Source organism: Celerinatantimonas yamalensis (assembly GCF_046054155.1).
GTDB lineage: Bacteria > Pseudomonadota > Gammaproteobacteria > Enterobacterales > Celerinatantimonadaceae > Celerinatantimonas > Celerinatantimonas yamalensis.
Window position 1 is genome coordinate 288,358 of the sequence record NZ_JBEQCT010000002.1, and the last position, 57,671, is coordinate 346,028.

Sequence of the window (57,671 nt, forward strand, 5' to 3'; positions counted from 1 at the left end):
CGTTTTAACCGTTTAGCCAAACAGTCCATTGATTTGCAAGCTGACCTCAAAGTCGGGCAATTTTTAGATAAAAACCGCTTTAGTTTGTTGTTTTGTCAAAACTATTTACTCCCTATGGGAGCGGCAATTTGGTCGGTATCACTCAAGGATATTCGGCAGTTTTCAATGCGTTTTTTTACTCGCTTCTTTGCCCATCATGGCCTACTCGATGTCACTAACCGGCCACAGTGGTATGTTGTTCCAGGTGGTTCACGCCAATATATAAAACCGCTACTAGCCAGCTGTCAGAATAACATTCGTCTCAATAGTGAAGTCAGTGTTATCGAGCGCAGTGACAGTGATGTGAAAATTCGTTGTACAGATGGCTGGCACTGGCAAGGTGACCAAGTGATTTTTGCATGTCATAGTGACCAAGCATTAGCCATTTTAGGCGATACGGCTAGTCATGCTGAGCGAGAAATATTAGGCGCGATGCACTACCAGTCGAACCAGGTTTGGCTGCATCAAGATAAAACCATTTTACCGACCCATCCTCGCCTGTATGCAAGTTGGAACTATCGACTCGCACCGCAGTCTGAGCGCGAGACTCTGCCAGCAACCGTAAGTTACTATATGAATCGCCTGCAGGGGTTAACCTGCCCACAACCTTTTATTGTCACGCTCAACCCAACTCAGCACATCAATTCAAGCAACACTTTCGGTCAATATGAGTATGCACATCCTCAATTTGACCAACACACGCCACATAACCAAGGCCGACGCGCTGAGATTAATGGCCACCAGTGTAGTTGGTTTTGCGGTGCATATTGGTACAACGGCTTTCATGAAGATGGCGTACGGAGTGCCAATGATGTCGCCAGCGCACTGGGGGGAGAGACACTATGAGTTTGAACTCGGCTATTGTCCAAGGCACAACGTATCATCAACGCATCGTGCCTAAACACCACCAATTTAGTTATCCCATTAGCTATTTATGGCTAGATCTAGATGAAACAGTCCAAGTCCAAGCGATGTTAAATCAGCATCGTTGGCCTCGAGTACGCTTACATAACCGTGATTATCTAGGCAATGATGCCCGACCAATTAAGGATAAAGCACTGGCTAAACTAGGCGAATTTATCAGTGATTATCAGCCCCAGCAGGTGGTCTTAATGGCGCAGCTACGCTGGTTCGGCATCTATTTTAGCCCCATCAATTTTGTCTTTTTTGGTGATGCCCAACAATTTCGCTACGCGCTCGTTGAAGTCAGTAATACACCATGGCTTGAGAAACACTACTATTGTTTGGATCTCACTCGTTTAGAGCCTGTTGCCAAGCGCTTTCATGTTTCCCCGTTTAACCCCATGGACATGAATTATCACTGGCAAGTGGAACTCGCCGACACAATTCGTATTCAGATCGACTGTCATCGTAAAACTCGCGAGTTTAGTGCCGGAATGACGCTACAACGTATTCCACTGAACGTCATATCATTGCGACAATTTGTGCGCCATCACCCTTTTCAAAGTGCTTTAGTCATCATGCGGATCTATTATCAGGCATTACGACTATGGCTCAAACAGGTGCCATTTTATGGCCATCCCAACAGCAAAAAATCCGACTAATCGGTAAGTGATCACTTATGTTAAAAACTCGAAGTCTGCCGTGGAATTGGTTTAATCCAAGACGCGAGTTAGCTCGCAATGTATTGATTCATTTTTTATCGCATATTAAAGGGGCGCGCATCGAGCTGAAACAGCCCGAGCAGTCAAATCAGATCTGCGGTGAAGACAACGCCTCGGTGCACCTGATTATCGATATTCGTGATAACTGTGTCTTTGAGCGGGTTTTACGCGGTGGCTCGCTGGCGGCAGCTGAAACTTACATTGAAGGACTCTGGCGAACCGACGACTTACATACCTTGCTAATCGTCATGGCGCAGAACCAAGCGCGTCTTGACCGACTCGATTCCAACATTTCTAAATGGGTTGAATGGGCGGCTAAATCACGGCATTGGCTGCGTAGAAATCATAAATCGCAAGCCAAACGCAATATTTTGGCACACTACGATTTAGGAAATCATTTTTATAAATCGTTTCTCGATAGCCAAATGCAGTACTCATCGGCGTTGTATCATGGACTAGATACCACTCATCCGGAACAAAACCTTGATCAAGCCCAACAGCAAAAACTGCAACGGATCTGCGAGCAATTACAGCTCAATGCAGACTCTCATCTATTAGAGATTGGCTCGGGTTGGGGAGGCTTAGCGGTGTATGCTGCACGTCACTATGGCTGTCAAGTCACCACCACTACGATCTCTGATGAGCAATACCAGTACTGCTGTCAACTGGTGCATCAACAAGGATTAAGCGATCGAATCCGAGTACTGAGCCGGGATTATCGCGATCTACACGGACGCTATGATCGCTTAGTCTCAATAGAGATGATCGAAGCAGTTGGCGAAGCCTACTTGCCACAGTTTATTCAAAAATGCGCCATGTTACTCAAACCCGGTGGGCGAATGTTGCTCCAGTCGATCACTATCGCCGATGAACGTTTCGATAGTTATCAAAAAAACACCGACTTTATCCAGCAAATGGTTTTTCCAGGTGGCTTTTTACCTTCAATGGCGTTATTGAAAAAACTGATCAATAAATATCAATTTGTGACTGAAAATTGCTTTGATATGCGCTTAAGTTATGCGTATACACTACACGCTTGGCATAATCGTCTCAGTACCTATCGGAGTGAACACCCTCAAGCACTGGTCTTTAATGCACAGTTTTTCCGGCTCTGGCATTTTTATATGGCATATTGTGAAGCAGGTTTTTTAAGTGCTAATACGGGCGTTTGGCAAATCACCTTAACTCATTGACATTACTTTACAAAATCATTGACCCCGTGCCCTTGCACATCCACATCAATGGGCGTAATTTAATTTTTAAGCGAGCAACATGAGCCACTTAAGAACGTTGTTTATGTTGCAGTTATCGCTTTGGTGATGGTGTTCGCCAATATAACCGCCATAATGGCTGATGACGCCTGATATTAACCCTTACTCTAAGGAAGTATCAGTATGTCTAGTCACTTTGTACATGCCATCAGAATCTTATCAACTTCTATTTTTTTGAATCCCCCCTTATTTTGCCCAGCCCCATCGGTGCATACTTATCTGTCTTGTAATCTATCAACGAGGTGGTTATGACCTATTATCGTCATGCCCTTGTACTCGCCCATGATCAAGTAGACGGCAATATCTTACTTCATCACGGCAGTAAAATGGCGCACGCACTCGGCACGAAGATCACTGTCGGACACATTAGCTCTGACTATCGAGAACTGCAGTATCTCAATGATAACACGGTGTTATCAAAGCAATCGCACCACGTTATTGAAGCCAAACAAATGCTCGCAGAACTGGCTAAATCGATCGATTTTCCAGAAGGCGGCGGTATCGAGGAGCTCGTCAGCATCACGCGTTTTAAAGATATCGAAACGCTGATTGAAGAGCGGCAAATTGATCTACTGATTGTGGGTCATAAAAATCGCTTGTTTGGCGTCATGTCATCTTATTCGTTTGAGTTTATCAATCGCATTCTGATTGATGTACTTGTGCAACATATCCCTAATGAAAACTAACATGATTTATGTGTAACAGGGTTTTACATCAGACCGTAAACGGTGATTATCTTGATAATCAAACACCGCTCGCGGGCAGAAAAACCTATCAGAGAGTCCAAAGGATCTGATCAATACACTGATCGACCTGTAGCTCTTATTTATTCATTATTGATTTTGGAGATTTTATGCAAACTCAAATTAAAACCATCTGCGCTCGAGAAATCCTTGACTCACGCGGTAATCCAACCGTTGAAGTCGATATTTGGGATGAAGCGGGTCGCACCGCCCGGGCATCAGTCCCATCAGGCGCCAGCACAGGGTCTCGCGAAGCGGTTGAATATCGAGATGGTGACCCGAATCGTTATGGTGGTAAAGGGGTACTTAAAGCCGTCGAACATGTCAATACCATTATCCAACCTGCGCTGATTGGTATTGATGCCCGCAAGCAGCGTTTAATTGATAACATCATGATTGAGCTGGATGGTACTGAAAATAAATCGAAATTAGGGGCGAATGCAATTTTAGGCGTGTCGTTGGCGTGTGCGCGACTGGCAGCCTACCAGTCAGACCTTCCACTGTATCGTTACCTCGGTGGTGTGGGCGCAAATCTCATGCCAGTACCGTGCATGAACATCATCAATGGTGGTGTTCATGCACGCTGGCAAGGCGCTGATTTTCAAGAATATATGATAGCGCCTTGGGGTGCAAAAACGATTCGAGAAGCCGTGCAATGGGGCAGTGAAGTCTACCAATCACTGCGTCTTGTGCTTAAAGAAGAAGGTCTATCCACTGGTGTCGGTGATGAAGGTGGTTTTGCACCTCATGTCAAATCAAATCGTCAACCGCTTGAGCTGATTGTCAAAGCTATTGAAAATGCAGGATTTAAACCCGGCGAAGATGTCGCCATCTGTATTGATCCGGCGTCTAGTGAGTTTTATAAAGATGGGATCTATACGCTGCACAGTGAAGACAGTCAGTTGAATGCTGAACAATTAAGCGATTATTACAGCCGCCTGATTGATGATTTTCCACTCGTATTGATAGAAGATGGATTAGCTGAAGATGATTGGAGCGGCTGGAAAGTGCTGCACCAAAAACTAGCGGGCCGAGTCGAACTAGTCGGCGACGATCTGTTTGTCACAAACATCAAATACATTCAGCGCGGTATTGATGAAAATCTTGCTAACTCGGCATTAATTAAACTCAACCAAATCGGCACGCTATCAGAAACTATCGATGCGGTAAATCTTTGCCATCAAAACCATTGGGGAACATTTATTTCACACCGTAGCGGCGAAACCATCGACAGCTTTATCGCCGATATGACAGTCGCACTGCGTGCTGGCCACCTCAAAACTGGGGCACCTTGTCGCGGTGAACGGATTGAAAAATACAATCAACTGATGCGTATTGAACAAGAATTAGGCCAAAGCGCCGTCTTCGCCGGTAAACAAGCTTTCATTGGCAATGCGTAAGTAATGCGCCACCTGTTCATTCGCCGGATGAGTTTGTAATTCGGCGGGTGAACATTGCTGCACCACTTGGCCTTGGTCAATAAAGGCGACACTCTCGGCAATTGCTCGGGCATCGCTCAGTTGATGAGTCACCAGCAAGACAGCTAATTGATGTTGCCGTGCTAATTGCTGCACTAGTTTTAAACCGTCGTAGCGCAATACTGGGTCGAGAGCACTAAATGGTTCATCTAACAATAATATCGGCCGCTGGCGTAGCAATGCGCGCGCTAGCGCCGCTCGTTGGATCTGCCCACCAGAGAGATCAGCGGCCCGCCTGTCTAACAAGTCAGCAATACCCAGTTGCTGTGCCACTTGATGCAAATGTCCTTGCTGTGCCTTATTTAGCTTTAAAGAGCCATCCAGACCCAGTGCCAAATTCTGCCGAATACTTAGATGATCAAACAGGTTATGCGATTGAAATAAGCTACTCACTGGACGCTCAGCGATAGATTGCTCTAACATTGACTGACCATTCCATGACACGTGACCCGTTGCTTTAACAAACCCGGCAATCATAGCTAAAAGCGTTGATTTACCACAGCCACTTTGCCCAAGCAATGCCACAACTTCACCGCGCTGAGCGCGTAAATTATAACAAAATTGTTGTGAACCACGGCTAAATGTTAGCGCCTTCACCTCTAACATACTGTTCTCATTTTTTCTCCGAGACGCCTCATCACTACAAAGATAGCAATGCATAACAGCAATAACCACAAACCACTCATACTCGCCGAGGCAAATTGATAGTGTCCAAGCTGCTGATAGATAAGTAATGGGAGTGTAAGCAGATCAACATCACCTAACAATGCCACCACGCCCATATCTCCCAAAGAAAGTACCAAGGCAAACGCACTGGCAAGTGCAATTGGACGGGCTAAAACCGGCAGATAAACCACCCGCCACGCTTGATAAGGTGTCAATGCCAGCTCATTTAATAAGTGGCGGTAATTATCGTCTAACTGCCACAGCGCCGGTTGCAAAAAGCGACTGGCAAAGGGTAACGCCATCATCGCATTCACCAATGCCACCAACGGCCACAAGTAGCCCTGATAACCGCGCTGCCACATCCAAAAAAAAAGTCCGGTAGATACCACCATCGGTGGTACAAATAACAAAGCGGATGCCCAAAATGAGCTTAATCCCGCCAACCATTTTAGCCGCGCATTGTGCCAGCTTTGCCGCAATAACCAACTCAATGCCGACAGCATGACCACACAACATAACCAGCTAAGTCCAGCAATGACCAAACTGGTGGTGGTTGCTTGAGCTAATGCGCTCCATGCAATGTAGCGCCAATGAAAGGGCCATAACGCCGTGAATATGCCCATAATCACCGATAGAAAAAAACCGCCGCCTACCAGCAACGATCCCCGCATCAATTGGCGCATAGGATAACCGATAGAAGGGCGATAATTGTTTACCGAACTTGGTGGCGTTGATGCGCTACGACGGCTGAAGATGCCACTTAAACCTAGCGCAATCACCAGCTGTAATAGTGCACATGCGAGCGCAAATGCAGGCTCAAAATCATATTTTAGCGCTTGATAAATGGCAACTTCTAAGGTGGTATAAGCGGGGCCCCCACCCAAGGCTAAGACAATGGTAAAACTGCCAAAACATAATAAAAAGACCACAACAAATGAATTGAGCAGTGCTGCACGCAGCAATGGCCACTCGAGGTAACGCCAGCGTTGCCAACTACTCATGCCTAATTGCTGGGCTTGTTGCCATTGCGTTACAGCGATCCCTTGCCATAACAGATAACTATGGCGAATAAATAGCGGAATATTTAAAAACAGATGTGCGGCAAAAATGCCGCTTAACCCATAAATGCTTAAATGCTGGCCTAAAAGCCGCGACCAAATGCCATTATGACCAAAGGCACCGACCACGCCCAGTACCACTAGAATCACGGGTGCAACAAAGCAAACGCTTGCTAAATCGAGCCACCAATGCGTACCTGTCGCTTTAAGATAGAATAAACAGCGCCCTAACCACGTCCCGATGAGCAATGACAAACTTGCAGATATCAGTGCTTGATAGCTACTAAACCAGAGAATATGCCATAAATAAGGATCGCTAAATTGCGCAAGCTGAATACCATCCCCAGCTTGCCAAAGTCCCCAAACAGCGAGGACTAAGGTCAGTGAAATCAGGCCGCCACCCACGAGGATGGCAAGCCCACTAAAAATTATTGACTGACTGCGTCGCGCCACTGTCGAACCCAAGCTTGGCGATGAGCAGCAACTTCAGCGGGCGCTATCATCAGTGGATGAGGATGAACAATCTGGGCAAAAGGTTTGGGTAATGGCACATCATTGCGCACTGGCAGCATCCAGTTATTAAGTGCAATGACGCGCTGCGCCTTAGGCGTGATGAGAAACGCTAAGAACTGCCGAGCCAGCTTCACATGTCTCGCATACGCGCCAATCGCCGCCACCTCAATCTGCTGATAGTTGCCCTCTTTAAAGGCAGCTGCTTTAAAGTGATTATTATGTTCTTCTATCTCATGATAAGCAGAATCGGTGGTGTAACTAAGCACCATGTCGGCTTCGCCTTTGAGAAACATGCCATAAGCATCATCCCAGCTTTTGGTGACAGTAACGGTTTTTTCTTTCAGTTTTTTCCAAGCACTCGGCGCTTGGTCACCATAAACCGCTTTTACCCAAAGTAACAACCCAAGTCCGGGGGTACTGGTGCGGGGGTCTTCATAAATAATTGTACCTGGAAATTGTTCCACTAACTGGTGCATCGATGTGGGTGGATTCTTGAGCTTATTTTCATTATAGACAAACGCAAACTGCCCGCGATCGTAGGGTATAAAATCACGGTTATGCCAAGGTCCTGGAACATGCAGCATTTGGGTATTGAGCAAATGAGGTTGCACGAGTTTGAGCCTTTTTGCTTCAGGCATTAAGTTGGTATCCAACCCAACAACCACATCTGCTCGGCTATGTTGACCTTCCAAACGTAAGCGATTGAGTAATGCCACTCCATCATCTGAACCCACCCACTTCAAGGTACAATGGCAGTCCTTCTCAAACATTTTAGTTAATTTAGGACCAGGCCCCCACTTAGAGGTAAATGAGGAATAGGTATATACTGTCAATTCGCTCTGAGCGGCCTGCACCTCGCTGCAAAACACAAGCACCGATAAGATGCCCCATAGCCAAAGCATTCTTTTCATTTTAAACTTCCGTGATTATCAATCAGTTATATTACAGAGATGTCTCATACATCACCGTCATTTTTAAATCAGTTAAGCCCCTGCGGGCAACGCTGGTTACACCAACAACTAGGCCCTATCCAGCATTCTCGACAGCTTGATGGGGGGCATCACTGCATTTGGTGGTGCCAAAGTAAACGGGGCGAATTCATCGTTCGAAAACCACACTGCCCCGAACGCTATGGCACTGATTATCAACGTGAACAGCAAATATTACAAGCATTACACGGGGCAAGCTGGGCAATCAATGGTCAGTTTTTATCCATACAAGAGCCCTGGCTCATCTATCCCTTTATCAAAGGCCCCACTTTACATGCAGCGAGTTTGATCCAGTCACCCATGTTATTTACCCAACTGATAGCCATGTTAACGACGCTAAAAAGCTTGCCTATTCCCGCACAAAAAAGTTATCAGAGACCCATGCGGGATTATTTACACCATTATTTAGCTTTAGCAACCTGTGCCCCGATGCCAGCATTACAACAAGCGAGCCTTTGGTTGAAGAGCTTTCCAAAACCGACCAACTTAGTGCTCAATCATCATGACTTAAGTGCTGTCAATTTGATAGTGACTCCTCAGAATAAGCTCGTCTCTTTAGACTGGGAGTATGCAGCATTGAGCGACCAAGGTTGGGATGAAGCAACCCTCGCCGAATCATTTCAGTTGACCTCTGCGCAATTACAGCAACTGCATTTACTGGCAGATATCAGTGCCGAACGTTTCCAATATTATCGGTTAGCGTCCCAATTACTCGACCTATGCTGGTATAGTCAAACACCATTAGAGCAGGCGCAAATTGAGGGCTGGCAACGCTGGCTGACACGGATTAAGCAAAGCTAACAGCCTGAAAAGTGATAATAACATCACTACTAATTTATGCATCAGTTTGAAAGGCGCTAAAATATTACGCGCAGTGGCCGCTATAAGTAAGAATTAGGGGGGAGCACAGTATGCAAAATGATTATGGCTACAATCTGGGGGCAGCAAGTTTTGAGTCGGTGTACCATGCGCGTCAGCGGATCCGCGCCGAAGCACCTGTTAAAAACCTCACTGATTATACTGCGGAACGCCAACAAGCTTCACCAGGGACGAAAATATTTACATCGGACGATGTGCCACCCAATCAAAGCGCCGATCAATTACGCCAAGAGCACAACGCCAAGGTTGCCAATAGTAAACAGATCCGCGAAGCGATGGACAGAACGGTTCATAACAGTGCCACGCATATTCGTAAATACTATGAGATGATGCAAGAGATGGGTGATCGCGGCCAGATATTAATGGCGCGCGCCTAACTTGCTTAGGAACTTATCCAACGGCTAAAACGCCGCTCAATTAATGTATCAACATTATCACCATCTTGAGGATAGAGCGCCCATCCAATGGTTAATCCAATCCCATCTGTGGCAACCAACATTTGACGGGCAACCGTTGTCAATTTCTCAGCAATACGAATGGCGCCTTGTTCGTTGACGCCATTCAATAACACCAAGACCTCTTGTTGGCGGAAGAGCCCGATCAGATCGCTACGACGAAGCTGATGACGTAATTGGCCGGCTAACTGCTCACGACTAACTTGCGTCTTATCTTCTAAGTGCAACGCCATGAGCACTAACGGTTCACCATTGTGGGCATTACTCTGCAAAGCTTGAATCAAAAAGCTGCGAAATGTCGGGCAATTCAACAACCCTAATTCATTTTTCAAAAACAACTGATCACTGGTATCGGCGTTTTGCGTCAAGCAGATTAGTTCTCCACAAAGCAGCTCTTGATTGATTTGCGGCTGATATGCATACGATAAATCCATGCGAAACCAGCGATCATCATCATGACAAAAATGACAGCACTTCGACTGATGATCACCGCTAACCTGTGCAACTATTTGTTGCACTGCGCCGCGACAACTTGCATCTAGCGACTGCAACCAATGGGGCAATAAAGTGCAGCGACAGTTCTCTTCATCACGATAGTTAAACCAAACACGTTGGCTTTGCGGATCGCAATACCAACGTAGTTCATGTTGTAATGGCCCCATCAACTGCTGACAAACCCATTTCTGCGAAGAAGCTGACATCGACACGCTCGATTGTAATTTTGCTGCCTTAACCACAATTTAACCTATTAACTGAACAGATTAAATCAACTCTAACTGCTGCATTGCTTGTTCAATACGACGCTTGGTTTCATCAGCCAATTCCACAATCGGCAAACGACACTGGGCACTGCATAAGTTTAACAAGGATGCCGCATATTTCACACCGGCAGGGCTTGGTTCAATGAACATTGCCTGATGCAACGGCATTAATCGATCTTGCAGCGCAACGGCTTGCTCCCACCGTCCGTCTAAACACGCTTGTTGCATTTGTGCGCACAGCTTAGGCGCAATATTAGCGGTGACAGAAATACACCCTTGTCCACCACTAATATTATAAGCAACCGCAGTCGCATCTTCACCGCTCAACCAGAAAAAATCAGCACTGTCGATAAGTTGACGCTCAATCCATGGCCGCGCGAGGTCGCCTGTTGCATCTTTCACCCCACAGATACGCGGCAATTTGGCAAGTTCAGCCATCGTTTGTGGTTCGATATTCACTACGGCGCGAGGTGGAATGTTATACAAAATAACGGGTCTGGTCGCCGCATCATTGATCGCGCTGAAGTGCGCCAATAAGCCACGTTGATTGGGACGATTATAGTAACCAGCTACATGCAATGTTCCATCGGCCCCTACTTCTTCGGCATGTTGGGTATACTCAATCGCTTCAACAACATTATTCGAGCCTGCACCCGCTATCACTGGAATACGGCCTGCGACTTGATCAACGACTGCCTTGATAATAGCAACGTGCTCATCGTGCGTTAACGTCGGACTTTCACCCGTTGTGCCAACAGGAACTATTGCATGTGTTCCCTGCTCAACATGCCAATCGATAATACTTCGTAATGCGGTGTAATCTACTTCCCCTTCATAAAATGGGGTGATCAACGCAACAATTGATCCTCTGAACATGCCAACTCCATCATCTCTGTCATAAAAAAACCCGGTTGCAATAAACATCGCTAACCGGGTTGAAACTGAACGCCTGGTCAACGCGAGCTATACGGGCTTTATTGCCTTATAAACTTGCGCCTGTTTTATGCTTATCGAGGGGTATCCCACGTGAAAAGTCACCAAGAGTTCACTCATTTATTCTATCTGAATGCAGCTAGTTTCTCAGTAGCCATGTAAATGTCAATAGAAGGGTTAAAATTTCTGATAAAATTCGCCAATCTATTCTTTTTTATCTACACTAGCGCCCATTATTAGCCAAGCGTTTATCCTTCATGACCACCACATTGCAGCCACCAAGTGAACTACTCCAACGCCATCACACACTCTTTAATGGGACTCAATTGTTGATTGGCGGACAATTGCTTGATGATTATCCATTGGAACTGGCGCAACTCGCCCAAAGCTCGACGATCTGTACCACCCACGCAGGTCAAGCGGCTCACTATCAATCTCGCGATATCGATAACTGCCAGGTGACATTAAGTGCCGTGCCTGAACTAACCCAGCGTTATAACTGCCTCATATTGTATATCCCCAAAGCCAAGCAAGAAGCTGATTATTGGCTCAATTTATTTTTGCCTAAGTTGCACGCTAATGCTCAGATTTTCATTGTTGGGGAAAACCGTGGCGGCATTAATGCGGCTTGTAAATTACTCAACCAATATCAAATAGATGGCCGTAAAATTGATGCGGCGCGCCGTTGTAGTCTGATCTACGGTGAGCGTGGTGAACAGCCTATCGAATTTGACGCTGCCAACTGGTACCAGCAATTCAATGTTCATCTGCCACAAGGCGATCTTTGTGTGTGTTCAATGCCTGGGGTATTTAATCATGGCAAATTGGATGCAGGAACCCAGCTACTGCTCGAGACACTCCCTGCTTTGCAAGGCCGAGGGCTTGATTTTGGATGTGGCGCTGGCATTATTGGTGCCGCGATCGCATTGCAAACTGGAGCGCAGATAAACGCAATCGATGTCAGTGCCCAAGCGGCGCTGAGCACTAAGCGCACCTTTGCCGCTAACCAGTTGCAAGGCCATGTTGATTGTTTCGATGGTATTCGCAGTATCAATGGCCCATTTGATTTTATCGTTAGTAATCCGCCTTTTCATTTAGGCGTACAAACGCAATACGATACCAGTCGCGAATTTATTCGTCAGGCCAGCTCTAAGCTCACCGCAAATGGGCAGCTATGGTTAGTCGCCAACAGTTTTTTGCCTTATAAAGAGCTGCTTGAAGCACAATTTAGTCACTGCCAAGTCGTGACCGATAATCGCAAATTTCGCGTCTATTGCTGCCACAACTAGCTGTGACAAAAGCTCGCTAATCGCTTGGTTTATGTTGTGAATAGCTATCATGCTCATTATTCAAGGGCTAGGACAGGTCGAGGCCACCTGCCCTAATATTGAGTCATATGATCAATGGGAAACATTTCGACAGGTGGCAAAAATATCCATATTTCGCCGATAGACTTGGGTAGAGACATCCATCATTCCCAAGAATGAATCAAACAAATTATCTTGACTAAATTGTCCCGTTTTAGCTTGTTTTCTTAAACATTGCTCATCAACCCCTTTAGCCTTAATAAAGCCAGATGACATCCACACAAGCAGCGGGATATGGGTTTGATATGCTGGTGCCATTTGATAGGGCATTCCGTGTAAAAACAAGCCATGTTCACCTAATGACTCACCATGATCAGATAGATAGATCACTGCGCTATTATAGTGACTGGCCATTTGTGCTGATAATAATTGAATCGTCTGGCTCAACACAAAATCGGTATAGCGAATGGTATTATCATAGCTATTGACAATCTGAGCAACTGAGCAGTTCTCGATATCAGCACGTTGGCAATCAGGTTGAAAAAATGCCATGCTTTTCGGATAACGCTGATAATAAGTCGGCCCATGGCTGCCGATAAGATGTAAGACTATCACTCTATTGCCTTTCATTTTCGCCACCGTTTGCGCGAAATCATCCAGCATCACCATATCCCGGCAGGTTGAACCATTACAATAATTTGGATCTTGGTTCGGTTGAATCTCAATTTTTTGAATATTCTGAGCAACCGATTTATCACCGCCATCATTCTCTTTCCAGAGCAAACTAATCCCTGCTCGCTGCATAATATCTAATGCATTATCCTGATAGCTCGCTTTAAAACGATTATAGTTGCTGCGATCCATCCGTGAGAAGATACAAGGTAGCGCCTCTGCAGTAGCCGTTCCACAAGAGCGAACATGGGCAAAACTGATCGGTTGATACGGGGCACTAAACGCATTGGTCGGGCGGGCATAACCATTGTATTGGTAGTTCTGACTACGCGCGGTTTCTCCCATTAATATCACCAGCAATGTCGGTTTATCAGCCACATTAGCACGTTGTTTTGCATCAACCCCTAACAGCTGATATTTAGGAGGCGTTTTAAAATACTGATCACGCACATAACGATAAGTATTATGCATGACATTAGCTGGAATAATCATATCGCCTAAATAGCGGTGATTTCGCACCACTGAGGAATAATCTTGATAATAGCCAGCGGCAATCAGGGCGATAGCTGCCAAAGCAAACACGCCAGAGCCCAATTTGAGTAGAATAAATCGAACAACACTTCCACCTGTTAACGGCTGTAACATTAGCAGTAATGATGGAATGCCACCCATAACTAAAACCCAGAGCAGCAAGTACCCACTCAAATACGAGTTCGCTTCACTGGTGTTCGTTTCAAAGATATTAACGATCATCTTTTTGTCAAAAACGACACCGTAATTAAAGCTGGCATAGCTAACAATGCTAGCAACAATTAACAAAACTACAAAAATAGGTTTGGTAATATATGGCCAAATAAGCCACTGAAAAATAAAATTAAGAGCAAGTACGATGAAAATTGGCACTGTAATAACAAAACCAATTTTATACTCGCCTATATTTGACAATATATGATAAAAAGTTCGATAAAAAGGAACATTAACAATACAGGCGAAATAGATGGCTAATAGCCAACTTATTTGATTATAAGAGCGTTCTTTTTTAAAAGATATATTCATAATGCAACATCAACTATAATAACAATCCATATTAATACGGCCAATATGATGCAAAGCAGCACACTGGCTGAGCCTAAATCCTTTGCTCGACCACTTAGTTCATGCCATTCTGGCCCCACTCGGTCAATCGCAGCTTCAATAGCAGAATTTAAAAGCTCCACAACCAGTACCAAAATCAAACTTCCCACCAATAAGAGATGCTCAACCGCGCTTACAGGGAACCAAATGGATAGACAGATTAATGGGATAACTACATAAATTTCTTGACGAAATGCGGCTTCTCCAGACCATGCTAAACGAAACCCTGCTATAGAACATCGAGTCGCTTGAATAATTCGGGAGAAACCTGTTTTTTTAGGCTTCATAATCACTATATTTAAATAATAAACGGGTAATTATAGACAAATTTGACGACGACTTACTAATAGAATATTCAACATTATGGAATCTAAAATTATTTAGACAAACGTATTAGTTATTTAACAACATGTTTCTAATAAAGATACTAACATATGAAATATAAAAATAACATTTGCAGATTAATAAACAGCCGAAGGCCATTCAATGGCAGCAATAATACTCAATATGCACCCTTACTAATTTGTAACGACCATAAACAAGTATTCACACGCATGAATACGCACATTTCATCTAACAACGAGCACTGTTTCAATAAAAACATCTCTATTGATACAGACCGAAAAGCACTCTCGCCGCGTTCATTCACTGATGTCAATAACACGCATCAAACGTCCCCTAACCACTTCATTCAAGTAACAACTCACCAACAACTTACACCGTCTTGGTCGATGATAACCGTTCTTGGCGGTCAAAAATTTTTATTTTATCCTCTAAATGAGTTGAAAATGTGCCATTAAAGCCTGCCAACTAGCGGCACTATTAGCACACAATAAAAGCCCTCGATTACGTGTAGGGTAATAAGGTTCACCATCACTAAACGCACTATAGCCACCGGCTTCTTGCAATAACAATAGTCCAGCCGCGTGATCCCAAACTTTGGGGTCACGCGCAATAAGAAAATCAGCTTGTCCCCCGGCCAACAGGCGATATTCAAAAAATGAACAGCCAAATGCCATCAAACGCGCAAAGCCAGCGAGTTGCGGCGCCAGATGTAGTTGCATGGCTTGGTTAAATGAAAATAAAGAGACAAAACCACTCATCTGCGCCAAGTTCGCGCGATCACTGACAGTTAATGGCCGCTTCTCTCCTTGGGCATTCTGATAAAAAGCCCCTTTCCCGCGAGTGGCTAGCTGCCAGTCATTTTGTAATGGATCATAGAGTAGTGCATGCTCACAGGCACCATGACAGACAACCGCAACAATCACCCCAAACACGCTTAACTGATTGGCAAAATTCCATGTTCCATCGATGGGATCAATAATAAAAGCTAATGATGCATGTTTAAGTGCATCTAAACGATACGGATCTCGGCTAATCGCTTCTTCGCCGATAATAAGTGCTTGCGGATAGTATCGTTGTAATTGCTCAGTTAATTGTTGTTCAATACGCTGGTCAACAATGGTGACCAAATCGGTCGCTGATGTTTTAGTTTGAATATCTTGTGTTCGTAGCATCCGATAGTGTTGCAGAACATGTGGTTGAGCGACCCCTTGGATTAATTCCATTAATTGTTGCAGCTGCTCGTCATGAAGCATTGTAGCGTTATCCTCTTATTTATCTGCCAACCCGCCGTCACCTGCTGAGGCGCTAAAACCTCAGCTTAAACGTCAAGGTCCCACATGGCAACAGACAACATCGACTTCGCCGGTGCGCGTATCTAGATATATTTTGCGATAGCAAAACTCACCGACATCCATCTCTACAACCTTTACGCCATACTGCATTAACAGTGCAAATGCGGCCCCTGCATTCTGCTCACCCACTGAGCGTCGTTCCCAAAGGTCTTGTCTAGCATCAAGTTGAACTAACATAGGGTCATGACGTAGTAAATTTCCCCCGCCAAATACTTTCGCTTGATAATCTTTGAGCGAAGTTCCGCGCTTCTCTGCACTTCGACGAAAAATTTCCATACAGTGATCGCCATAGCGTGGATCGAGTGTTTTTTTTATGCTGCCGACATATTGGGGCATCGCAAAATGACACATTCCGCAAAATTTGTGCGAAGGATGCCACAAGGCAATCGCGATGCACGATCCAAGTAAGGTGCGGACTTCTCGATAACCGCGGCCAAAAATAATATCCCCCGCATACAGGTAAGCCACCTGTTGATGAGGATGATCCCGCCGTGTTGACGTTATTGATGGTGGGCTCATTGCGCTGATTTCAATAATGTGGCGGCAATATGTTGTAGTGGCAATTGCTGACAAACACCACCCCGCAGAAATGCCTCTTTAGGCATTCCATAGACGATACAACTCGCTTCATCTTGGCCGATAGTGTAAGCCCCTGCATCACGTAATTCCTTCATTCCGGATGCGCCATCATCGCCCATCCCCGTTAAAATTGCAGCCACGGCGTTAGAGCCTGCATATTTAGCCGCGCTGCGAAATAAAACATCGACCGATGGACGATGACGTGAAACTAACGGCCCATCTTTAACCTCGACATAATAGCGAGCGCCACTGCGTTTCACCAATAAGTGATGATTGCCCGGAGCAATCAATGCGTAACCACGTAAAAGCGTGTCGCCATCCTCAGCTTCTTTAACTTTGATTCGACATAAATTATCTAGACGCTGAGAAAAAGAGCGGGTAAACCCCTCCGGCATATGTTGCACAACAGCTATCGGCGGACAGTTTCCAGGCATGGCTTCTAACACTTGCCGAATTGCTTCAGTTCCCCCGGTAGAGGCACCAATCACAATAACTTTATCCGTTGTTTCGCTCATGGCACTGCCAGAAGGGCGACTTAGCACGGCATCAGCCGAAAGCTTTTTCGTGGGTACAGTTGGCTTGAGAATTTTAGCCACTTTCGCACTGGCCGCCGCACGCACAGCATCAGTAATCGTCACTCTTGCTTCGCGCAAAAAGTCGCGGGTACCAAGCGCAGGTTTTTGAATAATCTCAACAGCACCTAGTTCCAATGCCTTCATATGTGTGTCGCTGCGCTCTCCAACTAACGAAGAACAAACCACGACGGGAAGTGGATATTGACTCATCAATTTGCGTAAAAAAGTTAATCCATCCATCCGCGGCATTTCAACATCGAGGATCATCACATCCGGTAACCTTTGTCGTAACTTATCAGCCGCGATATAAGGGTCACCTGCGGTAGCTTGAACTCGCATATCGCTTTCACTATTAATAATTTCTGCAAGCGTTTGTCGCACGACAGCTGAATCATCGACAATCATTACCTCAATCATGCAAGAACTCCTTTATTCATTTTTTTGATAGACCGTTGGAATCAAGGAGTTCAAACCAAACTGTTGTCCAGACAAGCCTTCAGAATGCCCGATAAAAAACAACCCTTGAGGAGATAATGCCTGGGCAAACTGGGTAATAATGATCTGTCGTTGGGCTTGACTAAAATAGATCATCACATTACGACAAAATATACCGTCAAATTCACCCATTGTTGCAAAATTTCCGGTCACTAGATTAAATGATTCAAAACAAATATTCCGTTTTAACTCTGGCGATACTTTAACTAAATCCAACTGTTTATTTTTTTTTCTTAATAGATATTTTTTTCGATAAGCTATCGGGACAGGTTGAACCAAACTGTGATGATAGATCCCCTGCTGAGCGGTTGCTAATACCGATGGAGAGATATCCGTCGCCTCAATAGAATAATTAAAATGTGGATAATCTTCTTTGATGTTTTGTAGCACCATCGCTAACGTATAAGGCTCTTCGCCACTGGAACAGCCAGCACTCCAAAACCGATAACGCGCTTTGTGGGGCTCACTCACCAAACGTTGCTGTAGATATTGCATCAAAAATTCAAAATGCCCCGCTTCGCGAAAAAAATCAGTTTTATTGGTCGTCAATGCATCAATCAGCATCACCTGTTCGCCAGTATCACTGAGCGCCCAATCTAAATACGTCTTAAATTGATCTCGCCCAGTAGCCAGTAATCGCTTGCGTAGACGAGACTCAATTAGAGAGCGTTTATGCGCTGGTAATTGAATCCCGGCTACTTTATCGATAAATAGTGCTAAGCGTTTATGATCGCGATCATGCAACGACTCATGATCCATTAACATAAGGTGTTCATCCGATGATTACGCATCTGAATCCGCCGCCTCATCATCTGCTTTCGTAAGCGATTCAGCGGGATCAAATACGTCATGAAGCTGTTCATTGGAGAACACGCGGGTTAACCGCAACAAAATGATAAACTCATCATTATATTGTACCATCCCAGAGATAAACTGACTGTCAACTTTATTGCCGATCCGTGGCGGTGGTTTAATCTCTACAACATTAAACTCGACGACCTCTTTGACCTTATCGGCTAAAATGCCCAGCGAAGTTTCTTCGCCTTCAATCGGAATTTTGACAATAATGATGCAACTGTCGACAGTAGGTTCAATCACATTCATCGCAAACACCTGACGGAGGTCGACCACTGGCACGACTTGCCCACGTAAATTAATCACACCTAACATATAATCAGGCGTGCGCGGAACAGCAGTGACTTTGCGATATTCCAATACCTCTTGAATACAGCTAATTTCGGTGCCAAAACTCTCATCCTCAAGAACAAAAGAGAGCACTTGCAATTTGTCTAACTTCTCGTTGATTTGCTTTTCATCTCTCATAGCACACCTCAATAGCGAACAAAATCATCATCCCCATCGAGATCCAAATCAATTCCACCTTTGTTAGTGCCACTCGCAGGTTTGTTCCCAGTTCTCATCGGGGTATTTGAGCCTGATGAGTGAGGTGGTTTATGCGATTTAGAAGTGGATGCACGAGAGTGCGTTTGGTCAACTTTGAAAAACTCCATGGTCGAGTTCATCTGTTCCGCTTGCGCAGATAGCTCTTCAGACGTTGAAGCCATCTCTTCTGCCGATGCAGCAGACTGCTGAACGACTTGATCCAATTGCTGAATGGCGGTATTAATTTCTGAAGCCCCCTTATTTTGTTCGACAGCCGAAGCACTAATCTCTTGCACTAAATCAGCGGTTTTTTGAATATTCGGCACCAGTTTTTCCAACATATCCCCAGCTTGTTCAGAGATGTTCAGGCTATTACGTGACAGTTCCACGATTTCACCCGCGGCCCTTTGACTACGTTCTGCTAATTTACGCACTTCAGCCGCAACCACCGTAAACCCCTTGCCATGTTCACCAGCGCGCGCTGCTTCAATCGCCGCGTTAAGCGCTAATAAGTTAGTTTGACGGGCAATCTCCTCAATAATATTGATGCGTTCGGTGATATCTTTCATCGCCAGCACTGATTCTCGTACCGCTTTACCGGAAAACCCTGCATCATTGGCGGCTTGACTGGCAATCTGCTCAGTCTGTTTAGCATTATCAGCACTGTGTGAAATATTGGCCGACATCTGCTCCACTGCGGATGAAATCTCTTCAAGTGACGAAGCTTGCTCTGTTGCACCCTGCGCAATTTGCTGACCGGTACCAGATAATTGAATACTGCCTGAGGCAACATTGCTTGAGGCCTCTTTAATACGCCCAACAATATCTCTCAGGCGTTCATTCATTTTACGCAACACCCCATAGATATCATGATCACTAAATTTAGGGTTAAAATGCTGATTCAGGTCACCTTCACCAATAAGGGTCGCGATACGACTAATTTCATTAATCCGCAAAACTACCGTAATGGCAGCTGAAAGAGAGATCAAAAACGAAGCAGCTAACAAACCGATAAATATTTGAATAGTTGACTGAAAACTCGAATTAGTGCTAGTCATGGCATTATTCATAAGCGTATCAGCGCCGTTTAACATCATCGTTAAATATTTGCTGGCGTTATCCAGTGCCTCAGAGCCGTCAGATTCGAGTAATTGAAATGCCCGAGTATTAGTATTCTCCCGAGAAAGTTTAAGCACTTCATTTTGAACGGCCAAATAGTGGCTAAATCCTTGCGCAATAGAATCAATTTCGCCGCGCTGTTCAGGTAATGCCATGCTTAACAGCTGTTTTTGAATAGCGTTAGCCTGCTTGATAGTTCGATCGAGACGAGCTGTGATTTGCGCCATTTGGGCTGTATCGGTGCTCATAATAAAGACTTTTTCTAAGCGCTGGACTTCACCTAAAGAGTAATTGAACATGGTTAATTGTCTATTTTCTCCAGCCAATAATCGCAACTGTTCAGGATCAAACGAACTGTTCACTTTATCAGCGATGTGATCTCCAAAGACCCGGACCTGATCCATCAATTTTTCATAAACAGAAAAGCCCTCTGTCTCACTTAAGTTAATCGCTTTTACATTGGTATTTTGACTAGAAAGCGCCACCACTTGCGTTAAAATCTGACGATAGCTTTTCAAATGGCTGTCAAACTGCTGCAATTGATCGGCATATTCAGCGGGTAGTATCTTGCTAAGGCTCTGCTTTCTCTGCGTAACACGCTGATACGCTTTGTCCATCAGAGCTTGATATTTTTCCTGTGTTTTTTCATCCTTCGCCAAAATATATTCAGCAGCATCCATCCCCAGCTCGAGTAAGTCTTGGCGCATTCGAGCGGTCAAGCGAATTGCTTCAGCGGGTCCTTCCACGATATAATTTATATCGGTATTTGCATGCCGCAACTTGCGGATCCCTTCCAGACTCGTCAATGCTAATAGCATTATTAACAGAGCAAATCCCCATATAACCAACGTTTTTAAGGTAATTTTCTTTAACATAGCTATTCCTACCTGCTCATATTTAGCATCGGTTCCGATGATCTGGCTTCATCCACCAACTTATTGATATCTAGAATCATCGCCACATCCCCATTCCCCAGAATTGTCGCACCTATCAGTCCGGGAACCTTCTGATACAAACGACTTAAGCTCTTAATAACCGTCTGGTATTGACCAATCACTTCATCAACCGTCACCCCTAACCGTTCCTTACCCACATGCGTAATCACCGTCTGTTCAATCACGGGTTGTTGACCATGAATAGTAAATAATTCACGTAAGCGAACGCATGAAATTAGCTCACCACGATTTTTCACCAACCGAGCACCATCATGACTCGATGACTCGCTCGCAAATGTTTCAATGCACTCCTCAACCACCGACAGTGGAATGATGTAGCGCTCATTGCTTACCCGAACCATCAATCCTTCAATAATGGCCAACGTCATGGGTAAATAAATGGTCGTGGTAGTTCCTTGACCGGGCTGGCTGTCAATTTCAACTCGCCCCTGCAAAGACTCAATTGAGGTTCGCACCACATCCATCCCGACCCCACGCCCTGAGACACCTGATACTTTGTCTACTGTGGAAAAGCCTGGTTCAAAGATAAGTAAATAAATTTCTGAGAGATCTAACTCTTGATGAGCACCAACTAATCCACGTTGACGTGCTTTATTGAGAATTTTTTCAGCATCTAGCCCTGCCCCATCATCGGAGATGGTAATTAAAATTTGCCCATCATGATGCGAAGCAGTCAAAAGAATGGTGCCCTTGGCCGCTTTACCTGCGGCAATACGCTGCTCAGGGTGCTCTATTCCATGATCCATACTATTACGTAACAGATGCACTAACGGATCGCCCAAATGATCGAGTACCATTTTGTCCAACTCTGTATCGGCACCTTCGGTTTGAAGTTGCACATCTTTATTAAGTTCTTTGCCTAAATCACGAATTAAGCGACGAAATCGGGCAAATGTTGAACCAATCGGTAACATACGAATATCAAAGGCAGTATCTCGCAGCTCAGAACCGAGCAGTGATAACTCCTCAGCCAATGTGTCAAGCTGCTCATTCTGTTCCACTCGGGCCACTTCATTTAGTCGCGCTTGCACAATGACTAGTTCACCAATTAAGTTCATCAACATATCGAGTTTATTGGATGGAACTTTGACAATCTGTCCTTCTGGAAGCTTTCTTTTAACGTCTTGTTGCGAGCTCACGCTTGGATTCGACGCCGGCTTAGAAGAGTGTGTTTCGGCAAGGGGCAATGGCTTTGAAGAAGGCGCTTCGGCCAACGATAAGTCTGGATTCGATTCGCTTAATTGCGCCGCGCTGAGCCATCCCTGCTCACCAATATGGGCCAGCACATCATCAAAACGACTATGGGTAATTTCATCAATCTTAATTTGCCAATCATCTGCCACGAAGATAAATACATCTTCAATATCATTGCGATTGGCAGGGCTTTGCAACAGCACTAAGACTCGAAGATAACAAAGCTGGGGATCAAATGTCTCAGCGGTCATCGTCGGTAATTGCTCATACACCTTCGATTGCCCCAGAGTGGCTAACTCACGCAGCAATGGCAGTAGATCAAACCCCTCTTGAAAGGCCAACTGATTAGGTGTTATTTCTATCCGCCACAGTATATCTTTGCCAGCAACACGGGATGCTGAGACAACGTTCTCATTCTCCACAACAACGGGATCGGCGGCCACAGACTGAGGCACAAATTCATTGAGTTGCTGACTCAATTGGTCACTCATCGCCGTTAACTCAATGGAAGGTTCCATCTCTTCTAAGAGCTGTTGAATATGATCACGACATTCCAAGATGAGACTAATCATCGCCGCTGAAAGTTCAAATTCACCGTTACGCGCCCGATCGAAAAATGACTCTAAATGATGGGTAAAAAGAGATAAATGGTCAAACCCGACCATACCTGCAGCACCTTTAATGGTATGCATCGCGCGAAAAGCCAAATTAATTTGCTCTGCATCTGGATGCTCTTCAATCTCCAGTAACGCCGACTCAAGTGTATCTAAATGCTCTTGTGCTTCTTGGCGAAAGATATCGACCGCTTCATTCATTATTATGCTCCTGAGCTGGTACGATGAAGGAGTCCAGTGAAGTTAATTGCAACGCATTCAGTAACTCGCCCGTCACGCCCACTAGCGAAAGTTGATATCCACGTTGTTGTAAACATTGGTTCAAATACAACAACAGCTGTAGTCCACAACTATCGATCTCGTGAGTGGCAGTCGCATCAAACTGCCAGTTACTTTGCCATTTTTGCGAATTGATCCATTGCTGGGACAACTCCGGAACGTCATAGACCGTTACGGATTCGGGCAGTATTTGGTGATGAACAAAATCAGTCATAACATTTCTCGTTGCTAGCCACTAAGCTAGCTTAGTAACAGCATTAAGCAGAACCTCGGGTTTAAACGGTTTAACAAGCCACGCTTTGGCTCCCGCCGCTTTGCCCTCTTGTTTCATGTTTTCCCCCGACTCCGTCGTTAGCATCAACACCGGAGTAAACTTATAGGCAGACTTTTGCTTCGCGGCTTTTAAAAAACTGATACCATCCATATTTGGCATATTGACATCACACACAATAAGATGAAATTTTTGTCCGTCTAACTTGGCCAATCCATCACGGCCATCAACAGCCTCCGTCACCTGATGGCCTGCATTACGCAGAGCCATTCCCACAACTTGGCGAACTGATGCGGAGTCATCAATAACCAATATATTTTTTGACATCATTGTCTCCTTTTTAGAAAAAAGTCAGATCGTCATTGTGACTCTGTGATGATGAATAGGTGAGGTGTTTGTCCCCACCATAAATTTGTCGCTCCATATCAGTGGTGGAACGCTTTTTCATATGCGCAAGTAATTCACCAACTCGTTGCTCAAATTGCTCTGGAGAATGCGCATCCGCTGGCAACAGTTCGATGAGTTCACCAAAGTGCTGTTCGACATGATCGATGATCTGACATAATCGATCTTGAAATTGCAGTCGAATGATCACCTTCGAGATACGCTGACTAATATCATGGCGCTGACGAATCAGTGCTAATGTATCATCAGTGAGAGATTGCATATGATCATCTAACTGTCCCAAGGTTTGGCTGATGGTCAATTCATGATCTTGATACTGTTGATGAACTTCACTAAATGTGCTTTGTACTGATTTCGCCAATTTATCCATATCATGACTAAAAATATTGATGGTTTGACTAATCTGATCACCGGTTTTAGCTGAGCGTGAAGCAAGAGTGCGGACTTCGTCTGCGACCACGGCAAAACCGCGGCCATGTTCACCGGCACGGGCCGCTTCAATCGCTGCATTTAACGCCAGTAAGTTAATCTGTTCGGCAATTTTTTGTACATCTTGGGACGCTTTTTCAATGCCTTGCATCTGTTCGTGAAGTGCTTGGATCGATTGCACTGTATTATGATCGCGCTGGTCGGCTTCCTTAAATGTCTGTTTTTGTCCTTCAAACGCTTCACGAGCCATATCGCTCACTTTTCGTGCTAAGACAGAACGATGATCTATGTCGCCATCATCCTTATCGGTAAAAACTGCTGCATCGAGATCTTGAACAATTTGTTCAAACTGCCCAGTCACATCCGTCACCGAACTATCCATATCATGACGACTACTAGCTAAAATGGCTTGCCACATCGGTAATATGGTTTGCAGTTGCACCACTAAGTACTCAAGTTCACGTGACGCTTTATCATCAGTTTGCGCTTGAGGCTCGACTAAGCTGACGACGCGCTGACCGGATACGCTTAATGTCCACCATAATAACAACCCCCCCCCTAACGCCAGCAAGGCGCCATACCACCACGGCAGAGCGAGAAAAGCACAACCGACAACCAGCACAAAACTGGCTATAGCAATCAGCAGAATTTGTTGACTCAGACGTGCAACCTCTGCGTTCATGTCAGCGAATACCTCATCACTCACATTAGCTCTCCCAAAGAGTTTATTAATTAATTTAAAGATTAGCAGTAATTGCAAGATATGCAGACTATCTGCAACTATTTGTCGAGTTATGCGCCATAACAAATGGACATATCAAAGTAAAAAGTGTAGCGATGAGGGAGGGAAAAACCTGACAGGAGCACTTGTTCTGATCAAAAAAATACAAATATTAAGTGCTAACTCAACGACGTTGTTCGACAAGGAATTCCTAGGCTAAAATTCAACGTCCAGTTTTCGGTTGCTGTAAAAAGATCCATCAACGATGATAAAACAAGCTTTCTTCTTGAGAACTACAGAGGCCAATGACTGACCCAGATTTATGCTAACGTGATTATCGCGCTTTAATTGAGCGAGACTCGCAGTTTATTGGTATTTTCTATGCGGGAGTGACCAGTACAGGAATAGTTTGCATCGCAACAGGTGGTGCTCGGAAACCTCAGGCAAAAAATGTTGTCTTCTTTCTACCACGAGTTAAAAGAAGCACTAGTTGCTGGATTTAGTCCCTGCAAAGTATGCCGCCCCACTTGATGTTGTGAGCAAACACCCATCATGGTGCAACGTGCCTTAGCGCTACTGACGCAATCGACAGATATGCGTATTAGCGATGTTTAAGAAGAACACCGACAGTCGACTAGTTCATTAGGCGCTACTTTGACCGTCATTACCACATAACTTTTTCAAACCTATCAACACATGATCAGGATCAATCAAGCGATGAATGAACTTCAACAAGGAAAATCAACGACTCAGGTAGCCTTTGCCAGTGGTTATAAATAATTGAGCGAATTCGGCTAACACCTTCAAACAACTTACCAGAAAAGCGCCATCTGCAGCGGAGGCTATCCTAAGCATTATCTACTTTATGTTCGATACTAAGTTTACCCAAATGAGGATGTATCAAAGATGGCTTTTAAGTTCCTAGCACTTTCTGAGCATGCGTTTAAGTCTTTTTTGACATGAATGATAGCGAGTTGGCTGAATGTGGGCTGTCTTGGATTGACGTTGACGCTCATCTAGGGTATCTGATTCGTAATCACCTTAGCCAATAGCCTCGACCTCTTTTTATTCCGCATTGGGCTCTCAATTATTTAGCAATTGGACTCTATTTTAGATCTATTTGCATTTACACCAACGTTATTTCCCCCCCCTTGCATACGCCTAACTCGCTTCAGTATTCACCAAAAAGATCAGAGGAATGGCTGCTGGGATTAGTTTTCCGCCAAATCACAGCAATCCAACAAATTAAAACGCGGCCATAAAAATCGACGAATTAACGCCTCTTATAGATATTTATGTCTAAAATTAGAACTATAAATATTGAAACAAAAATTCTGATGAAAGGCCGTTCTGTCATCAGTTGTTCTATATGACTATGGAGACAGATGTGAAGACAGAATCAGTGCCCTTTCAATCTAAGTTTATTACACAGCACTGGCGCCGTGATACCTATACCTATTTATTTGCATTATCATTTATTGCGCTACTCGCAAGCTGTTCGCATTACTTGACCCAACGTATTATTAAACAACAAGAAACAGCGGCAAAGGTGATTAACCTTGCAGGCCGCCAGCGGATGCTGACCCAACGCATTACCTTATTAGCTGGTGATCTAATAAGTAACGCATCAGTCGATGACCACTTTATACGCAATTATCAAAGTAACATTGATCATATGCTGATAGTTCATGATGCATTGCGTAATGGCTCAAGCAAACTTAATATTCCTGCTCCCTCTCAAACTATTCGAGCAATTTTTAACCAATCTCCCATTTTTCTTAATCAACAAGTGACCTTATTTCTAACCCACGCTACAGAGCTTGAATCAACAAGCAATAGTGCGGCAGAAAACCGACAAATCTATCAGCAATTAAAACAAGCGGCTTATCACAAGCTACTGCAATCTCTTGATGATTTAGTGCTTGAATATCAGCAAGAAAGTGAATCAGACGTGGCTAAATTACAAACTTACAATGTGATCTCATTAGTCATACTTCTGTTCACGTTACTAGCGGAGGCTATATTTATCTTTCGCCCTTTACTATTAAATCTCTATCGCCGTGAAACGCAGTATCACCAGTTGCTCAGAAAGATGGAAGGAGAAATTGCAGAACGGGTTAAATTTCAAGTATTTAATGACCCATTAACAGGCTTATCCAACCGCTTATCGATGATTGCAAAATTAGAGACATGTATTCAACTCGCTAAACATAATGAAGAGCATCTAGGGGTTGTCTGCATAGGCCTTAGTCGATTTAGTAGTATTAATGACAGTTATGGTCATGAACGTGGTGATAGCGTATTGCAACAGCTAGCAATTCGCTTAAATCAATTTATTGAGCAACGTTATGGCTTTATTAGTCGCATTGCCGGTGATGAATTTGCTTTAGCTCTAAATCAGCAAAAAAACCACCTTGAAATATTACATCTGATCCGAGAATTATCAGAGATCATTAATCAAGCAATGACAATAGGCGAGGACGAAATCCAATTGTCAGCCGTGTATGGTTTAGCTTTTTATCCTGAGGATGGCCATAAAGCTAACAACTTACTCACTCATGCAACGCAAGCAATGCGAATGGCTAAAACAGGAGAAAACAATCAGTTCCAACTGTTTCAACCCTCAATGACCGCGCAAATTACCCGTCGTCTCAAACTTGAACAACGCTTGCGCCGAGCGGTTCTAGATGACACACAATTGGTGCTGTTTTATCAACCTAAAATCGACCTACAAACCGGTGAAATAATTGGTGTTGAAGCACTCATCCGCTGGGAGCATCCTGAGGAGGGAATGCTCTCTCCCGCTGAATTTATCCCGATTGCCGAAGCGAGTAATTTTATCGTCGAGTTGGGTGATTGGGTGTTGGTCTCTGCCTTGAAACAGATAGCGCGGTGGAATCAACTCAACCACTCGATTGAAGTGGCCGTCAATGTCTCGGTTAAACAGCTACTGCATGGAAACATCAGTCAGCGGATTTTTGTGTTAACCCAACAGATGAATATTCATCCCCAGCAAGTACAGCTAGAAATCACCGAAGACAAATTGATGGATAACCTCGACCATATCATCACCCAGCTGCAACTACTGGAACAGTATGGCTTTATTTTAGCAATTGATGATTTTGGTACGGGTCACTCCAGTCTTTCCCGATTAAAAAGTCTCCCGTTTAAAGTCCTTAAAATCGATCAATCATTTGTTGCTAATATCACCACCGACAAAAATAATGCGCAGTTAATTTCCGCGATTATTAGTATGGGGCATTCATTGGATAAAATAATGATTGCCGAAGGCATTGAAACAATTGAACAAATGAAGTTATTACAAAGCCTTAAATGTGAACAAGGCCAAGGCTATCTATTTTCACGTCCCTTACCTGCCCACGAGATCACACACCTATTACAACATCCAGCCGATATGCGAGAACGGTATCTGCAAACACCATCTAAAACGATCTGATTTGCATAAAAAGTAACGTCTGGCTCCCCGGTTAAATCATTGAACATCTGCGGGTGTTTTATTCATCCATCTGCTTCTCATGCACAACGAACGAATACATCATATATACATAAATTTACAAAAAATGACAAAATATTACATATAAAAGCTATTTAGTTTGTCTTTTTTGAATTAAATCACCAAATTTTATTTAATTTTGGCAATGGAACACTTTATGCTAAAAATCATCTATACACAGCCATATTCATGGAGCATATGACGCTGTGTATCGTTATTAAACATCGATTCAAATCTAAATATAAATATAATAAGGAGTGAACATGGCAGGCGGAGTTTTAAAACAAAAACTTGGATTACTTGATCTCACGTTACTCGGTATCGGATCAATGATCGGTTCAGGCTGGCTTTACGCGGCGCTGAATAGTGCAGGCTTTGCGGGCCCCTTAAGTGGCTACGCTTGGGCTCTTGGCGCAGTTATTATTTTGTTGATTGGGCTAGTTTTCGCAGAATTATCAGCGAGTATTCCACGAGCCGGAGGGTTTGTGCGCTACCCCAACTTCACCCATGGCAACTTAGTCGGTTTTGTCATTGGCGTCAGTGCGCTATTATCTTACACCAGTACTGCCGGTGTTGAGGTTGAAGCGGTTCGTCAATATGCACTATTTTGGTGGCCGGCTTTAGGGCACAGCGATGGCAGCCCGACCGATCTCGGTTTTATCATGCAAATTGTGCTGCTGGTCTTTTTCTTTTTGCTTAACTACTGGAGTGTAAACTTTTTTGGACGCATTAACACATTAGTCACTGGGATCAAATTCATTGTACCCATCATTGCCATCATCACCTTTTTTGGTTTCTACAAAGGGGCAAATATGAGCATTCCATCAACCCATCCAGGCGGAGTGCATGGTATATTCTCGTCATTAACAGGCGCAGGCATCGTCTTTGCCTACCTAGGATTTCGTCAAGCAGTCGACTTTGCCAGCGAAGCGAAAAATCCACAGCGCAACGTACCACTTGCCATTATCTTCGCGTTGATCGCAAGTTTTGCCATCTATATCCTCTTACAATTTGCCTTTATGGGCGCCGTTCCAACTACGCTGCTAAAAACGCATGGTTGGCATGGTTTAGAGGGCGTCTTTCAATCACCCTATGCTGATTTAGCGCGCTCTCTAGGGCTCACTTGGCTGATAAATTTGATCCTGATTGATGCCGTTATTTCCCCAGCAGGGACAGGCAATATCTATTTGGCGGGCGCCAGTCGAGCTTTGTTTGCTTGGGCTAAAAATGGCCATCTGTTTAAAATTTTCGGTCAAGTTGATGAAAAATCAGGCGTTCCTCGCGGCGCCCTGTGGTTATCACTGATCTTAGCCATAGCTTGGACATTGCCATCTGAGTTCCAAGTGTGGGGCGGTCTGATTGCGGCGGTCACGTCAGCAACCGTGTTTACCTATATGCCAGGCCCAGTCAGCGCCGCAGTATTTCGTCTGCGTCGGCCTGATTTAAAACGTCCTTTTAAATTGCCAGCCTTTGTGCTCATCAGTCCACTTGCATTTATTGCCAGCACACTGTTGATTTACTGGAGTGGCTGGAGTGTTAATCAACTGCTCGTTCCTATCTTTGTCGCTGCATGGGTAGGCTATGCCCTATTCGGTCTCAAAGAACAAGGCCTAGCCGATGAAATCAAACGCAGCGCGTGGTTGCTGGCCTATTATGTGGGATTGTATGTGATCTCCTATCTTGGTACTTATGGCGGCATTAAAGCGTTAGGCTCAACGACTGCAATGGTTGCCATTGTATTGCTCGCACTAATCACCTACTTTTGGGGAATTGTGAGCGCTTACGAGCGACCTGAGATCCCAGTCGAAGCAGATGAATTTGATATTATTACTGAAGATAGCAACGCTGTTGTCTCACTCTAAACATTGATGGTAAAAATAATAAGGCCACCTAAAGGTGGCCTAGCTTAAGATTGAGTTAAGCGCTCCCGCGCCCTTAGCTGCGGAAATAAACGCATCCACACTGCCACCACCAGCAGCGTCCCCACACCGCCAATCGCCGCTGCCCCTACGGCACCAAAGGCACTGGCTAATACGCCCGATTCAAACTCACCTAGTTGATTGGATGTATTGATAAAAATAGAATTGACAGCACTAACCCGTCCACGCATCTCATCGGGCGTGTCTAGTTGCACCAAAGCGCCACGAATCACCATACTAATCATATCAAATGCGCCCAATAATGCTAAAGACAATAGTGACAACCACAGCCAATGGGAGAGAGCAAACACAATGGTGGCGATACCAAATCCAGCGACCGAGGCAAACATAATCAGGCCAACCCGTCGCTGAATAATGCGATGTGCTAACCAAAATGACATCAATAGCGCCCCAACCGCTGGAGCGGCACGTAATAATCCCAATCCCCAAGGACCAGTATGTAATATATCTCGAGCAAAAATGGGTAATAACGCCGTTGCTCCACCTAATAATACCGCAAATAGATCAAGTGAAATCACCCCTAAAATCACCGGCCGCGCACGGATAAAATGGATGCCAGCAAACAGCGTTTTAAGCGTTGCGGGGGTTCGAGCAATCACCTGTGAGAGCGGTACACCAATCATACACAACAGCGCCACCAAATAGAGCGCCGAACTCACCGCATACACTAAATCAGCTCCGCCAATATATAAAAAACCACCGAGTGCAGGACCGATAATCGTCGCCATCTGCCCTGCCGAGCTATTCATCGCCATGGCTCGCGGCAAAATAGATTCGGGAACAAGACTGGGCACAATCGATTGCATCGCCGGAAATTCAAACGCTCGAAACACGCCAATCCAGACCACTAATCCTAACAGCATGGTTTCATCCAAGATCTTCAGCCAACTGCCAATGGCTAATAGCACAATTGCAACCAGTTCAAAAAAGCGAGATAACACAATGATTTGACGACGCCGAAATTGATCGGCGACATGGCCAGCTGGCAGAGCCAACAACAATGAGGGGATAAATTGCGCCAGTCCAATCAGCCCTAAATCGAAGGCCCGTCCCGTCATAGCATACACTTGCCAGCCAAGTGCAACCGATAACATCTGAAAACCAAAACCTGATGCGAGTCGAGAGCACCAAAACCATAAAAATGCGTGATGCTTCCAAAGTGAAGCAGGCTTCGATGAAGTAGGATGGCTCATGTTCTTATATATGCCTATGCTTGAATCGACAGTACAATGAAAAGAGGAATAAACTAACATTCCTCCAGAAAAGTGATCGGAGGCAATCACTCGATAACACGCTGATCAATAGATAATTTAACAAGTCTGCTATATAGATAACATGTATGTTACAATAATCAGGGTTGAATACACAGCCTTTAGTAGGCGATAACGAACAGAGAGTCAATGGTCCATGTCTGACTAATTAAAGGACACGTCGAATGAATAGTTTCAATACCAAGGCAACCCTGCAGGTTGCTCACCAGTCGTATACAATTTTTCAACTCGATAAACTCACCCCAACCACTCAAGTTGAACGACTCCCCTATTGCTTAAAAATTCTACTTGAAAACTTATTACGTAAAGAAGATGGGCATATCGTCACAGCGGATGATATCCAAGCGCTGATCAATTGGCGTAGCGAGGCTAAACCCAGCGCTCAGATTGCATTTACCCCGTCACGTGTTGTTTTACAAGATTTTACAGGCGTACCAGCCGTCGTCGATTTAGCCGCGATGCGCGATGCCATTACTCAACTAGGTGGCGATCCACAAAAAATTAACCCGTTAGAGCCAGTCGATTTGGTAATTGATCATTCGGTGATGGTCGATCATTACGCCAGTGCAACGTCGCTTGAGCAAAACATTGCCAAAGAGTTTGAGCGCAACCAAGAACGCTATCAATTTTTACGCTGGGGCCAACAAGCTTTTTCAAATTTCCGTGTTGTACCGCCAGATACTGGGATTGTACACCAAGTCAATTTAGAATATCTCGCACAAGGTGTAATGACTAAAAGCATCGCCGGCACCCTCTATGCCTACCCTGACACATTAGTAGGTACTGACTCACATACCACCATGATCAATGGGTTAGGCGTCCTCGGCTGGGGAGTTGGCGGAATCGAAGCCGAAGCGGCTATGCTCGGGCAACCCATTAGTATGTTACTGCCTCAAGTGGTTGGGTTTGAGCTGACTGGCGAGCTGCCAGAAGGCGCAACTGCAACTGATTTAGTCCTCACGGTCACGCAAATGCTCCGTGAGCGCGGCGTCGTTGGACAATTTGTTGAATTTTTTGGCGATGGCTTAGCCCATCTACCATTGGCCGATCGAGCCACCATTGCCAACATGGCCCCAGAATATGGTGCCACTTGCGGTATTTTCCCCATCGATGAAGAAACACTGCGTTATCTGCGCCTAAGTGGACGCGATGAACACCAAGTAGCACTGGTTGAAGCCTATGCTAAAGCGCAAGGATTCTGGCGTTATCAAGGCGCCACATCGGCCGATTATTCAGGCGCTATCATGCACTTAGATCTAACGCAAATAGAGCCTAGTATTGCCGGTCCCAAACGCCCCCAAGACCGAATTCTATTATCACAAGCAAAATCTGCGTTTGTCGACCAATTACAACTAAACGGCCAGTCACTTGCCCGTTTTGCTGATGACGGTGGCTCACCGACAGGAGATGACACGGGTCGAGATGAATCACGACACGATCCCAAACGGGCGTTGCAAGATGGTGACATTGTGATCGCTGCGATCACGTCGTGCACCAATACTTCAAACCCAGCAGTGATGCTGGCGGCTGGACTTGTTGCTAAAAAGGCCCATCAATTAGGGTTAAAATGTAAGCCATGGGTGAAAACGTCACTTGCCCCAGGCTCTCAAGTGGTTCCCGCTTATCTTGAAAAAGCCGGCTTAACAGAGCACTTAGATGCACTGGGGTTCAATCTTGTCGGATTTGGCTGCACCACCTGCATTGGCAACTCAGGCCCGCTGCGGGAACCAATCGCACAAGCAATTCAAGATGATAATCTCACCGTTGCTGCGGTGCTCTCAGGGAATCGTAACTTTGAGGGACGAATCCATGCCCAAGTTAAAACCAACTACTTGGCGTCACCACCACTAGTCGTTGCCTACGCGCTAGCAGGCAGTATGCTGGTTGATCTCTATCGCGAGCCATTGGGTATGAGCGATGCGCAGCGGCCTGTCTACCTTAAAGATATTTGGCCTAGCCAACAGGAGATTGCCGAGCTTATCTCACAAACTCTAGATGCCGCCACCTATAAAGAGCACTATCAAGATGTCTTTCGTGGTAGCGAGCAATGGCAAGCGTTACCGGTTCCTGATTCTCAGACATATAATTGGCCGACATCCACCTATGTCCAAAACCCGCCTTATTTTGAAGGGATGACATTAGACCTAGAGCCATTACCGCATATTCAAAAAGCGCGCTGTCTCGTCAAGGTCGGCGATTCGATCACGACAGATCATATCTCTCCGGCCGGTTCAATCAAAGCCGATAGCCCGGCTGGAGAATACCTGCAAAGCCAAGGCGTGGCTCCCAAGGATTTTAACAGCTTAGGTTCACGGCGAGGCAATCATGAAGTGATGATGCGCGGTACTTTTGCTAATGTACGATTACGCAACCAACTCGCACCTGAGACTGAAGGCGGCTTTACCTGCTATTTTGAAACAAATGAAATCACCACCATCTTCGATGCAGCAATGCGCTATCAAGCCAATAATACGGCATTAATTGTTCTGGCTGGTAAAGAATATGGAACTGGCTCCAGTCGTGACTGGGCAGCCAAAGGAACGAAGCTGTTAGGCGTTCAGATAGTCATTGCACAAAGCTACGAGCGTATTCACCGCTCCAACTTGGTCGGTTTTGGCGTACTACCTTTGCAATTTAAAGAGGGACAAAGTGCCGAAAGCTTGGGCCTTAGAGGGGATGAAATATTTGATTTCGGCCCGCTCGAAGGTGAACCAACCGCTATAAAAGTGAGTGCACAGAATCGCCAGAATAATGATCTGATTGAGTTTGAAGTGGACGTACGTATCGATACCCCAGCAGAGTGGGATTATTACCGCCATGGCGGGATCTTACACTTTGTCTTACGTCAACTCGCGGCATAACAAACAGACAGCACTGCTAGCAGTGCTGTCCACCAGCTCGGTTGAACAAGTTGCAGCGGCTATACAGAACCGCTTCAATTTCCCATGTTGACGGTCACCCTATTATACGAACGACTTACTTTTATTATTTAATGCGTAGCGATGTAAAAATGCCACCCTCGATTGCAACAAAGACATTAGACGCCGCTCTAGCCACGGTGGCCGGCTATGTCACCAAGCTATCCGCTAAATAGCTAGATAGACTCACGCTAAAAGGATGAATATGAGAAATAATGGTGGCTGGTCAGAAGAAGCACTAGGATTATATATTGAATAGACAATCCCAGTACTTGCTAATATGCCTTACAAATTAAATTGCCCGACCAACTTGTTTAATCGGTCGGATAGTTCATGCAGCTCTTGGCTCGCCTGCGCTAATTCTTCGGCCGTATGCGTCGTTTTGGTATTGAGTTCACTCATACTTTCAATATTTTGATTGATACTGCCTACTGTGGTTGCTTGCTCTTCGGTGGCCGTCGCAACTTGGCTATTCACATCGCTCATATCTTGAATAAAGCGATAGATATCATCAAGCACAGCGACAGCCTGCTCCGTCGTATTTTCCCCTTTTTCAGAGAGCTGTTGACCGGTTTGCATGGCATCCACCGCCTGCTGGCTATCGGCTTGCAGTTTGCTAATCATGGTTTGGATCTGCGCGGCTGACTCGGTGGTCCGTTTGGCTAAATTACGCACTTCATCAGCAACGACTGCAAAGCCTCGGCCATGTTCACCCGCACGCGCAGCTTCAATGGCAGCATTGAGTGCCAACAAGTTAGTTTGATCAGAGACCCCTTGAATCACATCTAGAATAGAACCGATATCGCGGGTTGTGCTCGCCAACTGCTGTACTTGCGTTACAGCATTGCTCATACTTTGCGCCAGATGATGAATCACATCTTTCGTTTGGTTGATGACTTCTCTACCCTGCTCGGTATGCAATGAAGCTTGCTTAGCCGTATCGGAGGCGGTCGCAGCATTGCTCGCAATTTCGCTAATAGTCGCGCCCATCTGATTCATCGCGGTGACAATACTCAATGATTGTTCATGTTGATTCTGACTATTGTCATGGGTGATAGCCGATTTTAGCGAAACACTTTCAGCTTCCTGCTGCAAAGTTTGACTGGTTTGAGCCACCGCCATGATCGATTGTTGGATCTGCGCGACAAACGCGTTAAAACCCTCGCTAAGCAAGGCTATCTCATCTTGCCCTTGGACGTCTAAACGCTGCGATAGATCGCCGCCGCCATTGCCTAGATCACGGAAACGCTGGGCAATGTTTTTAATCGGGTTTGCAATCCCGTTGGCTAACACAAATGCCAACCCAATAAAAATCAGAACCACAACCAGAGTGGTTATCATAATCTGCATGGTGATCTGATGAATATCTGCAAATATTTCCTGCTCAGGAACCACCCCCACCACAAACCAATTCATCGATGGCACATAATGGCTCGCGACAAACAATGATTTTCCATCAATAGTGGTTTTAATAAGATTAAAGCTATCTTTATTGAGCAATGTCGATGCTTTATCAGCATAGAGTGCTTGAATCGACTTACTAGACTTAATGGCTGGACGCCCAATCTGAATCTCGCCTTTAGCATTAATCAGATACACATAACCGGTTTTTTCAATAGTAAAGCGGTTAAGCAGCGCCACCATCTCACTCATTGACTTACCAACACTAGTCATCAACTTACCATCAACTTGTTGATAATCGGCAAACATTTTCACGGTTCCATTCGCTTCTTGAAACATACTCACCATGGTTGGCTTATCGGAGTGAATAAAGTCAAAAAACCAGCTGTCTTGTTGATGATTCAGTTGCCGCAAAAAACCATCTTGGTTCCAAAAATTGGCAGACTGACGACTCGCAATGGTCGCATCCGATAATCCGTACTGTTGACGCAAGCGCTGCAGTTGCGCCACCAGATGCGTCTGATCAGACGCGCTAACTTGACCATCATGAAATACTGCTTCAACAAATTGATTATTCGCAAATTGCTGGCTGGCGGCCAGTAGTAGCTCAACTTGGTGATCAATATCTAAAGAAAATTTATCTAAAATACTGGGTAATTCCACTTCCAATAAACGATGGCGGACAATCGCCTTACTGTCTTGCTGGACCATCACCCCAACAGTGAAGGTGGATAAAATAACCGCCAAAGCGATCACGGCAATAATTTTATTGCGAATACTCATATTCTTAAAAAGACCCATAACTGACCCTATCATCCCTTCACTTAACTCAAACAATATTTGGTATGAAAACCATACCGAGACCCCAGCCTCTTCACCCTATTCATTCCAATCAACCGGTTATTTTAGGATTTCGAGAATAAACGCCCCCTTATGCGATGGCAACGATATAATGCCTGGTTGGCCTGCCTGATCATAATCACTTCTAGGCCAGAGAAATAGTGACAAATAAAATTTAATGATTTTTAAATCATTAAAAAATCATGATCTGGATCAATATATGTTAACGTTTGAGTCGTGAAGTAAAATCAAATCTAACGCGTATAGCCACCGCCTAAATTTACTATTATCCTGTTTTTAGTCGGTTTAAATTGAAATATAATCATTATATAACAGTGTATTAATTTAATTAATGATAGATATAACCTCTATATAAATGATTCATGAAATGTATTTATACTAACTGTAAGTGATCGATAGAAATAACAATTATTACTCTAAGAGTAATAGTATTACCCTGCACGTTATTGATGCATTCTCCTTTAGGCGATTAAACTTTAGCCATCTTATACAGATCCCTACCTAAAAATAGAAATCTGTAGTTGACTAAATGAGGAGACTTAAAATGCCGCAAAGTACAACGTCGGCGCGTAAGTGGAATACTCGGCGCATCGAAAAAAAACGCCGTATTGACTCAGTTCGCTCAATGTGTGATGGCAAAATACTCGCCACTGACGATATTATTCCCGCGCTAGAAAAACTCATTGCCCCCCATGACCGTGTCGTGATGGAAGGCAACAACCAAAAACAAGCTGACTTTTTATCTCGTTCGCTGGCTGCAGTTAACCCCGAAAAACTCCATGATCTGCATATGGTGATGCCAAGCGTCGGCCGCTCAGAACATTTGGATCTATTTGAAAAAGGGATCGCTAAAAAACTCGACTTTGCTTTTTCCGGTCCTCAAAGTCTACGAATTTCGCAGCTGGTTGAAGATGGTTTGCTCGATATTGGCGCCATTCATACCTACATCGAATTGTATGCTCGTTTATATGTCGACTTAATCCCCAATGTTGCGCTAGTTGCCGGTTTTAAAGCGGATAAGAAAGGCAATTTATATACAGGGGCTAGTACCGAAGATACCCCAGCCTTAGTTGAAGCTGCAGCATTTAAAGATGGCATTGTCATTGCGCAAGTCAATGAACTGGTCGATGACGAAGATGATCTGCCCCGTGTTGATATTCCAGGCTCGTGGATTGATTTTATCGTCGTCGCGGATCAACCCTTCTTTATCGAACCACTATTTACCCGTGACCCTCGCCTGATCAAACCCATTCATATTTTGATGGGCATGATGGCGATTAAAGGGATCTACGCCAAACATAATATCCAGTCACTCAATCATGGGATTGGCTTTAACACAGCCGCCATTGAACTACTGCTACCCACCTATGGTGAGCAATTAGGTTTAAAAGGCAAAATCTGTAAACATTGGACATTGAACCCTCACCCAACCTTAATTCCAGCTATTGAAAGCGGCTGGGTTGAAACCGTGCACTGTTTTGGCGGTGAACTGGGCATGGAAAATTACATTAGCCAACGTCCGGATGTTTTCTTTACTGGTGCCGACGGTTCCATGCGTTCAAACCGAACCATGTGTCAGTTGGCGGGTCAGTATGCTGCCGATATGTTTATCGGATCGACCTTGCAATGCGACGCTGATGGTAACTCATCAACCGTTACTCGCGGGCGGATCTCAGGCTTCGGTGGCGCGCCAAATATGGGTCATGATCCACACGGTCGTCGTCATGCAACCCCAGCGTGGCTCGATCTGATCCAAGAACCAACACCTCTATCACGCGGTCGTAAACTGGTCGTGCAAGCGGTCGAAACTCATCAAGCGGGCAATAAACCAACCTTTGTTGACAAGCTCGATGCCATCGACGTTGCAAAACAAGCCGGGATGCCTTTAGCTCCAGTGATGATCTACGGAGATGACGTGTCACATATGCTGACCGAAGAAGGGATCGCTTATCTGTATATGGCAAAATCAGAGCAAGAACGTCGTGACATGATTGCAGCCGTTGCCGGCATTACCGATATTGGAATGCGCATCAGTCGTGAACGAGTCAGCCAACTGCGCGCTGAAGGCAAAGTTGTCTATCCCGAAGATTTAGGAATACGCCGCAGTGATGCCACCCGCTCGTTATTAGCGGCCGGTAGTATTTCTGAGTTGGTTGAATGCTCTGGCGGACTCTATCAGCCACCCGCGAAATTCCGGAGCTGGTAATGTTTTTTATCTCTCGTATCGATACTGATCCAGCGATGGATCTCGCTGAGCAGCTCGCTAAAAGAGCGACTCAGGCGCTACTTGATGAAGTGAACCTCACGCCCAAGCCAGGGCTGGTCGATCAACGCAGTAGCGGTGCGCATCACGATTTGAGCCTAGATCTGATGGAAGCGTCAGCACATAGCTTGAGCGCAACCTTCTATGAACTGGCATTAGTCAGTTGGCAGCGTCAAGCGGATGTCGCTTTACGTCTTGAAATCGGCAAGATTGGTCGGGCTGGCGAACAAGCCATGATGAACGTTACCCATGGGGTCAATACCCATCGTGGCGCCATCTGGGCACTCGGTTTACTCGTGAGCTCAGCCGCGATGTTGGGCGGCGAATACGAGAGAGCACTTAACATTACTCAGGGCGCAGCTACCATGGCTAGCATTGGTGACCCAATGCAGCCACAGAGCTTTAGTAAAGGCAAATGTGCCAGCCAACGTTATCGGATCCCAGGGGCGAAAGAACAAGCTCAATTAGGCTTCCCTGCGATCATCAACCGAGGTTTACCGCAGCTGCATCTCAGCCGTCAACATGGCGCGAATGAATCACAAGCCCGTGTGGATGCACTGCTCTCGATGATGTCTTCACTGACCGATACGTGCGTTCTCTCGCGAGGCGGAACTGATGCACTCAGCGCAATGCAGCGCGCGGCTTCATTGGTATTGGACGCTGGTGGTATGGCAACCATCCATGGCCAAACGCGCTTTGACCAACTCGAACAGATCATGCTGACCCATTACATCTCGCCTGGTGGCAGCGCCGATCTATTATCTGCAACTTTGTTATTGGATGGGCTGACCCCCACCCCATTAACCAACCCAAATTGAGGGTGCTATGGAACATATCAAATTTACTTTTCCGGCAACTCACTCGTTGTCTCAATCAGTACAAGTTGGCGTGGTTGCTTCAGGCGATCTAGAAGCCTTGTATCAACCAACCGACAGTCAGCAACTTGAAGTCGCGATTATCACCTCGCAAGAGAACAGTACCATGCTTTGGCGCCACCTCTTCGAGCGGATCAGCGCCGCGACTGATTTACCAGCAGGCAAGCTGACAATACATGATTCAGGCGCCACACCTGGCGTTGCACGGTTACGTATAGAGCAAACATTTGAGGAGGCTAAAGGTGAATAAACGTCAAAGTTTTATCGAACTTAGTGCTCGCGCACGTGCTCGTTTACTACTTGATGAAGGTAGTTTTCGCGAGCTGTTAGGGCCGTTTGATCAGATCGAATCACCTTGGTTAGAACCGCAAGGAATCACCCCCCAGTCAGATGACGGCATGGTGATTGCTAAAGGGACAATCAATGGCAAACCCACCGTCATTGCCGCGATTGAAGGCAACTTTCAAGGTGGCAGTATGGGCGAAGTTTCTGGGGCAAAAATGGCCAGTGCCATTGAATTAGCCGCCGAAGATAACCGCCAAGGGAAAACCACTCAGGTCGTTTTGATCTTAGAAACGGGCGGCGTTCGCCTGCAAGAAGCCAACTTAGGTTTAGCAGCCATTGCCGATATTCACGCAGCGATTGTGGATGCACGTCGTTATGTTCCTGTCATCGGTGTGATTGCAGGAACCGTAGGCTGCTTTGGCGGGATGTCAATTGCAGCTGGGCTTTGCTCAAAACTGATTGTCACTCGTGAAGCACGCCTTGGACTCAACGGGCCACAGGTGATCGAACAAGAAGCGGGTATTAGCGAATATGATTCCCGTGATCGTCCCTTTATCTGGAGTATGACAGGGGGTGATGTTCGCGCTCATACAGGCTTTGCTGACAAGTTTGTTACTGACTCGCAAGCGGAAATTATCAGCGCAGTAAATACCTTTATTGACGAAGGTCTACCGACTTCGAATCGCTCGGATCGCTACAGTGACTATCTGAATAAATTTGCTCAATACGATGGCCAGCAGATCGATGGGCAAAGCGTTAAAGCGCTATTTCAACAGGAGGAATGCTAATGACTACGCAATCAACTCGCGGCGCTCTGTGGTTTGAAAAGCTCACTGACGGTCAGCCATGCAATCGCGATTTTTGTCCTTCAGTACAGGTCGCTGACATCTTGCTGGGCGAACAAACAACCCGCTTTATCGCAGTTGTTGCCGATGCGAACAATAAATTTCCACGCGCTGTAGGCGGTCAAGTTGGTATTCTTGAAGGATGGAATCTAGCCAAAGCCGTCACAGAAGCGATCCAAGCCGATGCTGACAAAGCAGAAAAACGTGCGATTGTGGCTATTATCGATGTCCCTAGCCAAGCTTATGGTCGCCGTGAAGAAGGGTTTGCCATTCACCAATCGCTGGCCGGTGCTGCAGGCGCCTATGCAAAAGCACGCCTTGCTGGACACCCAGTTATTGGCCTGATTGTTGGTAAAGCGATGTCAGGTGCCTTTTTGGCCCATGGTTATCAAGCTAATCGACTGATTGCACTCAAAGACAATTTTGTTGAAGTGCACGCAATGGGTAAAGAGTCCGCTGCGCGAATCACATTACGAAGTGTTGAATCATTGGAAAAATTGGCAGCAACCATTCCACCAATGGCCTATGACATTAAAAATTATGCCAGTTTAGGGCTGTTAGATGAGTTGCTTGAAGTGAGTCATCCAGATCAACCTAGTGACCAAGATTTAACCACCATCCGCAATAGTTTAGTCACTCAGATCAAAGACGCTCGTCTAGCTGGGCCTTCACTGGCTAACCGGCTGGGGGCTGACAATCGGCGCTCATCAAGCACCGTCCGTGAGCTGATGCGCCAGCAATGGTCTGACTAATTTTAACAAAACAACAATAACTATTGGATGTCAGTATTGCTGACATCCCCATACTTTGATGAGTAACTATTTATGACTTATGTAATTATTCATGCCTTAACACCTATTTTTGTCATTATGCTACTAGGTTTTTGGGCAGGTAAAGCCAAAATGGTCGACAACAAAAATGTCTCCCTACTGAACATTTTTGTGATGGACTTCGCGTTACCAGCGGCACTGTTCAGCGCCACAGCTAGAACGCCATGGTCAGGTATTGTCGATCAATGGTCATTGATCGTGGTATTAACCCTATCTATGTGGATAGCCTATGGCGCTATTTACCTGATATCAACTAAAGTATTTAAAAAGTCAGCTCAAGATTCAGCGGTCCTGACCTTAACGGTCGCACTGCCTAACTTCGCTGCGCTAGGCCTGCCTATTTTAGGTAGCGTATTTGGTAGCAGTTCGAGTACATCGCTGGCCGTTGCGGTATCAATTGCGTGTGGCTCAGTACTGATGACGCCATTTTGCTTACTTATCCTAGAACGCGAAAAATCACGCGCAGCCGGGACAATTCAAGGCAACGGTCTGTCATTACTGCCTGTGTTAATGTGGCGTTCACTGAAAAAACCCATTGTACTTGGCCCATTATTAGGAGTGATCCTTTCAGCAATCGGTATCCATGTTCCCGCATTGGTCTTACATGCGATTAAACCGATGGGAATTGCCGCAACAGGTGCTGCATTATTCTTAACCGGTGTGATTCTATCCGCACGTACGCTGAAAATTAATAAAACGGTCATTGTGGCTTGTCTCACTAAAAACTTGATCCAACCGTTTATCGCTTGGGGATTGATTATCGCCTTTGGTATCTCACCATCAGTTGCTGTAACAGCTATCTTAATGATCGCGCTTTCAGCAGGCTTTTTTGGTGTCGTATTTGGCAACCGCTTTGGGGTGCAATCACCTGATGCTGAAGCCACGCTGCTGTTAAGCTCTGCGCTATCAATCATCACCTTGCCACTGTTTATTTCGATGACATCTGGCATGATCCACTAAGCGTTCGTTTCACCCACCACAAACAAGCCTAATGAATAGCTTGTTTGTGGTGTATAAAATGACTGGATAAGGACTCTCACATGCCCCGCTACGCGCCCCATGATCTTGTTTGGATTGAATCAGCAGATGCCTTAAGCTTTGACTCAAACTTACCGCAATGGGTCAGGCAAGCTTGGCAGTGTGATAAACCACTGGTGATCCGCCGCGATATAAACCCAACAGGGAAAATAGCCGCAGGGATCCGAGGCAAGCTACGCAGTCAACGCTACGCTTGTTGGATTGACACCGATGCCATTATTGATGTCCTTTCCCCAGAAACACTCATTGAGCAACGATACTGGCAACGCTATGAATGGAATGATGTGCCCGTTATAGAGAGCTTAATTGCGCTGAGCACAATGCATTGGCCGCTCCCTTGGGGGGTTACCGGAAGCTGTGCTTACTCACTGGCAAGTCATGAAATGGTAATGCGTGCTGAAAGTGATTTAGACCTTCGCATTGTTACCCCAACCGAGCCTGATTTAAGCCAATTTAGCGAGCTTTTAGCATTGATTAAGACGCTGAAGGTACGCGTTGATATTCAACTAGAAACGCCAGCTGGCGGCGTCGCACTCAATGAATGGATCAAACGAGCCAATCAATTATTGGTCAAAAGCGCCCATGGTCCATTTTTATCGCCCAATCCATGGACCACACATCCTCAGGAGGCACAATGAAGGTTCTCTTTACTTTTCCAGGTCAAGGGCCGCAATATCCAGGCATGTTGCATCAACTTCCAGAAGCAACAGAAACCCAAGCATTATTGGCACACGCCAGTAAAGTGCTGGGAGAGGATGTACTTCGCTTAGATAACGAGCAAGCGCTCGCATCAACCCGCGCCGTACAGCTGTGCCTACTTATCAGCGGAGTCGCTTATAGTCAGCAATTACGTAACGCCGACATTATCCCAGATATGAGTTGTGGATTATCAATTGGCGCTTTTGCCGCGGCGGTAGTTTGCGGCGCATTAGATTTTGATGATGCACTACGCCTTGTCGCCAAGCGCGGCGAACTCATGCAACACGCTTATCCAAGTGGATATGGTTTAACCGCCATCAAAGGATTATTTCAACCCCAAGTCGAACACATTGTGGCTGATATCCAGCAGCAAGGTTTGCCTCTTTATCTGGCCAATATCAATGGGGAACAGCAACTTGTGGTCGCAGGTCGTGAAGATGCCATGCAGCTCGCCATAGAGCAAGCTTCTTTGCAGGGCGGAGGCGGTCAGCAGCTAGCGGTTAGTGTGCCCTCACATTGTGAACTACTCAAGCAACCCGCTAAGGAATTATTTGCACTCATCGAGCAAGTCAGCTTTAAGCGTCCATATTGTGCTTACCTCAGTGGCAGCAGCGGACGAGTCCTTTGGCAACCGCAGGCTATCGCCGATGATTTAGCGTTTAATATGGCCCGCCAAGTAAAATGGTATGATGCGATGGTCAGCGCCTATCAACGTGATGTTCGCTTGGCCATTGAATGCCCGCCAGGTTCAGTTCTCACTCGCTTAACCAAACCACTAATGCCCGCAGGCGAAGCGCTATCTATGTCACAAACCGCTCTGGAAACGATTCAAATGCTGGTGCAGCGAACCCTTCAATCACGCTGATCGAGTTCTTCTCGGCGACGGGCGTACATCCGCCCTTCCGCCACGAGGGCCAGTAGATAAGGGTCGAGTTCTTGATTATGGGCAAACACTAAGGCAATGGTTTGACGCATTTGATAGGCTGGCGCAAGTTCTAAGATTTTAACCGAATCGCGATATGCATGGGTTAGCCGGCCAGGAAGCAACGTATAGCCAACACCTGCCTGCACAAGATTCACCATCGAAAAGATATCGTTGACTCGGGTGGCTATTTTGGGCTTAAAGCCGGCAATTTTAAACGCTTCTTGAAAACCATTGTAGGTGGCAAAACCTTCGTTCAAGGAAACAAAACTCTCATGTTCAAGTTCACATAAGTCAACGGCTCGGCGATCATTTAAAGTGCTAGTCTTCGGAGCAGCCAAATAGATCTTATCTTGGAACAACGGCAAAATTTCAAATTGATGAGGATCGACCACCGTATCACTCACAGATATTAAAATAGCATTGAGCTTTTGATGTTCCAACTGATGGAGTAGATCACTATTGGAGCCCATCGTTAAATCGACTTCTAGATCAGAACGACGTAATTTGAGCCCCATTAATAGCCGTGGCACCGTATCTAGCGTGAGCGAATAAAGTGTTCCGATGCGGATCCGCCCCTGCCCAACTCCGGCTAACTGGCGCGTTTCATCAATCCCTTGGCGCATTTGATTGAGCACAATTTGCGCATGCTCAGCTAATCGATAAGCTTGAGGCAATGGCACCAAATTGCGGCCTTTATGCGTAAACAATGGACAACGCATCCCCTCTTCCAGTGAATGCAATGCGCGGTGAACGCTGACGTTACTTAGTCCCAGTTCTGCGGCGGCTCGTCCTATGGTTTCTTGTTCCATATAGCAGAGAAAGATCTCCAACTTACGAAAGGTAATTTCCGCATCGATCATCACGCATCCTTATTTGAGTGAAGCGGTGTTCTAAAAATATTCTAAGCTGCAGCAATGCGAGCTGATATAGAGGCAATTGTTACCAACTGATGGCCCTTGGACCGGCCGTTATTGTACATGAATAACCACCAAGCAAGTGTGCTTGACATCATCATTTTCTACCGCTTTCGCTAAAATGAGCGCTTAGCGTCGCCTAACCAATAACGCTGAGAAACGGTTATCTATGACACTAAAGCTGCCCTGTAACGCCAAATACAATCAATGGAATAGCGAACAATTAAGACAATTGCAGGGTGATTCCCATTTTAAAATAGGGGATCGTGGATTTATAAAATGGCTCGCTTTGAACAGTTAGGCCAAAACGCTGATAGAATTCGCAAGCAGAGGCTCTAGCATCACACCAAAAATAATCAATCGATTGCTGGCGCAGAGCCATCATAATATGGCCCAATAATGCGGAACCAATCCCTTGGCGCTGATAGGTTGCAAGCGTTGCAAATTTACGCAGCCTAGCGCTATCTCCATCGATAAAAACCGACGCGACACTCACCAACTGTTGCTCGATATACACGCCCCAATGACAACCGCGCTCATCATCATCCAATTTGCAGGCATCACAACTGAGCTGTGGCCACAACACTTGCTGGCGAATCGCCAATGTCTGTTCACTACGAATCGGTTGAATGTCCATCGTCTCCTCCTTGTCCCATTCAATTAGCGCGGACACGTTCAGAAAAACGCATCAATAATATAGTGTTCAAATCGCTGAGTTATACGCCATTGAAAGCTGCAAAAAATCGTCGCTTAAAACTCATAATCTCGCTCTACTTTAGCGATGCGGGTTTTAAATGAACGATACCAACGCTCACGCCCCAGTTGCTGCGCACCTAGATGCTCCGCATTCATTTTCCACTGCTTAATCGATTCGAGATCGCTCCAATAAGAAACCGTGATACCGATTTGTTCGCGAGCTGACTCAATGCCAAGAAATCCAGGTTGCATTTTGGCAAGCTCCGCCATGCGCACAGCCATCTCATCATAGCCACTCGAATCATCGCTACGTAGTGATGTAAAAATCACCGCGTAATAAGGCGGTTTAAGCGTATTTGCAATTGATGTCATCAACGATCCTTAAAACAAAAGTAGACACAATACCAAGCTCATTTTTAATCGCAATCAGCTTGGTATTGACCGAGCATATAACCAAACACTTGTTTATTGAATGTAGCAATAAAAGCGCTACTATTTGGATACCCGACCCGCCCACCTTGACTCAACAAATTTAAAGCGTGCAATAATCTAACAAGAAGACGCCACTGTCCAAATCGTATACCTGTTTGCTGTAAAAATTGCGGCTGAGGAGGCGTGAACGCATAGCAAATTGGCTCCCCCTCTAGCTTTGATATAAAAACAGGCTGATAAACTCGTTTTAGGTAAAGAAGAAGCACCCTATGGCCTGCCATCAACCGCTTCATGGTTGCCTTGAACCCATCAAAGCAACTCTTTTAGCATAAAGCCAATAGTGCTATATTCTTGCTCGAACATAACTGGCACACTCAAGTCATGTCGATATCACGGGGCACATCAGTCGATCAGAATTATCTCGGATCAACTGAGCGATCATTCCAATCGATATGATAATAAAGCAGCGTTATTCTTAGCCATTTAGTTTGCATTGAGCACGGTAATATACCGCAAACTGGAAGGCCACCAACTAGCAGCGATCATACAACATAACGACTTGGTGCATCACGCCAGTCCCTCTGATGGATATTTTATGAAACATAACTTTACCCGCATCTGTATTGCTGGCGCCGGTGCTATCGGCTGTACGCTAGCTGCTCGCTTAGCCACCACGGGGCTCATTCCGAATATACTGGCTCGCGGTGACACGTTAACCGCCCTCAAAACACAAGGCATTGAGCTGACTGATCTCGACGGCTACCACCATGCAACCGTTCATGCCAGTGACAATCCACAACAACTCGGCCCTCAAGAGCTGATCTTTATTTGTACTAAAGCTCCGGCACTTGCGGATATTCTAGAAACACTGCAACCGATGATCACCACCGATACCATTGTGATCCCCCTCGTGAACGGGGTTCCATGGTGGTACTTTCATGGTCTAGAACATGGCGATGAGATCACATTAACTAGCGTCGACCCCGATCAGCGCATCGAGCGATTATTGCCCGCATCGCAAGTGATTGGGGCGGTCACATTCATGACAGCACATACTCAGGCGCCAGCCAAAGTCCAGTCGACCAATCCGCACCTGCTTACGGTCGGTGAACTAAACCATCAGAGCAGCGAGCGATTACTCCGTGTACGCCAGCTTATTGAGGATGCGGGTATCGAAGCACGCGCCAGCGATCATATCCGCGATCCGTTATGGACGAAGATCATCGCTAACTTAACATCAAACCCGCTATCAATCATTAGTGGCGCGTCACTGTCACAAATTTATTCATCCACACAGCTGGCCCCACTCACGCGACAAATTCTCAATGAGACACTACTCGTCGCAGCCGCTTACAGCGCGCGCATACCGTTTGATCCACCGACATTTATGCAAATGGGTGCTGAAATGGGTGAATTTAAAACCTCGATGCTACAAGACTACCAAGCTGGCCGGCCGTTGGAACTTGCCACCATTGGCGATGCAGTCGTCGAACTGGCGCAGCGAGTCGGTCTGGATATGCCCATTACTCGTCACACCCTGGGCCTTGCTCATTTTATGGATGAGCAAAACCGTGCATCATCGATGTGAAAATGAAGCCGCCGTGAATGGCTGACATGGGTCTGTTTTGCCATTGATAATGGTGGCTCACATAGCTTGGGCCCGTCCCTGATGCAATAAAAATACACAGCGAAACTGGCAAAGGGTTTGATGTGTTTCCATCAGCGTATGCCCGTGAGTACAATCCGATAACAAAAGCGCAACAGATATCTTCGCTTCAATCGTTCGGTGTTGTAGCAGTTGTGCCACCTGCTGCATATCTGAACGATTCGACTGCATTAAGACAAATTGAAAGTTGCTTTGCTGATTTTACGCAGCCATGACCAGCGCAGTGGGATAGTCACCAGAACCACGCCACAGAGCATCAGCGCCCCGCCTAATGCGGCGCTGCAGCCAAAGGGTTCATGGTAGAACCAAACACCACCGAGCACACCGAATATTGGAACAAGCAGCATCAACGGCGAGACCACCGACAGCGGGTAGCGCACTAGCATATGGTTCCACACCCAGTAGCCGAACAAAGTGGTCGGATAGGCCTGAAATAAAACCGCCAACAGGGAATTCAGCGGAGGATGAGTGACCAGTGAAACGAAAGGCGCCCCGCCAAAGATCAGCCAGGTTAGCCCTATCAGGGGTAGCGGTGCCATCGCCATTCCCCACAAACTAAATGCAAAAACATTAGCTGGTGCAGCTCGCTTGACCAGGCAACTGGCGACTGCCCAACTGAGTGTTGAGATCAGTAGTAGCAGACAACCCAGTAATGCCGGCGGGTGATCGGGCAGCCCCACCAGTACAATCACACCCACAATTGCCATTGTAATGCCCAGCCATTGGTAACGACTGAGTGTTTCGCGAAACAGCCACAATCCGGCTAGAGTGGTAAACACTACACTGAGCTGCTCAATCATGGAGGTCAGCCCCGGATCTAAAGCCATACTCATAGCCCATGATGCCATCCCCCAGACTCCGACGCCGAAACTAAACCCATACCCCAACAGATAGCGCCAGGAAACGGCAGGTCGGGGTATAAAAACCAATAGTGGTAGTGTTGCAAAAGAGAAACGAAGCGCCGTCATCAGTAGCGGATTGATACCAGTGACAGCTAACTTAATGGCTGAAAAATTAAACCCCCAAATAACCATAACCAATAAAGTCAGTAGTTGATGGCGTCGTTGCATAGATTACACCTTAAATAGTACTACAAAATGATTTGCTCAGTGTGGGTGGCAACGCTAAAAGATAACAGTTACAATTTTTAAAATATTTAAAGGGTACAGTGGAAATATATGCTCTATCGACAATTAGCTGAACACTTTATGGGTGCTATCGAGGCTGGGCAGTTGCCAGCCTATGGCCGGATGCCATCGCTGCGTCAGGTGGTTCGTCAACATCAGGTCAGTATGACGACTGCGCTGAAATGTTTTGAGTATCTGGAACAACACAGTTGGATCGAATCTAAACCTCAATCAGGATATTTTGTGCTGGATGTTTGCCAGCGGGATAGCCCAGAATTGAGTTACTTTCAAGGGCAACCTAGGCTGGCAGATAGTGTTCTTCAGCCACCCACGATTGCAGATGGGCCATTGGGTTATGCCCGGCTGGGGCCCGACCCTATATTAGCCAAACAATTGGGACAAGCACTGAACCGGGCCCATCAACGCCTGCAGGGACAGCTGAATCAGTATCCAAGAGCTCAAGGAGAGTTATTCTTGCGCCAAGCATTGGCGACGCATTTTGCGGAGCAAGGGTTGATCAGTCAGCCGGATGACTGGCTGATAACCCATGGTGCGATGGATGCCGTGCGCCGGGCGTTGAATATCTGTACTCACAAGGGTGATGCCGTGGCTATCAGCTCTCCTTGTTATAACGGACTATTGCAGTTACTCGCGCAGATGGGACGCCAGGTGGTTGAGATCCCATCAATGAGCGATGGAGTTGATTTGTCGCAACTGGAGGCACTGATGAAACAGGGACAGATCCAGGCAGCACTCTTTTGTACCAGTCATATGAACCCTCAAGGGGTGTCTATGAGCGCTTCGCAAAAGCAGCAACTAGCGATGCTGGCCAACCGTTATCAGATCCCGGTGATTGAAGATGATGTCTATCTGGAACTGAGCCATAGCGGTGTTAATCCTCTACCTGCCAAATACTATGATACTGGCGGCTATTTGATCTGGTGTGGTGCAGTCTCTAAAACGTTAGGAGCAGCCTATCGGCTTGGTTGGTGCATACCTAGTCGTTACCTTCGCGCTATGCTAACCGATACGCAAAGTGGCTGTTTTGGCGTAGCAACACCCATTCAGCATGCCGTAGCAGATTATCTGGACAGCGGTTTGTATCGCCGTTATCTCAAACGAGTCAACCAACAGCTACGTAGCCAATGTTCAGACTATCGCCATCGTTTGGCACAAGCACTACCAGCTGCTGCTCGAATCAGTCAGCCACAAGGTGGATTGGTACTATGGGTGCAACTGCCAGATATTGATACCACCATGTTAGTCGCCGACGGCGAAAAGCCAGCTTTGGATATTCAGGTCGGCGCTCAGTTTACCACCCGCGAGCTCTATGGTGATTGCTTGCGGATTAATTTCGGTTATCCACTGCTGCCAGAGAGCGAAGCAGAGCATTCGCTACAGCGATTATTGGAGCAGCTTGCCGGATGACGATGACGTCGACGCTTCTTTACAAAAATCGTCTTTATCTTTTCAGTCTATTCGTTATAGAACATATAATGCATAACACGAGCGTATTGGCCCCTATTTAAAAAGGAAGCGCATGGATTTCCCGATTCAGGTCTTATTAGTTGATGATGATGAAGATCTCCGTGATCTGTTGCGGCAGTTTTTTCATCAGCATGGCATCGATTTTTCGGTATTACATGATGCGAATCATCTGCGCCAGCGCATTGACCGAGAACGCCCCTCGATTATTGTTTTGGATCTGATGTTGCCGGGGGTCGATGGTCTGAGCGCTTTGAAAATATTACGTGCACAGGGGGAGAACATTCCAGTGATTTTGTTAACTGCGCGAGATGAGCCAATTGACCGGATCATGGGCCTAGAAGCGGGTGCCGATGATTACATGGGCAAGCCTTATATGCCTCAGGAGCTATTGGCTCGTATTCATGCAGTGTTAAGGCGTCATCATCAACAACGGGAATTTGGTCAGCCCCAGATCACATTCGGTCCTTTTGTCCTAGATTGTCAGCAAAAGTCCCTTTTTATGGGAGAACGGCTTATTAAATTGCCGACGAGTGAATATCGCATCCTGGAAGTGCTGGCAAAAAATCTCAATCAGAATGTTTCTCGGAAAACGCTGATTGACGAAATCTATGGGCAGTATGCTGATATTACCGAGCGGGGAATCGATGTCCCTATCTGGCGACTTCGACAAGTTATTGAGCCAGAACCGTCAGCACCGATTTATCTGCAAACCGTGCGTAGTATCGGTTATATCCTGCAAGATCACCCCTTATGAGACATTTGTTTCGCCAGTTAAACTCATTACTGGGGCGTTCAGCATTGCTGATGATTACCTTGGTTGCGCTCGTACAACTTACAATTATTATATTAGTCTATAAGCGCCTGGGGCAACATGGTAGTCAGCGGGATGCGCAGTTTGTACAGGTTGCATTTCAGATTGCGGCGATACCAGCTGAGCGAAGCACTTTAAGTCAGTACGGAATTACCTACATTGCCCCGAGCTCAGCGCTGTTAACGCGCTGTCCCAATCACTGTCAGCCGCGTCACTGGCCATTCGAAAATTTACTCAGTAAACAGTTAGGACCTGACTATTTGTTGGTGCTAGATAAACGTTCGGGAAACGCTTGGGTCAAAAACCGTCGACTAGGTTTCTGGTTGTATGCATCTGACCTTGGTATTCCAGAGGAGAATTTTGATACATCCTTGATTGTTATTTTGTTACTAGCGATAGTGGCGAGTTTATTGTTGTATTGGCAGCTACGTCGTCCTATTCGTAAGTTGTCACACGCTGCCAGTCTGTTTCGTCAGAATGGTCAGCCCAGCCATTTGCAGCCATCTGGCCCTCAGGAGCTGTCGGCCCTTATGCAGCAGTTCAATGAGATGACAGAGAACCTGCATCAGCTTGAGCAAGAACGAGCGATTATGCTGGCGGGAATGGCTCATGATCTTCGTTCGCCAGTGACCCGGATGCAGGTGCGTGCCAATCTGCTTAATGATGAGTCGTTAAAAGCTGGTTTTTTGAAAGATTGTGTCGCTTTATCCAGGCTAATTCGCCAGTTTATCGATTTTTCGAAAACGCCGGAGCATTCAGCACCGGTTCCGGTTAATTTGCTTTGCCAGCAGTTGTCTCAGCGCTATAGGGAATCGATGGAATTAAGTTTAGATTTGCAAAGCGATGAAACGGTTTGTTTGCCTGAACAAGAACTTGAACGCATTTTAATTAATCTAATCGATAATGCATTGTACTACGGAGTACAGCCGATTATTTTGCAGACTCAGGTTACTGCAGATCGGTTAGTGATCAAAGTCATCGATCATGGTCATGGAATGAGTCCAGAGCAGTGGTCCACAGGCGTGAAACCATTTGTTCGTTTGGATAAATCCCGCGGTGGTGCTCACAGTGGTTTAGGATTGGCTATCGTTCAGCGACTGGTTCATTACCTACAAGGTGAGATCCAAGCCAGCCGCCAACCGGACCATTTTGAGATCCAACTGACATTTCCTCTTTAATCAAGATAGATTGAACGATTATCAAGAGCCTTTATAGGAAGAAGTAGCCTTACGGCTAGTAAGGTGTGTAATAGTTCACTAAGCCTAAGAATAACCAGGTTAACTATAGTTTACTCACGTAAATTCCATTTTATTTTATGGTGTTAGTTGATGTTATCCAGTGTTCTTTCTAAACGGCAACGAGTCGGTTCCACGTTACTGCTAATTTCGCTATCGCTGGCATTAAGCGGTTGTCAGAAACAGGCGCAAGCCAGCAGCGCACAAGCGGCTTATCAACATGCTGCTACTCCGGTGACGACCGTCACCCTTAAATCTCAAAACATTCCATTAACAACGATGCTTTCTGGCCGTTTGTCAGCACTATACACCGCTGAGGTACGTCCACAGATTGCGGGTATTATCCAAAAACGATTATTTAAAGAAGGTTCGCAGGTTAAAGCCGGCCAGCTTCTCTATCAGGTCGATGATGCGACCTATCGAGCAACCTATGAGCAGGCAACAGGGACGCTGTTACAAGCTCAAGCCCAGTTGCAAGCAGCTAAAAGCAAAGCATTCCGCTATAGCAAACTGGTTAAAATTAAAGCAGTCAGCGAGCAGGATTACGACGATGCAATGGCTAGCGTAGCTGAGTATCAGGGGCTGGTAAAAACCGATCAGGGAGCACTTGCGTCTGCACTGATTGATCTGCAACATTGTCGGATTAGCGCGCCGATTAGTGGTTGGATTGGCTCATCATCGGTCACGCCAGGCGCTCTGATTACCGATGCGCAAACAACAGCGCTGGCGACTATTTACAATTATGATCAAATGTATTTGGATGTAACTCGATCCAGTAATCAATGGCTGCAATTGCATCAAGCTCTGAGCAAGGGAAAACTCAGCGGCAAACAGCAGGCTAAAGTGAAAGTGATACTGGCTGATGGTTCTACTTATCAACATCTGGGAACGCTGCTGTTCTCTGGTATAGATGTGGATGCAACCACTGGCTCGATTACATTACGTATTCAGATCCCCAACCCACAACATTTGCTGCTCCCTGGTATGTTTGTGAGTGCAACACTCAATGATGGTCTCTCACCGAATGTCTTTTTGGTTCCTCAGTTAGCTGTTCAACGTGCCAGTAATGGTCAGGCCAGTGTCTGGACGGTTGTGAATGGTAGGGCGCATAAGGTCGTCGTTCAAATTGAACGTGCTTATCAGGGAGATTGGGTAATTAATCAAGGCATTAAAGCAGGCGAACAGGTTATTACACAGGGATTTAGCCATCTCGTTGAAGGTGCGCCGGTGGCCGTGGCCAAATCCGGACAGGGAGCATAACTGATGGCGAAGTTTTTTATTCATCGACCTATCCTCTCCTGGGTTATCGCCCTTATTATTATGATGGCAGGCACATTTACCTTAACCTCATTGCCTGTAGAGCAATATCCTACCAATATCGCGCCACCATCAGTACGGATTAAAGCCACCTATCCGGGTGCTTCTGCTCAAACGATTACAAATACCGTGACGCGGGTAATTGAACAGCAATTGAGTGGCATTGATAACCTTTTATATATCTCATCTAAGAGTAATAACGCTGGCGAAGCGACGATTACACTGACCTTTAAGCAGGGAACTAATCCAGATACGGCTCAGGTGCAGGTTCAGAATAAGGTCGATGAGGTCAAATCATCGCTTCCTAAGACAGTTCAAAATGAAGGCATTGAGGTTTCCAAATCCAATGATAGCTTTTTGATGCTGATCTCATTGACTTCTAAGGATAATCGCTACTCTTCGGTTGATTTGGGAAATATTATTGCCAAACAGCTGGAAGACCCGATTACTCAGGTGAACGGTGTCGGTGATGTCTCATTGTTTGGCCCTGAACATGCCATGCGGGTATGGCTTAATCCGGTCAAAATGAAAGCACTTGGGATTACCACCACTGATGTCGACGATGCGATTAGTAATCAGAACGTTCAGCTCTCTGCCGGACAGGTGGGCGGCGCCCCGGCCACAAATACGCAAGCGATCAATGCAACTATCACGGCCGATTCGTTGCTGAGCAGTGCGAAACAGTTCCGAAATATTTTGTTGCGGGTTAATAGTGATGGTTCGAAAGTGCTGCTTAAGGATGTTGCGCGTGTTGAAATAGGCGCCAACAGTTACGTTTCGGCATCTCGTTACGACGGTCAGACTGCCGCATCATTGGCGATTAAACTAGCCACTGGTGCAAATGCGCTGAAAGTAGCGACCGCTATTCGAAAAGAAATGAAAGTGCTGACCGCGCAGCTACCGAGTGATGTCGTTGTTAGCTACCCGTATGATACTACCCCGTTTGTAAAAATTTCGATTGAAGAGGTGGTCAAGACACTGTTTGAAGCGATTGTCCTAGTGTTTTTAGTGATGTATCTGTTTTTACAGAACATCCGGGCGACACTAATTCCAACCATCGTTGTGCCTGTAGCGCTGCTGGGTACTCTGGGTGTTATGCAACTGTGTGGTTCCTCAATCAACGTATTGTCGATGTTTGCTATGGTATTGGCCATTGGGCTGCTGGTCGATGATGCTATTGTGGTGGTGGAGAATGTTGAGCGCATTATGCATGAGGAGGGGTTATCGGCCAAGGCAGCAACGACCAAGGCGATGTCTCAGATTACCGGCGCATTGATTGGTGTAACGACTGTATTGACGGCGGTATTCATCCCGATGGCGTTCTTCTCCGGTTCCACGGGGGAGATTTATCGGCAGTTCTCGGTCACAATTGTGTCGGCCATGCTGATCTCTGTCTTTCTGGCTTTGACCTTTACCCCAGCGCTGTGTGGTTCACTACTCAAAAGCGGTGCCCAGACGCGTCATAATCGGGGCTTCTTTGGCTGGTTCAATCGGATTTTTGATCGCACTCTGCATCGTTATACCAACGGAGTACGACATGCGGTTGGCCGCTCCCAACTGAGTCTGGTCATTTATGCGGTGATGGTTGCGATTGTTGTTTATCTTTATATCAACATGCCAACTTCTTATCTGCCCGATGAAGACCAGGGCAATGTGATGGTCATGGTTACTGCCCCAGCTGGCACACCTATCGCCAAAACGAGCCAGTTGATGAAGCAGGTTGAACATTATTTTCTAAAAGAAGAATCCGCGACTGAAAAAATGGTGTCACTTATCGGGTTTAATTTCAATGGCTCAGGACAAAACAACGCAATGGCGTTTGTAACCTTAAAAGACTGGTCGAAACGAGGTGCCAATGAAAGTGCATCGGCTATTGTCAGTCGGGCTAACCGCCATTTTGGTGGAGATGTTGCTGGCCAGATTTTTGCGATTAATCCTCCGGCTATTCATGCTCTGGGGAATCAAAGTGGTCTTGACTTTGAGCTGATAGACTTGGCAGGTCGTGGACACGTCGCTCTGAAAAAAGTCCGCAATCAATTGATGGTTATGGCACATGAAGAGCCAGCTTTGGGGATGATTCGCTCAGCTGGGCTGCCAGATACGATGCAGTATCATGTGCATATCAATCGCCAAAAAGCGAAGGCTCTGGGATTATCGATCTCCGATATCAATAACACGTTGGAAACAGCTTTTGGTTCGAGCTACGTCAATAACTACCTCGATGGTAGCCGAATTGAGAAGGTCTATGTCCAGGCCGATGCACCATACCGAATGATGCCAAGCGATATTAATCAATGGTATGTACGTACTAGTAGCGCCACTGCCAGTAGCCGTAATGGATATGATGGCGATATGGTGCCTTTCTCCGCCTTTGCCAACGGTCACTGGACCTATGGCCCACCACAGTTGGAGCGCTATAACCGCTCAGATTCAATGGAGCTGACCGCTCAAAGTGCTCCTGGCTATAGTACGGGCGATGCAATGGCGGCAATTGAGCATATTGCGACCAAACTGCCTAAGGGATATCTCATCGAGTGGACCGGGCAGTCTTACCAAGAACGTATGGCCGGTTCGCAGTCACTCTATCTGTATGGGATCTCACTGCTGGTGGTCTTCCTGTGTCTAGCAGGTCTCTATGAGAGCTGGTCGATTCCTTTATCGGTTATTCTGGTCGTTCCCCTTGGGGTACTGGGGGCATTGATTGCGGCCGATTGCCGCGGTTTGTCGAACGATATCTACTTTAAAGTGGGATTACTGACGACTATTGGTCTGTCGACGAAAAATGCCATTCTGATTGTTGAGTTTGCCAAAGATCTGCAAGCTCAGGGGAAAGATATTGTCAGTGCCGTCGTGGAAGCAGCCAGGATGCGTTTGCGGCCCATTCTGATGACTTCATTGGCTTTCATTTTCGGGGTACTACCATTAGTTGTTAGTACAGGCGCCGGTGCGGGTAGCCGTCATTCCATTGGTACCGGAGTGAGTGGTGGGATGCTTGGAGCGACTATTTTAGCGATTTTCTTGGTTCCAGTATTTTTCGTGGTGGTCCGCAGACTTTTCCGAGAACACCATCATCAGGTTGT

At 45.9% G+C, this 57,671-nt stretch carries 49 protein-coding genes, 2 pseudogenes and 1 riboswitch (2 of these 52 only partly in view); of the genes and pseudogenes, 27 read left to right on the forward strand and 24 right to left on the reverse strand.

Features of this window, described 5'->3' with window-relative positions:
• From ABUE30_RS05860 to eno, 5 genes are all read left to right on the forward strand, one after another.
• Positions 1–885: the 3' portion of an NAD(P)/FAD-dependent oxidoreductase gene (locus tag ABUE30_RS05860; RefSeq protein WP_408622779.1), read on the forward strand. It extends 372 nt beyond the left edge of the window; the window shows 885 of its 1,257 coding nt (coding positions 373–1,257); its start codon lies beyond the left edge, outside the window; it ends in the stop codon at positions 883–885.
• Entirely contained in the window at positions 882–1,604 is a 723-nt protein-coding gene (locus ABUE30_RS05865; RefSeq protein WP_408622780.1) for a DUF1365 domain-containing protein, read from the forward strand. Before ABUE30_RS05860 ends, ABUE30_RS05865 begins: the two co-directional genes overlap by 4 nt.
• A 17-nt stretch (positions 1,605–1,621) precedes the next feature.
• Positions 1,622–2,857 carry a class I SAM-dependent methyltransferase gene (locus ABUE30_RS05870; RefSeq protein ID WP_408622781.1) on the forward strand — a complete coding sequence of 412 codons (1,236 nt, stop codon included), beginning with the start codon at positions 1,622–1,624 and terminating at the stop codon, positions 2,855–2,857.
• A gap of 113 nt (positions 2,858–2,970) precedes the next feature.
• Positions 2,971–3,034: riboswitch (Fluoride riboswitch) on the forward strand.
• Positions 3,035–3,183: 149 nt separating this feature from the next.
• On the forward strand, positions 3,184–3,621 hold the full coding sequence (locus tag ABUE30_RS05875) for a universal stress protein (RefSeq protein WP_408622782.1): 438 nt from the start codon (positions 3,184–3,186) through the stop codon (positions 3,619–3,621).
• Between the two features lie 167 nt (positions 3,622–3,788).
• The gene (gene eno, locus ABUE30_RS05880; protein ID WP_408622783.1) at positions 3,789–5,078 is read left to right on the forward strand and encodes a phosphopyruvate hydratase; all 1,290 of its coding nucleotides are present in this window, start codon (positions 3,789–3,791) and stop codon (positions 5,076–5,078) included.
• Here the strand turns inward: eno and thiQ are convergent.
• From thiQ to thiB, 3 genes are read right to left on the reverse strand one after another with little or no spacing between them, the layout of a single operon-like run.
• Positions 5,025–5,762, reverse strand: coding sequence for a thiamine ABC transporter ATP-binding protein (gene thiQ, locus ABUE30_RS05885; protein ID WP_408622784.1), 738 nt, complete (start codon positions 5,760–5,762; stop codon positions 5,025–5,027). The genes eno and thiQ overlap by 54 nt on opposite strands.
• Complete coding sequence (locus ABUE30_RS05890) at positions 5,756–7,333, reverse strand: ABC transporter permease subunit (RefSeq protein ID WP_408622785.1); 1,578 nt, start codon at positions 7,331–7,333, stop codon at positions 5,756–5,758. Before ABUE30_RS05890 ends, thiQ begins: the two co-directional genes overlap by 7 nt.
• Positions 7,309–8,295, reverse strand: coding sequence for a thiamine ABC transporter substrate binding subunit (gene thiB, locus ABUE30_RS05895; RefSeq protein WP_408623188.1), 987 nt, complete (start codon positions 8,293–8,295; stop codon positions 7,309–7,311). Before thiB ends, ABUE30_RS05890 begins: the two co-directional genes overlap by 25 nt.
• 48 nt (positions 8,296–8,343) lie before the next feature.
• Between thiB and ABUE30_RS05900 the strand changes: the two genes are divergently transcribed.
• Positions 8,344–9,183, forward strand: a complete 840-nt coding sequence (locus tag ABUE30_RS05900) for a phosphotransferase (RefSeq protein WP_408622786.1) — start codon at positions 8,344–8,346, stop codon at positions 9,181–9,183.
• A gap of 110 nt (positions 9,184–9,293) precedes the next feature.
• Positions 9,294–9,638: a hypothetical protein gene (locus ABUE30_RS05905; protein WP_408622787.1), complete on the forward strand. Its 345-nt coding sequence runs from the start codon at positions 9,294–9,296 to the stop codon at positions 9,636–9,638.
• Positions 9,639–9,643: 5 nt separating this feature from the next.
• Here ABUE30_RS05905 and ABUE30_RS05910 read toward each other — a convergent pair whose 3' ends face one another.
• Both ABUE30_RS05910 and dapA read right to left on the reverse strand, forming a co-directional pair.
• Positions 9,644–10,417, reverse strand: a complete 774-nt coding sequence (locus ABUE30_RS05910; protein WP_408622788.1) for a GGDEF domain-containing protein — start codon at positions 10,415–10,417, stop codon at positions 9,644–9,646.
• Between the two features lie 60 nt (positions 10,418–10,477).
• Positions 10,478–11,353, reverse strand: a complete 876-nt coding sequence (gene dapA / locus ABUE30_RS05915) for a 4-hydroxy-tetrahydrodipicolinate synthase (RefSeq protein ID WP_408622789.1) — start codon at positions 11,351–11,353, stop codon at positions 10,478–10,480.
• Between the two features lie 314 nt (positions 11,354–11,667).
• Between dapA and rsmC the strand changes: the two genes are divergently transcribed.
• Entirely contained in the window at positions 11,668–12,699 is a 1,032-nt protein-coding gene (gene rsmC, locus ABUE30_RS05920; protein ID WP_408622790.1) for a 16S rRNA (guanine(1207)-N(2))-methyltransferase RsmC, read from the forward strand.
• Positions 12,700–12,810: 111 nt separating this feature from the next.
• Here rsmC and ABUE30_RS05925 read toward each other — a convergent pair whose 3' ends face one another.
• The 12 genes and pseudogenes from ABUE30_RS05925 to ABUE30_RS05980 form a co-directional block, all read right to left on the reverse strand.
• Positions 12,811–14,445 carry a phosphoethanolamine transferase gene (locus ABUE30_RS05925; protein ID WP_408622791.1) on the reverse strand — a complete coding sequence of 545 codons (1,635 nt, stop codon included), beginning with the start codon at positions 14,443–14,445 and terminating at the stop codon, positions 12,811–12,813.
• Positions 14,442–14,810, reverse strand: a complete 369-nt coding sequence (locus ABUE30_RS05930) for a diacylglycerol kinase (RefSeq protein ID WP_408622792.1) — start codon at positions 14,808–14,810, stop codon at positions 14,442–14,444. Before ABUE30_RS05930 ends, ABUE30_RS05925 begins: the two co-directional genes overlap by 4 nt.
• Before the next feature lie 486 nt (positions 14,811–15,296).
• Positions 15,297–16,121 carry an inositol monophosphatase family protein gene (locus ABUE30_RS05935; protein WP_408622793.1) on the reverse strand — a complete coding sequence of 275 codons (825 nt, stop codon included), beginning with the start codon at positions 16,119–16,121 and terminating at the stop codon, positions 15,297–15,299.
• 72 nt (positions 16,122–16,193) lie between these two features.
• Positions 16,194–16,739: a chemotaxis protein CheD gene (locus ABUE30_RS05940; protein ID WP_408622794.1), complete on the reverse strand. Its 546-nt coding sequence runs from the start codon at positions 16,737–16,739 to the stop codon at positions 16,194–16,196.
• On the reverse strand, positions 16,736–17,791 hold the full coding sequence (locus ABUE30_RS05945) for a protein-glutamate methylesterase/protein-glutamine glutaminase (protein ID WP_408622795.1): 1,056 nt from the start codon (positions 17,789–17,791) through the stop codon (positions 16,736–16,738). The genes ABUE30_RS05940 and ABUE30_RS05945 overlap by 4 nt, the downstream gene beginning before the upstream one ends.
• Before the next feature lie 12 nt (positions 17,792–17,803).
• Positions 17,804–18,634, reverse strand: coding sequence for a CheR family methyltransferase (locus ABUE30_RS05950; protein ID WP_408622796.1), 831 nt, complete (start codon positions 18,632–18,634; stop codon positions 17,804–17,806).
• An 18-nt stretch (positions 18,635–18,652) separates the two neighbouring features.
• Positions 18,653–19,192 carry a chemotaxis protein CheW gene (locus ABUE30_RS05955; RefSeq protein WP_408622797.1) on the reverse strand — a complete coding sequence of 180 codons (540 nt, stop codon included), beginning with the start codon at positions 19,190–19,192 and terminating at the stop codon, positions 18,653–18,655.
• 8 nt (positions 19,193–19,200) lie between these two features.
• Positions 19,201–21,246, reverse strand: coding sequence for a HAMP domain-containing methyl-accepting chemotaxis protein (locus ABUE30_RS05960; protein WP_408622799.1), 2,046 nt, complete (start codon positions 21,244–21,246; stop codon positions 19,201–19,203).
• An 8-nt stretch (positions 21,247–21,254) separates the two neighbouring features.
• On the reverse strand, positions 21,255–23,336 hold the full coding sequence (locus tag ABUE30_RS05965; RefSeq protein WP_408622800.1) for a chemotaxis protein CheA: 2,082 nt from the start codon (positions 23,334–23,336) through the stop codon (positions 21,255–21,257).
• On the reverse strand, positions 23,329–23,628 hold the full coding sequence (locus tag ABUE30_RS05970; protein ID WP_408622801.1) for an STAS domain-containing protein: 300 nt from the start codon (positions 23,626–23,628) through the stop codon (positions 23,329–23,331). Before ABUE30_RS05970 ends, ABUE30_RS05965 begins: the two co-directional genes overlap by 8 nt.
• A 21-nt stretch (positions 23,629–23,649) precedes the next feature.
• Entirely contained in the window at positions 23,650–24,012 is a 363-nt protein-coding gene (locus tag ABUE30_RS05975) for a response regulator (RefSeq protein ID WP_408622802.1), read from the reverse strand.
• Between the two features lie 343 nt (positions 24,013–24,355).
• Positions 24,356–24,679, reverse strand: a pseudogene (locus ABUE30_RS05980) (methyl-accepting chemotaxis protein); the annotation flags it as partial.
• Between the two features lie 908 nt (positions 24,680–25,587).
• Here ABUE30_RS05980 and ABUE30_RS05985 point away from each other — a divergent pair.
• The 4 genes and pseudogenes from ABUE30_RS05985 to ABUE30_RS06000 all read left to right on the forward strand — a co-directional run.
• A pseudogene (locus ABUE30_RS05985) lies at positions 25,588–25,683 on the forward strand (Ada metal-binding domain-containing protein); the annotation flags it as partial.
• A 7-nt stretch (positions 25,684–25,690) separates the two neighbouring features.
• Positions 25,691–25,771 (forward strand): Ada metal-binding domain-containing protein, encoded by an 81-nt coding sequence (locus ABUE30_RS05990; protein ID WP_408623189.1) that lies wholly within the window; start codon positions 25,691–25,693, stop codon positions 25,769–25,771.
• 856 nt (positions 25,772–26,627) lie between these two features.
• Positions 26,628–28,697 (forward strand): putative bifunctional diguanylate cyclase/phosphodiesterase, encoded by a 2,070-nt coding sequence (locus ABUE30_RS05995; RefSeq protein ID WP_408622803.1) that lies wholly within the window; start codon positions 26,628–26,630, stop codon positions 28,695–28,697.
• A 320-nt stretch (positions 28,698–29,017) separates the two neighbouring features.
• The gene (locus tag ABUE30_RS06000; RefSeq protein WP_408622804.1) at positions 29,018–30,616 is read left to right on the forward strand and encodes an APC family permease; all 1,599 of its coding nucleotides are present in this window, start codon (positions 29,018–29,020) and stop codon (positions 30,614–30,616) included.
• A 44-nt stretch (positions 30,617–30,660) separates the two neighbouring features.
• Here the strand turns inward: ABUE30_RS06000 and ABUE30_RS06005 are convergent, their stop codons facing one another.
• The gene (locus tag ABUE30_RS06005) at positions 30,661–31,887 is read right to left on the reverse strand and encodes an MFS transporter (protein WP_408622805.1); all 1,227 of its coding nucleotides are present in this window, start codon (positions 31,885–31,887) and stop codon (positions 30,661–30,663) included.
• A gap of 242 nt (positions 31,888–32,129) precedes the next feature.
• Here ABUE30_RS06005 and acnA point away from each other — a divergent pair, with 242 nt between their 5' ends.
• A complete protein-coding gene (gene acnA, locus ABUE30_RS06010) occupies positions 32,130–34,826 on the forward strand; it encodes an aconitate hydratase AcnA (protein WP_408622806.1) in 2,697 nt (898 codons plus the stop codon).
• Between the two features lie 342 nt (positions 34,827–35,168).
• On the opposite strand, the gene ABUE30_RS06015 is transcribed toward acnA, so the two are convergent.
• On the reverse strand, positions 35,169–37,085 hold the full coding sequence (locus ABUE30_RS06015) for a methyl-accepting chemotaxis protein (RefSeq protein ID WP_408622807.1): 1,917 nt from the start codon (positions 37,083–37,085) through the stop codon (positions 35,169–35,171).
• Positions 37,086–37,689: 604 nt separating this feature from the next.
• Between ABUE30_RS06015 and mdcA the strand changes: the two genes are divergently transcribed.
• From mdcA to mdcH, 8 genes are all read left to right on the forward strand, one after another.
• Positions 37,690–39,351 carry a malonate decarboxylase subunit alpha gene (mdcA, locus tag ABUE30_RS06020; RefSeq protein ID WP_408622808.1) on the forward strand — a complete coding sequence of 554 codons (1,662 nt, stop codon included), beginning with the start codon at positions 37,690–37,692 and terminating at the stop codon, positions 39,349–39,351.
• Positions 39,351–40,226: a triphosphoribosyl-dephospho-CoA synthase gene (locus ABUE30_RS06025; protein WP_408622810.1), complete on the forward strand. Its 876-nt coding sequence runs from the start codon at positions 39,351–39,353 to the stop codon at positions 40,224–40,226. The genes mdcA and ABUE30_RS06025 overlap by 1 nt, the downstream gene beginning before the upstream one ends.
• Before the next feature lie 7 nt (positions 40,227–40,233).
• Positions 40,234–40,533 carry a malonate decarboxylase acyl carrier protein gene (gene mdcC / locus ABUE30_RS06030; RefSeq protein WP_408622812.1) on the forward strand — a complete coding sequence of 100 codons (300 nt, stop codon included), beginning with the start codon at positions 40,234–40,236 and terminating at the stop codon, positions 40,531–40,533.
• Positions 40,526–41,356: a biotin-independent malonate decarboxylase subunit beta gene (locus tag ABUE30_RS06035; protein ID WP_408622813.1), complete on the forward strand. Its 831-nt coding sequence runs from the start codon at positions 40,526–40,528 to the stop codon at positions 41,354–41,356. The genes mdcC and ABUE30_RS06035 overlap by 8 nt, the downstream gene beginning before the upstream one ends.
• Positions 41,356–42,165 carry a biotin-independent malonate decarboxylase subunit gamma gene (mdcE, locus tag ABUE30_RS06040; protein WP_408622814.1) on the forward strand — a complete coding sequence of 270 codons (810 nt, stop codon included), beginning with the start codon at positions 41,356–41,358 and terminating at the stop codon, positions 42,163–42,165. Before ABUE30_RS06035 ends, mdcE begins: the two co-directional genes overlap by 1 nt.
• Before the next feature lie 72 nt (positions 42,166–42,237).
• Positions 42,238–43,203 carry an AEC family transporter gene (locus ABUE30_RS06045; protein WP_408622815.1) on the forward strand — a complete coding sequence of 322 codons (966 nt, stop codon included), beginning with the start codon at positions 42,238–42,240 and terminating at the stop codon, positions 43,201–43,203.
• A gap of 80 nt (positions 43,204–43,283) precedes the next feature.
• Positions 43,284–43,919: a malonate decarboxylase holo-ACP synthase gene (locus tag ABUE30_RS06050; protein WP_408622816.1), complete on the forward strand. Its 636-nt coding sequence runs from the start codon at positions 43,284–43,286 to the stop codon at positions 43,917–43,919.
• Positions 43,916–44,845 (forward strand): malonate decarboxylase subunit epsilon, encoded by a 930-nt coding sequence (gene mdcH / locus ABUE30_RS06055; RefSeq protein WP_408622817.1) that lies wholly within the window; start codon positions 43,916–43,918, stop codon positions 44,843–44,845. The genes ABUE30_RS06050 and mdcH overlap by 4 nt, the downstream gene beginning before the upstream one ends.
• On the opposite strand, the gene ABUE30_RS06060 is transcribed toward mdcH, so the two are convergent.
• From ABUE30_RS06060 to ABUE30_RS06070, 3 genes are all read right to left on the reverse strand, one after another.
• The gene (locus ABUE30_RS06060; protein WP_408622818.1) at positions 44,833–45,765 is read right to left on the reverse strand and encodes a LysR family transcriptional regulator; all 933 of its coding nucleotides are present in this window, start codon (positions 45,763–45,765) and stop codon (positions 44,833–44,835) included. The two genes, mdcH and ABUE30_RS06060, sit on opposite strands and share 13 nt — an antisense overlap.
• 277 nt (positions 45,766–46,042) lie before the next feature.
• Positions 46,043–46,456 (reverse strand): GNAT family N-acetyltransferase, encoded by a 414-nt coding sequence (locus ABUE30_RS06065; protein WP_408622819.1) that lies wholly within the window; start codon positions 46,454–46,456, stop codon positions 46,043–46,045.
• Between the two features lie 113 nt (positions 46,457–46,569).
• A complete protein-coding gene (locus ABUE30_RS06070) occupies positions 46,570–46,887 on the reverse strand; it encodes an antibiotic biosynthesis monooxygenase family protein (RefSeq protein WP_408622820.1) in 318 nt (105 codons plus the stop codon).
• A 655-nt stretch (positions 46,888–47,542) separates the two neighbouring features.
• On the opposite strand from ABUE30_RS06070, the gene ABUE30_RS06075 reads away from it, so the two are divergent.
• Positions 47,543–48,535: a ketopantoate reductase family protein gene (locus ABUE30_RS06075; RefSeq protein WP_408622821.1), complete on the forward strand. Its 993-nt coding sequence runs from the start codon at positions 47,543–47,545 to the stop codon at positions 48,533–48,535.
• A 57-nt stretch (positions 48,536–48,592) separates the two neighbouring features.
• Here ABUE30_RS06075 and ABUE30_RS06080 read toward each other — a convergent pair whose 3' ends face one another.
• Positions 48,593–48,784, reverse strand: a complete 192-nt coding sequence (locus tag ABUE30_RS06080) for a hypothetical protein (RefSeq protein ID WP_408622822.1) — start codon at positions 48,782–48,784, stop codon at positions 48,593–48,595.
• On the reverse strand, positions 48,784–49,683 hold the full coding sequence (locus tag ABUE30_RS06085; protein ID WP_408622823.1) for an EamA family transporter: 900 nt from the start codon (positions 49,681–49,683) through the stop codon (positions 48,784–48,786). Before ABUE30_RS06085 ends, ABUE30_RS06080 begins: the two co-directional genes overlap by 1 nt.
• 108 nt (positions 49,684–49,791) lie before the next feature.
• Here ABUE30_RS06085 and ABUE30_RS06090 point away from each other — a divergent pair, with 108 nt between their 5' ends.
• The 5 genes from ABUE30_RS06090 to ABUE30_RS06110 all read left to right on the forward strand — a co-directional run.
• Complete coding sequence (locus ABUE30_RS06090) at positions 49,792–51,168, forward strand: aminotransferase-like domain-containing protein (protein WP_408622824.1); 1,377 nt, start codon at positions 49,792–49,794, stop codon at positions 51,166–51,168.
• 112 nt (positions 51,169–51,280) lie between these two features.
• On the forward strand, positions 51,281–51,982 hold the full coding sequence (locus ABUE30_RS06095) for a response regulator (RefSeq protein ID WP_408622825.1): 702 nt from the start codon (positions 51,281–51,283) through the stop codon (positions 51,980–51,982).
• Positions 51,979–53,217 (forward strand): ATP-binding protein, encoded by a 1,239-nt coding sequence (locus ABUE30_RS06100; RefSeq protein ID WP_408622826.1) that lies wholly within the window; start codon positions 51,979–51,981, stop codon positions 53,215–53,217. Before ABUE30_RS06095 ends, ABUE30_RS06100 begins: the two co-directional genes overlap by 4 nt.
• A gap of 150 nt (positions 53,218–53,367) precedes the next feature.
• Entirely contained in the window at positions 53,368–54,534 is a 1,167-nt protein-coding gene (locus ABUE30_RS06105) for an efflux RND transporter periplasmic adaptor subunit (RefSeq protein ID WP_408622827.1), read from the forward strand.
• Positions 54,535–54,537: 3 nt separating this feature from the next.
• A protein-coding gene (locus ABUE30_RS06110; RefSeq protein WP_408622828.1) for an efflux RND transporter permease subunit crosses the window boundary here: on the forward strand, positions 54,538–57,671 show its 5' portion. 13 nt of this gene lie beyond the right edge of the window; only the first 3,134 of its 3,147 coding nucleotides appear in the window; its start codon is at positions 54,538–54,540; its stop codon lies off the right edge, out of view.

Excerpts from the sequence above, each read along its gene's own strand:
- ABUE30_RS06050 (WP_408622816.1), top strand. The coding sequence starts at position 43,284 with ATGCCCCGCTACGCGCCCCATGATCTTGTTTGGATTGAATCAGCAGAT.
- mdcC (WP_408622812.1), top strand. The coding sequence starts at position 40,234 with ATGGAACATATCAAATTTACTTTTCCGGCAACTCACTCGTTGTCTCAA.
- ABUE30_RS05905 (WP_408622787.1), top strand. The coding sequence starts at position 9,294 with ATGCAAAATGATTATGGCTACAATCTGGGGGCAGCAAGTTTTGAGTCG.
- ABUE30_RS06045 (WP_408622815.1), top strand. The coding sequence starts at position 42,238 with ATGACTTATGTAATTATTCATGCCTTAACACCTATTTTTGTCATTATG.
- acnA (WP_408622806.1), top strand. The coding sequence starts at position 32,130 with ATGAATAGTTTCAATACCAAGGCAACCCTGCAGGTTGCTCACCAGTCG.
- ABUE30_RS06090 (WP_408622824.1), top strand. The coding sequence starts at position 49,792 with ATGCTCTATCGACAATTAGCTGAACACTTTATGGGTGCTATCGAGGCT.
- ABUE30_RS05930 (WP_408622792.1), bottom strand. The coding sequence starts at position 14,810 with ATGAAGCCTAAAAAAACAGGTTTCTCCCGAATTATTCAAGCGACTCGA.
- ABUE30_RS05945 (WP_408622795.1), bottom strand. The coding sequence starts at position 17,791 with ATGATTGAGGTAATGATTGTCGATGATTCAGCTGTCGTGCGACAAACG.
- mdcH (WP_408622817.1), top strand. The coding sequence starts at position 43,916 with ATGAAGGTTCTCTTTACTTTTCCAGGTCAAGGGCCGCAATATCCAGGC.
- ABUE30_RS06060 (WP_408622818.1), bottom strand. The coding sequence starts at position 45,765 with ATGATCGATGCGGAAATTACCTTTCGTAAGTTGGAGATCTTTCTCTGC.
- ABUE30_RS06065 (WP_408622819.1), bottom strand. The coding sequence starts at position 46,456 with ATGGACATTCAACCGATTCGTAGTGAACAGACATTGGCGATTCGCCAG.
- ABUE30_RS05935 (WP_408622793.1), bottom strand. The coding sequence starts at position 16,121 with ATGCTTCATGACGAGCAGCTGCAACAATTAATGGAATTAATCCAAGGG.
- dapA (WP_408622789.1), bottom strand. The coding sequence starts at position 11,353 with ATGTTCAGAGGATCAATTGTTGCGTTGATCACCCCATTTTATGAAGGG.
- ABUE30_RS06000 (WP_408622804.1), top strand. The coding sequence starts at position 29,018 with ATGGCAGGCGGAGTTTTAAAACAAAAACTTGGATTACTTGATCTCACG.
- ABUE30_RS06080 (WP_408622822.1), bottom strand. The coding sequence starts at position 48,784 with ATGCAGTCGAATCGTTCAGATATGCAGCAGGTGGCACAACTGCTACAA.
- ABUE30_RS05975 (WP_408622802.1), bottom strand. The coding sequence starts at position 24,012 with ATGTCAAAAAATATATTGGTTATTGATGACTCCGCATCAGTTCGCCAA.
- ABUE30_RS05960 (WP_408622799.1), bottom strand. The coding sequence starts at position 21,246 with ATGTTAAAGAAAATTACCTTAAAAACGTTGGTTATATGGGGATTTGCT.
- thiQ (WP_408622784.1), bottom strand. The coding sequence starts at position 5,762 with ATGTTAGAGGTGAAGGCGCTAACATTTAGCCGTGGTTCACAACAATTT.
- ABUE30_RS05865 (WP_408622780.1), top strand. The coding sequence starts at position 882 with ATGAGTTTGAACTCGGCTATTGTCCAAGGCACAACGTATCATCAACGC.
- ABUE30_RS05900 (WP_408622786.1), top strand. The coding sequence starts at position 8,344 with ATGTCTCATACATCACCGTCATTTTTAAATCAGTTAAGCCCCTGCGGG.
- ABUE30_RS06105 (WP_408622827.1), top strand. The coding sequence starts at position 53,368 with ATGTTATCCAGTGTTCTTTCTAAACGGCAACGAGTCGGTTCCACGTTA.
- ABUE30_RS05970 (WP_408622801.1), bottom strand. The coding sequence starts at position 23,628 with ATGACTGATTTTGTTCATCACCAAATACTGCCCGAATCCGTAACGGTC.
- thiB (WP_408623188.1), bottom strand. The coding sequence starts at position 8,295 with ATGCTTTGGCTATGGGGCATCTTATCGGTGCTTGTGTTTTGCAGCGAG.
- ABUE30_RS05965 (WP_408622800.1), bottom strand. The coding sequence starts at position 23,336 with ATGAATGAAGCGGTCGATATCTTTCGCCAAGAAGCACAAGAGCATTTA.
- ABUE30_RS05910 (WP_408622788.1), bottom strand. The coding sequence starts at position 10,417 with ATGTCAGCTTCTTCGCAGAAATGGGTTTGTCAGCAGTTGATGGGGCCA.
- ABUE30_RS06070 (WP_408622820.1), bottom strand. The coding sequence starts at position 46,887 with ATGACATCAATTGCAAATACGCTTAAACCGCCTTATTACGCGGTGATT.
- ABUE30_RS05990 (WP_408623189.1), top strand. The coding sequence starts at position 25,691 with ATGTTGTCTTCTTTCTACCACGAGTTAAAAGAAGCACTAGTTGCTGGA.
- ABUE30_RS05875 (WP_408622782.1), top strand. The coding sequence starts at position 3,184 with ATGACCTATTATCGTCATGCCCTTGTACTCGCCCATGATCAAGTAGAC.
- ABUE30_RS05925 (WP_408622791.1), bottom strand. The coding sequence starts at position 14,445 with ATGAATATATCTTTTAAAAAAGAACGCTCTTATAATCAAATAAGTTGG.
- ABUE30_RS06095 (WP_408622825.1), top strand. The coding sequence starts at position 51,281 with ATGGATTTCCCGATTCAGGTCTTATTAGTTGATGATGATGAAGATCTC.
- ABUE30_RS06100 (WP_408622826.1), top strand. The coding sequence starts at position 51,979 with ATGAGACATTTGTTTCGCCAGTTAAACTCATTACTGGGGCGTTCAGCA.
- ABUE30_RS06015 (WP_408622807.1), bottom strand. The coding sequence starts at position 37,085 with ATGGGTCTTTTTAAGAATATGAGTATTCGCAATAAAATTATTGCCGTG.
- ABUE30_RS05870 (WP_408622781.1), top strand. The coding sequence starts at position 1,622 with ATGTTAAAAACTCGAAGTCTGCCGTGGAATTGGTTTAATCCAAGACGC.
- eno (WP_408622783.1), top strand. The coding sequence starts at position 3,789 with ATGCAAACTCAAATTAAAACCATCTGCGCTCGAGAAATCCTTGACTCA.
- mdcE (WP_408622814.1), top strand. The coding sequence starts at position 41,356 with ATGACTACGCAATCAACTCGCGGCGCTCTGTGGTTTGAAAAGCTCACT.
- mdcA (WP_408622808.1), top strand. The coding sequence starts at position 37,690 with ATGCCGCAAAGTACAACGTCGGCGCGTAAGTGGAATACTCGGCGCATC.
- ABUE30_RS06005 (WP_408622805.1), bottom strand. The coding sequence starts at position 31,887 with ATGAGCCATCCTACTTCATCGAAGCCTGCTTCACTTTGGAAGCATCAC.
- ABUE30_RS05940 (WP_408622794.1), bottom strand. The coding sequence starts at position 16,739 with ATGAGCCCACCATCAATAACGTCAACACGGCGGGATCATCCTCATCAA.
- rsmC (WP_408622790.1), top strand. The coding sequence starts at position 11,668 with ATGACCACCACATTGCAGCCACCAAGTGAACTACTCCAACGCCATCAC.
- ABUE30_RS05955 (WP_408622797.1), bottom strand. The coding sequence starts at position 19,192 with ATGAGAGATGAAAAGCAAATCAACGAGAAGTTAGACAAATTGCAAGTG.
- ABUE30_RS05950 (WP_408622796.1), bottom strand. The coding sequence starts at position 18,634 with ATGTTAATGGATCATGAGTCGTTGCATGATCGCGATCATAAACGCTTA.
- ABUE30_RS06075 (WP_408622821.1), top strand. The coding sequence starts at position 47,543 with ATGAAACATAACTTTACCCGCATCTGTATTGCTGGCGCCGGTGCTATC.
- ABUE30_RS06085 (WP_408622823.1), bottom strand. The coding sequence starts at position 49,683 with ATGCAACGACGCCATCAACTACTGACTTTATTGGTTATGGTTATTTGG.
- ABUE30_RS06025 (WP_408622810.1), top strand. The coding sequence starts at position 39,351 with ATGTTTTTTATCTCTCGTATCGATACTGATCCAGCGATGGATCTCGCT.